Annotated in this window: 54 protein-coding genes and 3 pseudogenes (2 of these 57 only partly in view); 30 read left to right on the top strand and 27 right to left on the bottom strand. The window is 71.2% G+C overall.

Annotated elements, in window-relative coordinates:
- Together ACZ7OO_RS29770 and ACZ7OO_RS29765 are read right to left on the bottom strand one after the other, a co-directional pair.
- Positions 1-829: the 5' portion of a carbamoyltransferase family protein gene (locus tag ACZ7OO_RS29770; protein WP_471509350.1), read on the bottom strand. It extends 806 nt beyond the left edge of the window; the window shows 829 of its 1635 coding nt (coding positions 1-829); it begins with the start codon at positions 827-829; its stop codon lies beyond the left edge, outside the window.
- A 45-nt stretch (positions 830-874) separates the two neighbouring features.
- Entirely contained in the window at positions 875-1861 is a 987-nt protein-coding gene (locus tag ACZ7OO_RS29765; protein ID WP_471509348.1) for an NAD-dependent epimerase/dehydratase family protein, read from the bottom strand.
- 349 nt (positions 1862-2210) lie between these two features.
- Between ACZ7OO_RS29765 and ACZ7OO_RS29760 the strand changes: the two genes are divergently transcribed.
- The 10 genes and pseudogenes from ACZ7OO_RS29760 to ACZ7OO_RS29715 all read left to right on the top strand — a co-directional run bounded on the left by ACZ7OO_RS29760 (position 2211) and on the right by ACZ7OO_RS29715 (position 15304).
- On the top strand, positions 2211-2774 hold the full coding sequence (locus tag ACZ7OO_RS29760) for a hemerythrin domain-containing protein (RefSeq protein WP_352222251.1): 564 nt from the start codon (positions 2211-2213) through the stop codon (positions 2772-2774).
- A gap of 365 nt (positions 2775-3139) precedes the next feature.
- Positions 3140-4402, top strand: coding sequence for an MFS transporter (locus ACZ7OO_RS29755; RefSeq protein WP_471509346.1), 1263 nt, complete (start codon positions 3140-3142; stop codon positions 4400-4402).
- 404 nt (positions 4403-4806) lie between these two features.
- Positions 4807-5442, top strand: a complete 636-nt coding sequence (locus ACZ7OO_RS29750; RefSeq protein WP_471509344.1) for a TetR/AcrR family transcriptional regulator — start codon at positions 4807-4809, stop codon at positions 5440-5442.
- A gap of 222 nt (positions 5443-5664) precedes the next feature.
- Positions 5665-5872 (top strand): annotated as a pseudogene (locus ACZ7OO_RS29745) (VOC family protein); the annotation flags it as partial.
- Between the two features lie 199 nt (positions 5873-6071).
- Positions 6072-7472 carry a glutamate decarboxylase gene (locus ACZ7OO_RS29740; RefSeq protein WP_471509343.1) on the top strand — a complete coding sequence of 467 codons (1401 nt, stop codon included), beginning with the start codon at positions 6072-6074 and terminating at the stop codon, positions 7470-7472.
- A gap of 107 nt (positions 7473-7579) precedes the next feature.
- Positions 7580-7804: pseudogene (locus ACZ7OO_RS29735) on the top strand (oxidoreductase); the annotation flags it as partial.
- 611 nt (positions 7805-8415) lie between these two features.
- Positions 8416-8970 (top strand): hypothetical protein, encoded by a 555-nt coding sequence (locus ACZ7OO_RS29730; RefSeq protein WP_471509341.1) that lies wholly within the window; start codon positions 8416-8418, stop codon positions 8968-8970.
- A 22-nt stretch (positions 8971-8992) separates the two neighbouring features.
- Positions 8993-13255, top strand: a complete 4263-nt coding sequence (locus tag ACZ7OO_RS29725; RefSeq protein WP_471509339.1) for a cation-translocating P-type ATPase — start codon at positions 8993-8995, stop codon at positions 13253-13255.
- A gap of 367 nt (positions 13256-13622) precedes the next feature.
- Positions 13623-13988, top strand: coding sequence for a DUF779 domain-containing protein (locus ACZ7OO_RS29720; RefSeq protein WP_471509337.1), 366 nt, complete (start codon positions 13623-13625; stop codon positions 13986-13988).
- Between the two features lie 116 nt (positions 13989-14104).
- Entirely contained in the window at positions 14105-15304 is a 1200-nt protein-coding gene (locus ACZ7OO_RS29715; RefSeq protein ID WP_471509335.1) for a phosphodiester glycosidase family protein, read from the top strand.
- Between the two features lie 49 nt (positions 15305-15353).
- Here the strand turns inward: ACZ7OO_RS29715 and ACZ7OO_RS29710 are convergent, their stop codons facing one another.
- From ACZ7OO_RS29710 to ACZ7OO_RS29685, 6 genes are all read right to left on the bottom strand, one after another.
- Positions 15354-15548, bottom strand: coding sequence for a hypothetical protein (locus tag ACZ7OO_RS29710; RefSeq protein WP_362562152.1), 195 nt, complete (start codon positions 15546-15548; stop codon positions 15354-15356).
- Positions 15549-15650: 102 nt separating this feature from the next.
- Entirely contained in the window at positions 15651-16514 is an 864-nt protein-coding gene (locus tag ACZ7OO_RS29705) for a phosphatidylinositol-specific phospholipase C/glycerophosphodiester phosphodiesterase family protein (RefSeq protein ID WP_471509333.1), read from the bottom strand.
- A 211-nt stretch (positions 16515-16725) separates the two neighbouring features.
- The gene (locus ACZ7OO_RS29700) at positions 16726-17808 is read right to left on the bottom strand and encodes an acyl-CoA dehydrogenase family protein (RefSeq protein WP_471509331.1); all 1083 of its coding nucleotides are present in this window, start codon (positions 17806-17808) and stop codon (positions 16726-16728) included.
- Positions 17805-18986 (bottom strand): acyl-CoA dehydrogenase family protein, encoded by a 1182-nt coding sequence (locus ACZ7OO_RS29695; RefSeq protein WP_471509330.1) that lies wholly within the window; start codon positions 18984-18986, stop codon positions 17805-17807. The genes ACZ7OO_RS29700 and ACZ7OO_RS29695 overlap by 4 nt, the downstream gene beginning before the upstream one ends.
- Positions 18983-19951, bottom strand: coding sequence for an NADPH:quinone oxidoreductase family protein (locus ACZ7OO_RS29690; protein WP_471509328.1), 969 nt, complete (start codon positions 19949-19951; stop codon positions 18983-18985). Before ACZ7OO_RS29690 ends, ACZ7OO_RS29695 begins: the two co-directional genes overlap by 4 nt.
- 91 nt (positions 19952-20042) lie before the next feature.
- Positions 20043-20618, bottom strand: a complete 576-nt coding sequence (locus ACZ7OO_RS29685) for a helix-turn-helix domain-containing protein (RefSeq protein WP_471509327.1) — start codon at positions 20616-20618, stop codon at positions 20043-20045.
- Positions 20619-20696: 78 nt separating this feature from the next.
- On the opposite strand from ACZ7OO_RS29685, the gene ACZ7OO_RS29680 reads away from it, so the two are divergent.
- The 5 genes from ACZ7OO_RS29680 (at position 20697) to ACZ7OO_RS29660 (ending at position 25384) form a co-directional block, all read left to right on the top strand.
- Positions 20697-21626 (top strand): NAD(P)/FAD-dependent oxidoreductase, encoded by a 930-nt coding sequence (locus ACZ7OO_RS29680; RefSeq protein ID WP_471509325.1) that lies wholly within the window; start codon positions 20697-20699, stop codon positions 21624-21626.
- A 30-nt stretch (positions 21627-21656) separates the two neighbouring features.
- Positions 21657-23195 (top strand): ATP-dependent DNA ligase, encoded by a 1539-nt coding sequence (locus tag ACZ7OO_RS29675; protein WP_471509323.1) that lies wholly within the window; start codon positions 21657-21659, stop codon positions 23193-23195.
- Complete coding sequence (locus ACZ7OO_RS29670) at positions 23192-23656, top strand: NUDIX hydrolase (protein WP_471509321.1); 465 nt, start codon at positions 23192-23194, stop codon at positions 23654-23656. Before ACZ7OO_RS29675 ends, ACZ7OO_RS29670 begins: the two co-directional genes overlap by 4 nt.
- 75 nt (positions 23657-23731) lie before the next feature.
- The gene (locus ACZ7OO_RS29665; protein ID WP_471509319.1) at positions 23732-25117 is read left to right on the top strand and encodes an NADP-dependent succinic semialdehyde dehydrogenase; all 1386 of its coding nucleotides are present in this window, start codon (positions 23732-23734) and stop codon (positions 25115-25117) included.
- Between the two features lie 24 nt (positions 25118-25141).
- Positions 25142-25384, top strand: a complete 243-nt coding sequence (locus tag ACZ7OO_RS29660) for a DUF6213 family protein (RefSeq protein ID WP_471509317.1) — start codon at positions 25142-25144, stop codon at positions 25382-25384.
- Here ACZ7OO_RS29660 and ACZ7OO_RS29655 read toward each other — a convergent pair.
- Complete coding sequence (locus tag ACZ7OO_RS29655) at positions 25377-26039, bottom strand: thiaminase II/PqqC family protein (protein WP_471509315.1); 663 nt, start codon at positions 26037-26039, stop codon at positions 25377-25379. The two genes, ACZ7OO_RS29660 and ACZ7OO_RS29655, sit on opposite strands and share 8 nt — an antisense overlap.
- A 185-nt stretch (positions 26040-26224) precedes the next feature.
- Between ACZ7OO_RS29655 and ACZ7OO_RS29650 the strand changes: the two genes are divergently transcribed.
- The 3 genes from ACZ7OO_RS29650 to ACZ7OO_RS29640 are packed head-to-tail and all read left to right on the top strand — an operon-like array spanning position 26225 to position 29050.
- The gene (locus tag ACZ7OO_RS29650; RefSeq protein ID WP_471509313.1) at positions 26225-27289 is read left to right on the top strand and encodes a type III polyketide synthase; all 1065 of its coding nucleotides are present in this window, start codon (positions 26225-26227) and stop codon (positions 27287-27289) included.
- Positions 27286-28521, top strand: coding sequence for a cytochrome P450 (locus ACZ7OO_RS29645; RefSeq protein WP_471509311.1), 1236 nt, complete (start codon positions 27286-27288; stop codon positions 28519-28521). Before ACZ7OO_RS29650 ends, ACZ7OO_RS29645 begins: the two co-directional genes overlap by 4 nt.
- A 16-nt stretch (positions 28522-28537) precedes the next feature.
- On the top strand, positions 28538-29050 hold the full coding sequence (locus ACZ7OO_RS29640; RefSeq protein WP_352222288.1) for a cupin domain-containing protein: 513 nt from the start codon (positions 28538-28540) through the stop codon (positions 29048-29050).
- Between the two features lie 19 nt (positions 29051-29069).
- Here ACZ7OO_RS29640 and ACZ7OO_RS29635 read toward each other — a convergent pair whose 3' ends face one another.
- The gene (locus ACZ7OO_RS29635) at positions 29070-30296 is read right to left on the bottom strand and encodes an acyl-CoA dehydrogenase family protein (RefSeq protein ID WP_471509309.1); all 1227 of its coding nucleotides are present in this window, start codon (positions 30294-30296) and stop codon (positions 29070-29072) included.
- Positions 30297-30468: 172 nt separating this feature from the next.
- On the opposite strand from ACZ7OO_RS29635, the gene ACZ7OO_RS29630 reads away from it, so the two are divergent.
- Positions 30469-31113 (top strand): TetR/AcrR family transcriptional regulator, encoded by a 645-nt coding sequence (locus ACZ7OO_RS29630; protein WP_471509307.1) that lies wholly within the window; start codon positions 30469-30471, stop codon positions 31111-31113.
- 23 nt (positions 31114-31136) lie between these two features.
- Here the strand turns inward: ACZ7OO_RS29630 and def are convergent, their stop codons facing one another.
- Positions 31137-31676, bottom strand: coding sequence for a peptide deformylase (gene def / locus ACZ7OO_RS29625; protein ID WP_471509305.1), 540 nt, complete (start codon positions 31674-31676; stop codon positions 31137-31139).
- A gap of 151 nt (positions 31677-31827) precedes the next feature.
- On the opposite strand from def, the gene ACZ7OO_RS29620 reads away from it, so the two are divergent.
- The 5 genes from ACZ7OO_RS29620 (at position 31828) to ACZ7OO_RS29600 (ending at position 36925) form a co-directional block, all read left to right on the top strand.
- Complete coding sequence (locus ACZ7OO_RS29620; protein ID WP_384484402.1) at positions 31828-33066, top strand: MurT ligase domain-containing protein; 1239 nt, start codon at positions 31828-31830, stop codon at positions 33064-33066.
- Between the two features lie 23 nt (positions 33067-33089).
- Positions 33090-33818: a type 1 glutamine amidotransferase gene (locus ACZ7OO_RS29615; protein WP_351698376.1), complete on the top strand. Its 729-nt coding sequence runs from the start codon at positions 33090-33092 to the stop codon at positions 33816-33818.
- A gap of 179 nt (positions 33819-33997) precedes the next feature.
- Positions 33998-35023 carry a 6-phosphofructokinase gene (locus ACZ7OO_RS29610; RefSeq protein WP_471509303.1) on the top strand — a complete coding sequence of 342 codons (1026 nt, stop codon included), beginning with the start codon at positions 33998-34000 and terminating at the stop codon, positions 35021-35023.
- An 86-nt stretch (positions 35024-35109) separates the two neighbouring features.
- Complete coding sequence (locus tag ACZ7OO_RS29605; protein WP_471509301.1) at positions 35110-36060, top strand: cytochrome c oxidase assembly protein; 951 nt, start codon at positions 35110-35112, stop codon at positions 36058-36060.
- A gap of 694 nt (positions 36061-36754) precedes the next feature.
- On the top strand, positions 36755-36925 hold the full coding sequence (locus ACZ7OO_RS29600) for a hypothetical protein (RefSeq protein ID WP_352222216.1): 171 nt from the start codon (positions 36755-36757) through the stop codon (positions 36923-36925).
- Positions 36926-36938: 13 nt separating this feature from the next.
- On the opposite strand, the gene ACZ7OO_RS29595 is transcribed toward ACZ7OO_RS29600, so the two are convergent.
- Genes ACZ7OO_RS29595 through ACZ7OO_RS29580 form a run of 4 tightly spaced genes read right to left on the bottom strand, consistent with a single transcriptional unit; the run spans position 36939 to position 40996 of the window.
- Positions 36939-38144, bottom strand: a complete 1206-nt coding sequence (locus ACZ7OO_RS29595; RefSeq protein ID WP_471509299.1) for a sensor histidine kinase — start codon at positions 38142-38144, stop codon at positions 36939-36941.
- Positions 38141-39853 carry a sodium/solute symporter gene (locus tag ACZ7OO_RS29590; protein ID WP_471509297.1) on the bottom strand — a complete coding sequence of 571 codons (1713 nt, stop codon included), beginning with the start codon at positions 39851-39853 and terminating at the stop codon, positions 38141-38143. Before ACZ7OO_RS29590 ends, ACZ7OO_RS29595 begins: the two co-directional genes overlap by 4 nt.
- 22 nt (positions 39854-39875) lie before the next feature.
- Positions 39876-40244, bottom strand: coding sequence for a hypothetical protein (locus tag ACZ7OO_RS29585; RefSeq protein WP_471509296.1), 369 nt, complete (start codon positions 40242-40244; stop codon positions 39876-39878).
- A 2-nt stretch (positions 40245-40246) separates the two neighbouring features.
- Positions 40247-40996: a LytR/AlgR family response regulator transcription factor gene (locus ACZ7OO_RS29580; RefSeq protein WP_471509294.1), complete on the bottom strand. Its 750-nt coding sequence runs from the start codon at positions 40994-40996 to the stop codon at positions 40247-40249.
- 111 nt (positions 40997-41107) lie between these two features.
- On the opposite strand from ACZ7OO_RS29580, the gene ACZ7OO_RS29575 reads away from it, so the two are divergent.
- The 3 genes from ACZ7OO_RS29575 to rocD all read left to right on the top strand — a co-directional run bounded on the left by ACZ7OO_RS29575 (position 41108) and on the right by rocD (position 43796).
- Entirely contained in the window at positions 41108-41593 is a 486-nt protein-coding gene (locus ACZ7OO_RS29575) for an Lrp/AsnC family transcriptional regulator (protein ID WP_450763565.1), read from the top strand.
- Between the two features lie 153 nt (positions 41594-41746).
- Positions 41747-42556: a dimethylargininase gene (ddaH, locus tag ACZ7OO_RS29570; protein ID WP_471509292.1), complete on the top strand. Its 810-nt coding sequence runs from the start codon at positions 41747-41749 to the stop codon at positions 42554-42556.
- 19 nt (positions 42557-42575) lie between these two features.
- Positions 42576-43796 carry an ornithine--oxo-acid transaminase gene (gene rocD / locus ACZ7OO_RS29565; protein WP_471509290.1) on the top strand — a complete coding sequence of 407 codons (1221 nt, stop codon included), beginning with the start codon at positions 42576-42578 and terminating at the stop codon, positions 43794-43796.
- A 45-nt stretch (positions 43797-43841) separates the two neighbouring features.
- Here the strand turns inward: rocD and ACZ7OO_RS29560 are convergent, their stop codons facing one another.
- From ACZ7OO_RS29560 to ACZ7OO_RS29540, 5 genes are all read right to left on the bottom strand, one after another.
- Complete coding sequence (locus tag ACZ7OO_RS29560) at positions 43842-44468, bottom strand: DUF305 domain-containing protein (protein WP_471509288.1); 627 nt, start codon at positions 44466-44468, stop codon at positions 43842-43844.
- Positions 44469-44550: 82 nt separating this feature from the next.
- Positions 44551-44967, bottom strand: coding sequence for a DUF6153 family protein (locus ACZ7OO_RS29555; protein WP_471509286.1), 417 nt, complete (start codon positions 44965-44967; stop codon positions 44551-44553).
- A gap of 128 nt (positions 44968-45095) precedes the next feature.
- Positions 45096-45404 (bottom strand): hypothetical protein, encoded by a 309-nt coding sequence (locus ACZ7OO_RS29550; RefSeq protein WP_471509284.1) that lies wholly within the window; start codon positions 45402-45404, stop codon positions 45096-45098.
- A 295-nt stretch (positions 45405-45699) separates the two neighbouring features.
- Positions 45700-45903 carry a cold-shock protein gene (locus ACZ7OO_RS29545; RefSeq protein ID WP_352222206.1) on the bottom strand — a complete coding sequence of 68 codons (204 nt, stop codon included), beginning with the start codon at positions 45901-45903 and terminating at the stop codon, positions 45700-45702.
- A gap of 427 nt (positions 45904-46330) precedes the next feature.
- Positions 46331-46732, bottom strand: a complete 402-nt coding sequence (locus tag ACZ7OO_RS29540; protein ID WP_471509283.1) for a hypothetical protein — start codon at positions 46730-46732, stop codon at positions 46331-46333.
- A 171-nt stretch (positions 46733-46903) separates the two neighbouring features.
- Here ACZ7OO_RS29540 and ACZ7OO_RS29535 point away from each other — a divergent pair.
- Together ACZ7OO_RS29535 and ACZ7OO_RS29530 are read left to right on the top strand one after the other, a co-directional pair.
- Positions 46904-47049, top strand: a pseudogene (locus ACZ7OO_RS29535) (IS256 family transposase); the annotation flags it as partial.
- Between the two features lie 537 nt (positions 47050-47586).
- Positions 47587-48312: a lysophospholipid acyltransferase family protein gene (locus ACZ7OO_RS29530; protein WP_471509282.1), complete on the top strand. Its 726-nt coding sequence runs from the start codon at positions 47587-47589 to the stop codon at positions 48310-48312.
- A 57-nt stretch (positions 48313-48369) separates the two neighbouring features.
- Here the strand turns inward: ACZ7OO_RS29530 and ACZ7OO_RS29525 are convergent, their stop codons facing one another.
- The 7 genes from ACZ7OO_RS29525 to ACZ7OO_RS29495 all read right to left on the bottom strand — a co-directional run bounded on the left by ACZ7OO_RS29525 (position 48370) and on the right by ACZ7OO_RS29495 (position 54742).
- On the bottom strand, positions 48370-49971 hold the full coding sequence (locus ACZ7OO_RS29525) for an alpha/beta hydrolase (RefSeq protein ID WP_471509281.1): 1602 nt from the start codon (positions 49969-49971) through the stop codon (positions 48370-48372).
- A 129-nt stretch (positions 49972-50100) separates the two neighbouring features.
- A complete protein-coding gene (locus ACZ7OO_RS29520) occupies positions 50101-50862 on the bottom strand; it encodes an urease accessory protein UreD (RefSeq protein WP_471509385.1) in 762 nt (253 codons plus the stop codon).
- Positions 50859-51536: an urease accessory protein UreG gene (gene ureG / locus ACZ7OO_RS29515; protein ID WP_471509280.1), complete on the bottom strand. Its 678-nt coding sequence runs from the start codon at positions 51534-51536 to the stop codon at positions 50859-50861. Before ureG ends, ACZ7OO_RS29520 begins: the two co-directional genes overlap by 4 nt.
- Positions 51537-51709: 173 nt before the next feature.
- Positions 51710-52387, bottom strand: a complete 678-nt coding sequence (locus ACZ7OO_RS29510) for an urease accessory protein UreF (RefSeq protein ID WP_471509278.1) — start codon at positions 52385-52387, stop codon at positions 51710-51712.
- Between the two features lie 15 nt (positions 52388-52402).
- Positions 52403-54124: an urease subunit alpha gene (locus tag ACZ7OO_RS29505; RefSeq protein ID WP_471509276.1), complete on the bottom strand. Its 1722-nt coding sequence runs from the start codon at positions 54122-54124 to the stop codon at positions 52403-52405.
- A complete protein-coding gene (locus tag ACZ7OO_RS29500) occupies positions 54117-54428 on the bottom strand; it encodes an urease subunit beta (RefSeq protein WP_352222198.1) in 312 nt (103 codons plus the stop codon). Before ACZ7OO_RS29500 ends, ACZ7OO_RS29505 begins: the two co-directional genes overlap by 8 nt.
- 11 nt (positions 54429-54439) lie before the next feature.
- Entirely contained in the window at positions 54440-54742 is a 303-nt protein-coding gene (locus tag ACZ7OO_RS29495) for an urease subunit gamma (RefSeq protein ID WP_352222197.1), read from the bottom strand.
- 255 nt (positions 54743-54997) lie between these two features.
- On the opposite strand from ACZ7OO_RS29495, the gene ACZ7OO_RS29490 reads away from it, so the two are divergent.
- A protein-coding gene (locus tag ACZ7OO_RS29490) for an SDR family oxidoreductase (protein ID WP_471509383.1) crosses the window boundary here: on the top strand, positions 54998-55266 show its 5' portion. The gene runs 58 nt beyond the window's last position; only the first 269 of its 327 coding nucleotides appear in the window; it begins with the start codon at positions 54998-55000; the stop codon falls past the right edge of the window.

Here is a 55266-nt window from a genome sequence, read left to right as displayed (position 1 = left end):
CGGTACGGTCGTGCAGCCAGCGCGCTAGGCCCAGCAGGACCTCCTCCAGGCAGGCCTGCGCGCTGGCGGCGATGTCGGCGTGGTCCTGCGTCCAGGCGCTGTCCTTCGGCCGCGGCGGGACCAGCGACGCCCAGGGAACGGGGCGGGCCCGGAACCCGCCGTGGCCGTCCAGGTGGACGTACTCGCGCAACTGGTCGAGGAAGCGGGGCTTGCCGTAGGACGCCAGCGCCATCACCTTGAACTCGTCGCTGCTGCGCAGGAATCCGAGGTGCTGGGTGAGGTCCTCGTAGAACAGACCCATCGAGTCGGGCAGCGACTGCGAGGCCAGCACGGTGAGTTCGCGGTCCGTGTAGCGGCCGGCGAGGTGGGAGCCGCATTCGCCGCGGCCGTCCAGGACCAGTACGGCGCTGTCGGGGTAGGGGGCGGCCTGGCCGGCCGAGGCGGCGTGCGCGACATGGTGGGCGACGAAGCGGACCTTGTCCGGATCGAGCCCCGGCAGCGCCTCGGCGAGGAACCCCGGTGCCTGGCGGGCGTACTCCTGGCGCAGGTGGTCCCAGGGATCGTTGAGGCCCAACTGGTCTGCGGGCAGAGCCAGTTCGGGATCGTAGGAGTAGGCGACCGCGTCCAGGTCGGATGGGGTCAGGCCGGCCTGGTCCAGGCACCATCGGGCGGACAGTTCGGGCAGTTCCCAGGCGGAGAAGGGGACGGGCCGCTTGCCGTGCTTGCGCCGGCTGAAGCGCTCCTCCTCCGCCGCTGCCACGATCCTGCCGTCCATGATCAGGGCGGCGGCGGGGTCGTGGAAGAGGGCGTTGATTCCCAGGACACGCATGCGAAGCCTCCGTGCGGCGTACGGGAAGGGGCTGGGCTCTGTCGCCTACGGCGCCGTGCCGCCGGCGGGCTGCGCCGTGGCGAAGTAGGCGATGGTCTGCTTGATGCCCTCCTCCCAGGGCACACGGGGCGTCCAGCCCAGCAGTTCCCGCGCCAGGCCCGTGTCCGGGCGGCGGCGCTGCGGATCGTCGGTCGGCCGGTCGATGTACACGATGCGGGAGGAGGATCCGGTCAGTTCGACCACGCGGTGCGCGATCTCGCGGACCGTGACCTCGTCGCTGCCGCCGATGTTGACGGGGCGGACCGAGTGGCTCGCCGCGACGAGCAGAATGCCGTCGACCGTGTCGTCCACGTAGCACAGGGACCGCGTCTGGCGTCCGTCCCCCGCCACGGTCAGGGGCTCGCCGGCCAGTGCCTGGCTGACGAAGGTGGGGACGGCGCGCCCGTCGTGTGCGCGCATGCGCGGACCGTAGGTGTTGAACAGGCGGACGATGCCGGCGTTCGCCTCCCTGACGCGCGCATGGGCGGTGACCAGTGCCTCGCCGAACCGTTTGGACTCGTCGTACACACTGCGCGGGCCCACCGGATTGACGTTGCCCCAGTAGTCCTCGCGCTGCGGATGGACCAGCGGGTCGCCGTACACCTCGGACGTGGAGGCCAGCAGGAACCGGGCATCGTCGCGCTCCGCCACGGCCAGCACGTTGCGGGTGCCCAGGCTGCCGACGTCGAGCGTCTCCAGGGGCAGCCGGAGGTAGTCGGCGGGCGAGGCGGGGCAGGCGAAGTGCAGGACCAGGTCGTACGGCCCCGGCAGCCGCTCCAGGGCGTCGGGCGCCGAGACGTCGCACTCGACGAACCGGAATCCGCGGCGGCCTTCGAGGTGCGCGACGTTCTCCCGCGCTCCGGAGGCCAGGTTGTCGGCGCAGTCGACTTCGACATCTGAATTCAGCAGGCGTTCGCAGAGGTGGCTGCCGAGGAAGCCGGCCCCGCCGGTCACCAGTGCGCGTTGCCATGTACATGATGAGATTTCGTCCATGGAGCATCCTTCGTCCACGCACAGGGGCCCGAGGCTGGGTGGCCCCCGGCACGCCTGTGTGCGCGGTCCAAGAGGGGAGTGAGGGCTTCGGCGGGCCCCGGAGAGCCGTCGCCGCTCCGTTTCGCAGGAGTGAAGGAACAGGGCGATGAGCGGCGAGCCGCCCGGGCGAGTCGCCACTTCCTGCCGCCGCAGTGACACGGGTTTCCCGAGTCAGTTGTTTTCACACACTGATCTCTACTATGCGGTGGTTCCATGCGCCTCGCGACTTCCGTGTGAGTCCGCCGGCCGCGGGCACCCGGAGCTCCGGCGGCCCCGACCGGAGGGCCACACAGTTCTGGAGGTGCCGAAGGTGGGTCATGGTGGGAATGTCATCGACGAGCTGGTGACGGATCACCGCGAGGTCGAGGAGCTCTTCGGCCGGATCGCGGCGCTTCCGCCCGGCGACAAAGACCGCAAGGTGTATGCCGACCAGGTCACGATGGAGCTGGTGCGGCACTCGGTGGCCGAGGAGGAGTACCTGTATCCGGCGGTGCGCGAGCACATCGCGGGCGGGGACGCCCTCGCCGACAAGGAGATCGAGGATCACTCCAGGGCCGAGCAGATCATGAAGGACCTGGAGGGGTACGAGGCCGGTGACCCGGAATTCGACCGGCTCATCGCGACGCTGATGACGGAGATCCGCTCGCACGTCGCCGACGAGGAGCAGAACCTCTTCCCCAGGCTGCGCGCGGCGTGCCCGCCGGAAGCGCTCGACGAGCTGGGCGACAAGGTCCGTCGGGCGAAGAAGCTGGCACCGACCCGCCCGCACCCGTCGGCCCCGGACACACCGCCGGCCAACAAGCTGCTGGCCCCGGGAGCCGGCCTGGTGGACCGCTTGCGGGACGCGCTGACGGGCCGCGGCAAGAAGGACTGATCGCCCGCGGGTGGAAGGTGAGGCGGTCCGGTCCTGCGGGGGCTGTGAGCAACCACACTCGATCAACCAAATAGACGGGTTCACGGGGCTGTTGACCCCCGGGGCGGCGATGCGGCAGTGGCACGTGCCGCCGCCCCGGGGGTCCGGTCTGTCACGATGGTCCTCGCCGTCATCGACTCGGTGGAACCGCCGCGCAACGCAGCCGGTGATCTCTGGTTCCCCAGTCCCTCCTGTGACTCCTCCTGGTTGTCGAGTACCGCACTGTGTCTTCCGCCCCCGCCCGGCCCACGCCTGCGCCGAAATCCGTTTCCGTCCCCTCCGAGGGAGTGTCCCGCTCGACGTGGCGGTCGCTGAGGCACCGCAGCATGCGCTGGTGGTCCGTCGCCAACTTCCTGTCGAACGCCGGTACGTGGATGCAGCTCACGGTGCAGAACCTGCTCGTCCTCCAGATCACCGGCTCCGCCGCGGCGACGGGCCTGTCGATGTCCGTCCAGGCCGCTCCCGCCCTGTTCATGAGCCTGCTGGGCGGGACCGCCGTCGACCGCTGGCCCCTCAAGCTGACGGCGGCGGTGAGCCAGGCGCTGCTCGGCGCGGTCGCCTTCACCACGGCCGTACTGGTGGCACTGGACCAGCTCGACATGACGACCCTGATGGTGCTGGCGGCCGTGACCGGCATCATCGCCACCGTCGACGGACCGGCGTGCGCCCTGCTGGGCAACGACCTCGTCCCCGTGGCGGACGTTCCCTCCGCCATCGGCGTCGGCGCGCTGGTGTACAATGCGGGCCGGCTCGTGGGCACCGCCCTGGCCGGTGTGACGGTCGGCTTCCTCGGCACGTCCGCCGCGTACGCCGCCAACGGACTGTCCTTCCTCGTCGTGGCCTCGGTGATCCCCTTTCTGCGTCCGGCACCCGGCGCGGTCCGCCACGCCGCCCGCGTGCGCGCCGCTCCCCGTGGCGACCGCGCCGAGGCAGGCGGCGACCTGTCCGTCCGCCAGGGCCTGCGCTACTTCGCGCGCCGCCCCCGCCTGGTCGCGCTCGCCGCCGTCACCGGGCTCAGCTCGGTCTTCGGCCGCAATTACGGCCTCACGCTGGCCGTCCTCGTCACCGGCCCGCTCGCGGGCGGCGCCGGCTCCTTCGGGACGGTGTCCACGGTGCTCGCCGTCGGCGGCATCCTGGGCGCGGTGCTCGGCGCCCGGCTGCGCCGGCCGTCCGTCCGGCTCGTGGGTACGCTCGCGGCAGCCGGTGCCCTGCTTCAGGTGGCGGCCGGCCTGTCCCCGTCGCTGGCGGTGCTGCTGGTCCTGGTGCTGCCGATGGCCGTCGTGGAATCCGTCTCCGACACCGCCGGAACCGCCGTGCTGCAGACGGACCCGCCCGCTCACCTGCGGGGGCGGGTCCTCGGAGTGTGGAGCAGCATCGGGACCGTCTGGGGCCTCGGCGGCCCGCCGACGCTGGGCCTCCTGATGGAACGGGCCGGTGCCCGTGGCGCACTGGTGACGGGCGGGCTGATCATCGCGGGCGCGATCGGAGCGGGCCTCGTCCTCCGTGCCCGCCGGACGCCGGCACCGGTGATCCTGCCGGCCAAGGACGGCGACGTCACGGGACGAGCGGCGCTGGGCACAGCCGCCTGACGGACAGCGCGGCGGCCGAGGCGCGAGCCCGTGTCGTACGGCCGCCGCAACGGGGTGTGCGTCCGGACTCGGACGGTGGCGGCCACCGTCACCTCCGATGAGAGCGGGTACCGACCCCGGCGCGCCGCCGGCGTCGCCGGGCAGAGCCGGTTCGGGTCTGCCGCCACGAACCGGTCTCGGTTCACGTGATCACATGGGCCCGCCCCCGGCGAACGGCCGGTTGCTTCTGACCGACGTACCGGCATCCATGACGGAGAACTCGGCATGCCCGGCGAAGTACGCGTCGCGCGGCCCCGTCGATCGCCGTGACCAGCGCCCCGTCGACATCGCCGCGCCCGGAGACGGCAAGGATGACGGTTCCATCAGGACTGCGATGACCATCGCCGCACCGTTAGACTCTGCACATGCCCACGTCAGCCCCGCCCCGCAACCGGTTCGAGCGGCGCCGCGCCGAGACCCGTCAGGCGCTCGTCCGTGCGGCCCGGCAGATCCTCGCCGAGACCGGTGACACCAGCGCCAGCATTCAGGCGATCGCAGAACGTGCGGACGTCGGCTTCGGCTCCTTCTACAACCACTTCGAGTCGAAGACCGAGTTGTTCGAGGCGGCCGTGGAGGACGCCCTGGAGGAGTTCGGCCAGACGTTCGATGAGCGCCTGGTGGGCATCGACGACCCGGCGGAACTCGTCGCGGCGGGTTTCCGGCTCAGCGCACGCCTGACCACGTCTCACCCGGAGTTGATGCAGGTGCTGCGCCGGCGCGGCCTCGGTCACATCCACTCGGACAACGGGCTGGCCAACCGGGCTTCGCGGGACCTTCAGGCCGGCATCACCTCCGGCCGCTTCAACGCCCTGGACCCGACGATCGCCCTCTCCGGTCTGGGTGGCCTCCTGCTGTCCCTGGTGGAGCTGCGGTTCTCCCGACCCGACCTGGACGGTGACGAGGCCGCGGTGAGCCTCGCGGAGATGGCCCTGCTCATGCTGGGCGTCCCGCCGGCGGACGCCCACGAGGTCGCCCGGCGCCCCCTCCCCGACCTCGTCTGAGCATCCTCCGGCACCGCCCCTACGTGGATGACGAACCGGGGCCGAAGGTGGACCGAGCGGCCCGCGCAGCGGGCCTCGATCCCGCTGCCTGGGCCTGCTGATCTTCGTGGGCGGCTCGGTGATGGGCGGCCGGGTCGACGAGACCGCGCTGCGGATCGTCCACGTCGCTCCCCGAAGACGGGCCGTGCCTCAGCGGCGCACGGCCCCGGACGGCGCCGGGAGGTCGCCGCCCGCACGGAGGGTGAGCTGTGGCTGCGCGGCACCTTGGCCGGCTCCCGTGCACGGTGATCCGCAAAGGCCGCGGGAGGCGGACGTTCCCGGTGGCCGGAATGCCGTGCACCTGCTCGACCCGTCCGGCTTCCCGGTACGGGTGGTGCGCTGCGGCGAGAAGCCGGCGGCGCTGCCCGAGCAGCGGCCGCTCGCCCTCAGCCGTCGTGTGAGCGCCCCGCCCCCGCTCGGCCTGTTGGGGCACGGTGCCGGTCCGGCCAGTATGTGGATGGGAAAATCCAGTTCATCAGTCCGCAAATCGATCACTGGATCGGTGTAATCGGCACAGATGCCGGACCCAAAAGCGATCTAGCTTCGGAGTGCACGGGGGCCGTACGGACCAGAAAGGCATCGAGGCACTCATGCCCATCCCGCATACCGACGTCATGACCGCACCCGAGTTCGACACCCTGACCGCTTCGCCCGGACCCGACCGCCCGCCCGTCGACGACCTGCTCCTGCCGGTCGACGAACTGCCCGCGAACGCGTCCTCGCCCGACCTGGTCGGCCGCCGGGTGCGCGACGAGCTCATGCTCGACGGCAACGCACGGCTCAACCTCGCCACCTTCGTGACCACGTGGATGGAACCGCAGGCACGGCAGCTGATGGCCGAGACCGCGGAGAAGAACCTCGCGGACCGCGCGGAGTACCCGCAGATCACCGCGATGGAGGAGCGCTGTGTGCGGATGCTCGCCCGGCTCTGGCACGCGCCGTACCCGGAGCAGGTCCGCGGCTGCTCCACCACCGGTTCGAGCGAGGCGGCCATGCTCGGCGGCCTCGCGCTCAAGCGCCGCTGGCAGGCCCGCCGGCGGGCCCAGGGCAAGGACACCGCACACCCGAACCTCGTGATGGGCGCGAACGTCCAGGTGTGCTGGAAGAAGTTCGCCAACTACTTCGAGGTGGAACCGCGTTACGTCCCGATGGAACCGGGCCGCTACCACCTCACGCCGGACACGCTCACCGCGTACTGCGACGACAACACCATCGGTGTCGTCACCGTCCTCGGGTCCACGTTCGACGGCTCCTACGAGCCCGTCTCGGACATCTGCCTGGCCCTGGACGGATACCAGGCCGCCACCGGCACCGACATCCCCGTGCATGTCGACGGCGCGTCCGGCGGCCTGGTGGCCCCCTTCCTCGACCCGGGCCTGCTCTGGGACTTCCAGCTCGAACGCGTCGCCTCCATCAACACCTCGGGGCACAAGTACGGGCATGTCTTCCCCGGACTGGGCTGGGCCCTGTGGCGCAACGCCGAGGCCCTCCCCGACGACCTGGTCTTCGAGGTCGACTACCTCGGCGGCCGCTCCCCCAGCTTCACCCTCAACTTCTCCCGCCCGGGCGCGCACGTCGTCGCGCAGTACTACAGCTTCCTGCGGTACGGCTTCGAGGGGCTGCGGAACCTGGCGGCCCAGAGCCGTACGACGGCCCGTGCCCTGGCCACGCGCATCCAGGGCATCGCGCCCTACGAGCTGGTCACCGACGGCTCGGAACTGCCCGCCTTCGCCTTCCGTCTGGCCCCCGGCACCGAGGGCATGACGGTCTTCGACGTCTCCCAGGCCATGCGCGCCCGCGGCTGGCACCTGCCCGCGTACACCTTCCCCGCGCCCTGCCAGGACGTCTCCGTCCTGCGTCTCGTCGTACGCACCGGGTTCACGGCCGAACTCGCGGGCATGTTCGTCGCCGACCTGACCGAGGTCACCCACCGACTGCACGGCGGCCGCCCGACACCCCCAGCGCCGCTGAGCCCGCTGGCCGCCCCCTGACGGCGACCCAGACGGAGAGCAGCCGCCGGCATCCCGTCAGCTGCCGAACCGTCGGATCGCCGAACCGTCGACAGCCGAACCGCACCGGCCACGGGCACCTCTACGTTGCCCACCTGCGTAGTTCGGGACGCCACAGCGAGAAGCCGCGCGCCTACCGGGCCGTCCGCCGCACCCCGCTCATCGTGCCCTTCGGTCCGGCCGACGGCGTGACCGTGCCGCCCGTTCCGCTCGGCGAGAGCGCGGTCCTCGGCACCCGGGCCACCGCCACGGCCAAGGCGAAGACCCTCATGACCCCTTATATGAGACGCCGGCTCGGCTACACCTCGACCTGACCGCGCCCGGGCGCGCCGGTCGCGCTTCTGGTGCACGGCTCGGGCGGGGACGGCCGACGACCTCGCCGCGCTGCCCGGCGGTCCGGGCGCCGTCCCGGTGACCGAGCGGACCAGCCCCGGATGCCGTACCGCCGGCAGATTGACGACCTGGCCGCCCGTCGCCCTCGATCCGGCGCACGGCGCGCACCGCGCACGCGGCACGGCCGGCCGAGTACCGGGCGCGAGGGGCGGGCGGCGGCCGACTTCGTCGCCGGTGCCTTCTCGGCGAGCGCCCCGGCCGGGCTGCGGACGGCCCGTGTGCGCACGACGCGGTACACGGATCCGGGCGCGGTGGGGGTCCGTGCGACGAGCGAGGGTATGAAGACGGAGCCGTGGATGCGGACATGCTCGGGTCAATGGGTGCGCAGGAGGATTCCGGGCGCGTGCGGCCAAGGCACGGGATACCGCGGTGGGATTGGGCTGATCCGGTCGCCCCGTTTCCCGGGCCGCACGAAGCACATCTCCCGCCGAGCCTTCGTCTTCCGATATGTCCTGTAGATCCGGGATGTTCCGTGTGTTCAGGGGCACTCAGGAGACAGAGAGAGAAATCCCGGCATTGACGAGGAGTAGTCATGGCTGAGCAGAAGTCGTCCTCGGCGTTCGCCGCGCCCCTGCGGAACGCGGTCTCGACGGTGCGCAGAGTGCCCGGCGCCGGGGCCGTGGCCAAGGCCGCCGAGGGAACATTGGACAAGATCGGAGCCGTCTCGCCCCGGAGCCGTCGGCTGGCCGTGTACGCCGGAGCCGGGATGTTGGGGGTGGCCGGAGTCGTGGAGTGGCCTGTCGCGCTGACCGGTGCTGCGGTGGCCTGGCTCACCCAGCCCCGGCCCGGCCAGGGAACGGAGAACGAGCCGCTGAAGTCGGTCGAGGACACCACGGACGGCGCGAGCCGCGGTGCCTATGTGGCCATGGGCGAGGGTGCCGCGGCGCCGGGCCCGGTACGGGAGGGCGAGATACCAGGTGGTCCGGCGGCACCGGCAACCGAGCCGACCGCACCACCGACAACCGCCGAGACGACCGCACCGACCGCAGCCGCCGAACCGACCGAACCGCCCCCGACCGTCGCGGAGACGCCGCCCACGGGCGCGGCCGCACCGCCCACCGCCCCGACCGCACCACCCACCAGCTGACGTGGGCCGGGGGTGATGCGCGATGGCGCTCGGATTGCCCACGGTGTCGTCCGCCGCCGCGCGGGCCGTGTCCGTGGCGCCCCGGCTGCTGGCCCGGGCGGCCGCGCCGGGGGTCGGCGCTGTCGCGGGGGCGGCTGCCGGGACCGCGCGGGCCGGCGTCAGGAGCCTGGACACGGCCACCCGTATGACGCGGGCGGCGCGCAACGCACTGCTCGGCGCGGAGCGGCAGTGGCGGTCCGGCTCCCGGGCGCACCTCGCGCTGCGGGCGGCCGACCCCGAGCAGGCCCGGGCCGCGGGCGGCCTGCACAAGCTCGCCGGGCATGTCGCCGCGGCGCTCTCGGAGCACCCGGACGTCCTGTTCGCCTACTGGGACGAGGGCCTCGGCCGCCTGGTGGTGGCCGTGGCCGAGGAGACGGTCGCCGACCACGTCGTGGAGCGGGCGGCCGAGCTGGCTGCCCGGCATGGTCTTGTCGCGGCCGGTGACGCCGCCGAGGAGGTCACGCATCCGGCCGACCCGGAGGGCATCCGGGCGGCGTTGGCGACGCTCGCGGCCGACCTGGTCGGTACCGGCATCGGCGTCGCCGGGTATGCCCTGCGACTGCCGCCGTCCCCGCGTGCCGTGACCGCGGTGGTGACGGTGCTGCGGGAGAACCCGCGCTTCCGTGGCCTGGTGCGGGCCCGGTTGGGCGCCGACGCCATGGACCTTCTGCTCACCTGCGCGAACGCCGCGGCCCACGGGGCGGGCCAGACACCCACCGCGCTGCTCCTCGACGGGGCGCTGCGCGGCTGCCAACTCGCGGACACGATGGCGCGGGCGGCCGCCTTCGAGCTCTTCCACGACGAACTGTGCAACCCGGACCGGCCGAGCGTCGGTGCCACCGACCATCCACGTCCGGCCCTGCGCACCACTCCGGCCCAGGAGTACGCCACACACGCCTTCACCGGCAGTGTGCTGGGCGCGGCGGCCACCCTGCTGGTCAAACATGATGTCAGCGAGGCGGCCGAGGCCGTGCTCGCCGGCTCGCCGAAGGCCGCCCGGTACGGGCCGACCGCCTTCGAGGCGGTGCTCGGCGCCGTACTGGCCCGGTCAGGGCTGCTCGTGCGCGACCCGGAGCGGCTGCGGGAGCTGGAACTGACCGGCACGATCGTCCTGCATCCGAGCGCGGTGCGCGGCGAGGACGGGGAACCCGATCCCTGGACGGAGCCGGTGCTGGACGCGGCCCGGCGCGCCGGGCTGCGGATCGTCCTTGTGGACGATCCGGCGCTGGAGGACTTCACCGGCCTCGCCGACCAGGTGGTGGACGCACGGCGACCGTTGGACGACGTGGTGTGCTCCCTGCCCGATGACGCCGGCGCGGTCATCACGGTGGCCCGGCTGTGGTCCGTAAGGGACCACGGGGTGCTGGCCGGGCTGCTCGCCGGAGACATCGCGCTCGCGCTCACCGACGACGGCAGCACGGTCGTCTGGAGCGCCGACGCCCTCGCCCTGCACGGGCTGCCCGACGTGTGGCGGCTGCTGACGGCGATACCGGCCGCACGCCGGGTGGGGCGGCGCTCGCAGGCCCTGGCCAGGTCGGGTGCCGCACTCTCCGGGCTGCTCGTGGCGGTCGGCGAGTCGAAGTCCCGGCGCGGCCGGCTGGCCGCGCTGCCAGGACTGCGCCACGCACCGGTGGACGGCGCCGCCGCGACCGCGCTGCTGTCGGGAGCCGGGGCGGCCCTGCGGGTGACGAGGGCCGAGGCCCCGCATCCCAGGGCCCGGGTGCACTGGCACGAACTCGGCCCGCGGGAAACCCTGGAGCGCCTTGAGCACGAGCGGGAGACGGAACCGCCCGAGGAGCGGGAGCGGACCGCCGGGCCGTCCCGGAGCCCCCTGCTCGCGCCGGTGAGGTGGACGCGGCGGCTAGCCGGAGCAGTACTGAGCGAACTGGACGACCCGCTGACCCCGGTGCTGGCGGTCGGTTCGGCCGCGTCCGCGATCGTCGGCTCGGCCGTGGACGCCCTGCTGGTGGTCGGCGCGCTCGACCTGAACGCGCTGGTCGGCGGCATCCAGCGGTTGCGGGCCGAAAAGGCCGTGTCCGGATTGCTCGCCGATCAGGAACGGCAGGCCCGGGTGGCCGATTCGCCCGACGAGCCGGACACGCACACCGTGGACGCGGCCCGTCTGGCACCGGGCGACGTGATCGACCTGCACACGGACGACGTGGTACCGGCCGACGCCCGGGTCCTGTCGGAGGACGGCCTGGAGGTCGACGAGTCCGCGCTGACCGGGGAGTCGGTGCCGACGGAGAAAACGGCCGATGCGACCCCGCACGTGCCGGTGGCCGACCGGCACTCCATGGTCTTCGAGGGCACGACGGTGGCCGCCGGTCACGCACGTGCGGTCGTGGTGGACACCGGCGAGCGCACCGAGGCCGCCCGCGCCGTCCACCTCGCCGCGCGCACGCCCCCGGCCGCCGGAGTACAGGCCAGGCTGCACGAACTCACCGCGCAGGCCCTGCCATTGACGCTGGGCGGCGGCGCCGCGATCACGGGTCTCGCCCTGCTGCGGGGTACCCCCATCCGAGAAGCGGTCAGCGGGGGCGTCGCCGTCGCCGTGGCCGCCGTACCGGAAGGGCTGCCGCTGGTGGCGACGGTGGCCCAGCTGGCCGCCGCCCGGCGGCTGAGCCGGGCCGGAGTCCTGGTCCGGGCGCCCCGCGCGCTGGAGGCGCTCGGCCGGATGGACACCATCTGCTTCGACAAGACCGGGACGCTCACCGAGAACACCCTGCGCCTGGTGAAAGTGACCGACACCGAAGGGCGGAGCCGCCCGGCGGGCGACGAGGGGGCGGCCGACACCCTGCGGGTGGCGGCCCGGGCCTGCCCCCAGGTCGGTGACACCGACGGACCGCCGGAGCACGCCACGGACGCGGCCGTCCTCGACGCGGCGGAACCCGACCCCGACTGGGAGGAGTCGGAAGACCTTCCGTTCGAGGCGGCCCGCGGATACGCCGCCGCCGTCGGCCGATCCGGCGATGATCCCCACCTGCTGGTGGTGAAGGGAGCACCGGAGACCGTCCTGCCCGCATGCTCCGAACTCCCCGAGCACGCCTCGGAGTCGGCCCAGGCGCTGGCCGCCGAGGGACTGCGGGTCCTTGCGGTCGCCCAGCGTCGGCTGGGGGACGCCGAGACCGCCCCGGACGTCCTCGAACCGCCTCTGGAACAGCTGGAGTTCGTCGGACTGGTCGGCTTTGCCGACACCCCGCGGGAGACCTCCACGGCTCTGGTGCGAGGCCTGTACGAGGAGGGCATACGACCGGTGATGCTCACCGGCGACCACCCTCAGACCGCCCGGGCGATCGCCGCCGAGCTGGGCTGGCCCGAGGACACGGTCGTGGTGACCGGGGACGAGCTCGCCGACGCGGACCGGTCGGGCAGGGCCCGCATGCTGCGCGACGCGGGTGTCGTGGCACGTGTGGCGCCGGAGCAGAAACTGCAGGTCGTCGAAGCGCTGCGGGATGCGGGGCGGGTGGTCGGCATGGTCGGCGACGGCGCCAACGACGCGGCGGCGATCCGCGCCGCCGACATCGGCGTGGGCATCAACGCCCGCGGATCCGCCGCCGCCCGCAACGCCGCCGACCTCGTCCTCACCGACGACGACCTGACGGTCCTGATCGACGCGGTCAGCGAGGGCCGTTCGCTGTGGCACAGCGTCGCGGACGCCGTCGCCATCCTCATAGGCGGCAACGCGGGCGAGATAGGCTTCGGCATCCTCGGCACCCTGCTCGCCGGCCGGGCTCCGCTGTCCACCCGCCAGATGCTGCTGGTCAACCTCTTCACCGACCTGTTCCCGGCGATGGCGGTGGCGGTCACGCCGAAGGAGACGGCAGAGCGGTCGGACCCCGACTCGCCGTCGGCCGTGCTCGGAGCGCCGCTGCTCGGCCAGATCCGGCACCGCGCGCTGACGACCAGCGCGGGCGCGCTCATGGCCTGGCTCATCGGCCGCGGCACACCCGGAACGGCCCGCCGCTCCAGCACGATGGCCCTGACCGCGGTGGTCGGCACCCAGCTCATCCAGACCCTGCTGGACCGACGTGACAGCACACTGGTCCGCCTCGCCTCCCTCGGCTCGGCCGCCGTCCTCGTCGCGCTCATCGAGACACCGGGAGTCAGCCACTTCTTCGGCTGCACGCCACTGGGCCCGATGGCGCTGACCGCCGTGACCGCGTCGATCGCCCTGGCCATCTGGGGCCAGCGCGTCCTGCCCTCCCTGGAGAAGAGGATCGCGGACGCGATACGGCGGCCGTGAGGCTCCGGCCGTCAGCGGCTGACGCGTTCCGTCAGGGGAAACGGACCTCCGCCCTTGCCGTCTCCGGTCGGTGCCGCGGGTGCGCCGACACCGGTGATCGCCTCGGCCGTCCTGTCAGGTCCGCCGGGAGGGGCGTTGGGGTCCCGCCGGGTCTCACCGTGCACGCGGTCGGGCCCGCCGTGGGCGACAGCGCCGGGCTGCTGGGTGCCCGCCGGGGCCCTCGGCCCGCTGCTCCCCGCGAACCGGGCGACCGGCGCCCGTACCGCGGCGGCTCCGCCCACCGAGTGGTCAACGACCGCCTCTGGACCGTCCGGTGAGCAGGGGTGAGACTGAGGGGATCCGACGCCCCGGCCCCAGGACGGTGACCATGGACGACCAGACAGCACCCCCGCGCGTCGAACTCACCCCGCAGGCCGCCGAGCTGGTGCGCCGGCTGCGCGCCGAGCACGGCCCGCTGATGTTCCACCAGTCCGGCGGCTGCTGCGACGGCAGCGCACCCATGTGCTACCCGGACGGCGAGTTCCGCACCGGCGGCTCGGACGTGCTGCTGGCCGAGCTGGCAGTGGACGGCGTCGAGGAGCCGGTCACCTTCTGGATGTCCCGCAGCCAGTTCGAGGCGTGGAGCCACACCCGGCTGATCGTGGACGTTGTACCCGGACGGGGTGGCGGTTTCTCCCTGGAGGCACCCGAGGGGGTGCGTTTTCTCACCCGTTCTCGCGTAGTCGACGGTTAGCCGCCCCGCCGGCCACTCTCGTCTGCTGCACTTCCCTGAGTCCTGAGGTACTTGACGAGACATCAGGGGGTGCGGTGACGCATCGTCAGAGACGACTTGCAGCGACGACCCGAACTGTGTTCACCATTCTCACGACATCCGGCGTGCTGGCCGGTGCGGCCCTGGCGGGGGCGGCACCGGCCGGCGCCGTGTCGGGCACCGGACGGCTCGCGTCCGGCGTCACCTACCGGCAGTTCGACGTCACGGCGGCCAAGGGCACGGTCCACGCCCATCTGCTGACCGTCGACCTGACCAACCCGCACGTCCACGTGGACCTCCTCCACCCTGGCGCGGTGGCCGCACGGTCGCCGGTGTCCACGATGGCGAACGCTGCGGGCGCGGTCGCGGGCGTGAACGGCGACTTCTTCAACATCACCGAGACCCAGCACCCGGGCGTCGAGGCGACCGGCGCGAGCGTCGGCCCCGCGATCGCCGAAGGCCGGCTGCTCAAGGCGGCGGTGCCGAAGGCCCAGCGGTTCGGCCCCTCGCTGCCGCCCGGCACCGACACCACCGACGTCTTCGGCGTCGGCGTGGACCGCCGGGCCCGGCTCGACCGGCTGACGCTGGTCGGGACCGTCCGCACCCCGGCCGGGAACCTCGCGCTGCGGGGGCTCAACCAGTACGCGCTGGCACAGGACTCCATCGGCGCCTACACCGCCGTCTGGGGCTCGGCCTCCCGCAAGCGCGCCACCTGCGGCTCGGACACCAACCGGGCGGCCGGATGCAGCACGGACACCTACGAGGTGCGGATCCGCGGCGGCAAGGTCGTCGCCACCTCCACCAGCCCGGGCAGCGGCGCCATCGCGCCGGGTACGACCGTCCTGCTGGGCCGGGAGGCGGGCGCGGACAAGCTGCGCGACCTCACCAAGGGCGAACGGGTCACGGTAGGGAAGCAGATGGTGGCGTCCGCTTCCAGGGTCCCCTACAGCTTCGCGGTCGGCGGCTACCCCGTGCTGCGCGGCGGCGAGCCGCTGGCCGGGCTCAACGACACCACCGCCGCCGTACGCACCGCCGTGGGATACGCGAGCGGCGGGCACAAGCTGCTGCTGTTCGCACTCGACGGCGCGGCGGCCTACCGTAGCGGTATGACCATCGCCGAAGTCGCCGACGAGATGCGTGGGTTGGGAGCGATCGACGCGTTCAGCCTGGACGGCGGCGGCTCCACGACGCTGGTGGCCCGCACCGCGGGCGACAAGACGGTGAGCGTGCTCAACCACCCGACCGAGAGCCCGGAACGCGCCGTGGCGAACGGGATCGGGGTCTTCTGGAAACCCTGACCGGAAGCCACTGACCGGGTTGCCCCGTCCGCGGCCCTGAGCGTCCGGCTCAGGGCCGCAGACTGCTCACCAGGTCGGCGGTCGCGGTGAGCCCGCTGCTGATGGTGGGCGCCATGCTGGTGCTGGCCAGATAGAAGCCGAGCAGCATACAGACCAGGGCGTGCGAGATCTTCAGCGCGCCCTGGCGCATGAAGAGCACGGCCAGGAACAGAAGCAGCAGCACCACAGAGATGGAAACGGCCATCGCGAACCTCCTCCGCCACGCCCGTTTCGGGGCGTTCGGCCGTAAGTGTGGCGTAGCAGAGGGTAGGTCCGGGCGGTCGACACGTGCCCCGTTCGGGTGGTGTTACGACGCCCGGTGGGTGTCCAGGAAGGCTTCCAGGCCGGCCAGGTCGTCGGTGTTGAAGTAGTCGACGTCGGCAGCGAGCAGTTCGCTCCACAGCGCGTCGCGCGCCGGTCCGGCCACGTCCGGGGTGGCCCAGAACCGTACCGTCTGCCCGTGCGCGTGCGCGTCCTGGATGATGCCGCGCAGCTTCTGCCGCTCGGCCTCCGGGAAGTCGCCCTCGCCGAGCCAGGTGAAGTTGAGGGTCCAGTTGTCGCTGATCAGCGGGACGAAGGAGGCGGGCGCCGAAGTGCCCAGGTCGGTGAGCCGGCCGTCGTAGAAGGCCCGGCGCACGGTCTGCGCCTCCATCGGCGTACGCGCGGCGCGGTCGCCGGAGATGACGTTGGTGACGGCACCGGGGATGACCCGGCCGTGGGCGTACGTCGTGAACAGGTGCTTGTAGCGCCGCAGGTGCCGGTCGAGTTCGAGGTACGTCGACGAGCCCTCGGTCTTGATGTCGATGAGCAGCTGCAACGGCTCGTGCCAACCCCGGTACACGCAGCCGTGGTTGGCCTTCACGATCCGGGCCAGCGGGTCGAGGTAGAGGGACTCCAGGGTGCGGCTCGGGTCGAGGTCGTCCTCGGTGTGGCCGATGAGGAGCTGGTCACCGACGAGGAAGATGTCGGCCTCGACACTGCCGAAGCGGTGGTCGAGGGCGTCGAGGAGGGGGTGGGTGTGCTCGTAGTCGTTGTGGGCGTGGGCACGCCACAGCGGACGCGGGCCGCGGTGGCCGCCGCCCGCCCAGGCCTGCGCGCCGGGCAGCACGACGGCACCGGCGAGGGCGGCACCGAGGGTGGTGAGGGCTCTGCGACGGGTGGTGAGGGCCATGTGCTCTGCCTCCCTTGTAGGGCCATGAGGGACCCAAGGGAGTATGCGGGCGAGCAGAGCCCAAATGGTGTGGGCGTGAGGGGAATTGGCGGGACTGCCACCCCAGGTTCACTTCAGGCGCGCTCAAAGGGGCGCGAGGCTGTATCGAATACGCGGCTTCGCCGCGGGTGCGCGACCAGCTCCCACGCACCCGCAGCCGAGATCCGCCACGTCACGGCGCTTGAAGATCGACCAGTTCGGCCAAGGCCCCCCGATGCACCCCCGCCGTACCAAAGGCAATGGAATTGGCCTTGGCCCGCTTCAGATACAGATGGATCGGATGTTCCCAGGTCATCCCGATCCCCGCATGCAACTGCAGCGCCTCCTCCGCCGCATGCACGGCAACCGGCCCCGCATAAGCCTGCGCAACGGCCACCAGCACATCGGCATCCTCGCCGGAGGCCAGCGCATCGGCGGCTCCCCGCGCGGCGGCCCGAACGTTCACGACCTCCAGCCACAGCTGCGCGAGCCGGTGCTTGAGCGCCTGGAAGCCACCCACCGGCCGGTTGAACTGCTTGCGCTCCTTGAGGTACCGCACGGTCTCGGTCAACGCCCAGTCGGCGACCCCGAACTGCTCGGAGGCCAGCAGCCCGGCCCCGGCCCGCAGCGCGCGCCGTACGGCGGGTTCGGCGTCGCCCACCCGACGCCCGACGGCCCCGTCGAGGGTGACCGTGGCGAGCGGCCGGGTCGGGTCGAAGGACACCTGCGGGGTGACCGTGACGGCCGTCGCCTCGACGGCGTACAGTCCGCCGTCGTCTCCCGGCACCAGCAGCACATCCGCGGCGACCGCGTCCGCGACCCCGGTCAACTCACCGTGCAGACGGTTCTCTTCGACGCGCACGGCCTTGAAGCCGGCGCCCGGAGCGATGTGCAGCCCCACTGCCAGGACACCGACGGTCCGGCCGGAGGCCAGCTTCCCGAGCAGTTCCTCGTCACCGCAGGCCAGCAGCGCCTCCGTGGCCACGACCGCGCTGCTCAGATACGGCACGGGCGCCACCGCCCGCCCCAGCTCCTCGAGGACGACGGCGACCTCGCGGTGCGAGGCGCCCTGGCCGCCCAGCTTCTCCGGCACCAGCAGCCCCGCGAGGCCCATGCCGTCCGCGAGGGCCGCCCAGGCCTTCAGGTCGTGCGGGGCGCCGGACTCGGTGCGCGCGATGACACCGGGCGCGTCGCAGTGGTCGGCGAGCAGGTCCCGTACGGCGGCCCGCAGCGCCTCTTCCTCCTCCGAGTACAGCAGGTCGGGCTGCGTTGTCATCGGGCCAGGTCCTTCCAGGCGACGTCCTTGTCGGTGCGCGGCTCGGCCGGCAGGCCCAGTACACGCTCGGCGACGATGTTCAGCAGGACCTCGCTGGTCCCGCCCTCGATGCTGTTGCCCTTGGCGCGGAGGTAGCGGTAGCCGGCGTCCCGGCCGACGAAGTCCACCAGTTCGGGTCGGCGCATGCTCCAGTCGTCGTACAACAGGCCTTCCTCGCCCCGGAGTTCGACCTCCAGGCCGCTGATCTCCTGGTTGAGGCGGGCGAAGGCGAGTTTCATTCCGGCGCCCTCGGGTCCTGGCTGTCCGGCGACGAGCTGCTGGCGCAGCCGCTCGGCGGTGAGCCGGGCGACCTCGGACTCGACCCACAGCTTCAGCAGCCGCTGGTGCAGGTCGTGGGTGCGCAGTTCGGGGCGTTCACGCCAGGTCCTGGCGACCGGGCCGATCATGCCGCCCTCGCGGGGCAGCCGCATCCCGCCGATGGCGACGCGCTCGTTGTTCAGCGTGGTCTGCGCGACCCGCCAGCCGTCACCGATCCCGCCGAGGCGGCGGGAGTCGGGGATCCGGACATCGGTGAGGAAGACCTCGTTGAACTCGGCCTCGCCGGTGATCTGCCGCAGCGGGCGGACGTCCACGCCCGGGTCGGTCATGTCGCAGATGAAGTAGGTGATGCCGGCGTGCTTGGGCACGTTCGGGTCGGTGCGGGCGATGAGGATGGCCCAGCGGGCGTTGTGCGCACCGGACGTCCACACCTTCTGCCCGTTGACTATCCAGTCCTGGCCCTCCCGGACGGCCCGGGTGCCGAGCGCTGCCAGGTCGGAGCCGGCGCCGGGCTCGCTGAACAGCTGGCACCAGACCTCCTCGCCGATCCACAGCGGCCGCAGATAGCGCTGCTTCTGCTCTTGAGTGCCGTACTTCAGGATGGTCGGCGCGGCCATGCCGAGCCCGATGCCGTTGCGCCGCGAGTCGTTGTCGGGGGCGCCCGCCGCCTCCAGTTCGGCGTCCACCACGACCTGGAGGGAGCGAGGGGCGCCCAGGCCGCCGAGGCCCTCCGGGTAGTGCACCCAGGCGAGTCCCGCGTCGAAGCGGGCCTTGAGGAAGTCCAGTCTGTCCGTGTCGGCCGGCGGGTGCGCGGCCAGCAACTCGGCCGTGCGGCGCCTGAGTTCGGCGGCGTCGGTCATGCGCCGGCTCCCTTCGGTACGACGGTGACCCGGCCGGTGGTGACGCCGTCACCGACCCGCTGCACGGCCGCCGCGGCCTCGGACAACGGGACCCGCTCGCTGATCAGCGGCTTGATGGCACCACTCGCGGCCAGCTCGGTGAGCTGCTCGTGGCAGTGCAGGATCAGCTTGGGGTTCTTGGTGGCGTACAGGCCCCAGTGCAGGCCCATGATCGAGTAGTTCTTCACCAGGGCGTGGTTGAGCGCCGGGCTGGGGATGGTGCCGCTGGCGAAGCCGATGACCACGATCCGGCCCTCGAAGGCGACGACCTTGGTCGACTGCGTGTACGCCTCGCCGCCGACCGGATCGTAGATCACGTCGGCGCCCCGGCCACCGGTGGCCTCCTTCACGGCGGCGACCACGTCCTCGGCGCGCCGGTCGATCACCACGTCACAGCCCAGCCCGCGGGCCACCGCGGCCTTGTCGGCGCCGCCCACCACGCCGATGACGGTCGCCCCGGCCGCCTTCCCGAGCTGTACGGCGGCGCTGCCGACCCCGCCTGCGGCGGCGTGCACCAGCAGCGTCTCGCCGGCCTGGAGTCCCGCCCGGCGGTGCAGTCCGAACCAGCCCGTCTGGTAGCCGATGTGCAGAGCGGCGGCCTCGGCGTCGTCCAGCGCGTCCGGCGCCGGCAGCAGGGCGGCCGCGTCCGCGACCGCGTACTCGGCGAAACCGCCGTACGGCAGCGCGGGGTTGGCGATCACCCGGCGCCCGTCCTCGGTCTCACCGCAGATCTCCACACCGGGGGTGAACGGCAGCGGGGGGCGCACCTGGTAGTGGCCCCGGCACATCAGCACATCGGGGAAGTTGATGTTGGCGGCGCGCACCCTCAGCAGGACCTGGCCGTCGCCCGGCGTGGGCCGCTCCGCCTCCTGGAGCCGCATCACCTCGCTCGGCTCGCCGTTCTCGTGCACTTGCCATGCCTGCATGCGGTGCCTCCACAGACTGCTGCGTCAGGGTCCACCGCATACTAAGCGGTCGCTTGCCACTGAGGGAACAGCCGGCGGCACAGCGGACGCGTCACGTCGTGCGCCTCGGCCGCGCCCGCACGTGCATCCGCTCCCCCTGCGGCCCGAACAGGCTGAGGAACTCCACCGGCCCGTCGCCCGTCGACCCGAACCAGTGCGGCACCCGGGTGTCGAACTCGGCCGCCTCCCCCGCGCCCAGGACGACGTCATGCTCGCCGAGCACCAGGCGCAGCTTCCCGGACAGCACGTACAACCACTCGTAGCCCTCGTGGGTCCGCAGCTCGGGATCGAGTTTCCGCTTCGGTTCGAGCACCTTGAAGGCCTGAAGGCCGCCGGGCTGCCGGGTCAGCGGCAAGAAGGTACGGCCGTACCGCTCCATCGGCTTGGCCCGCACCCGGGGATCCCCGACCGGCGGGGCGCCGACCAGTTCGTCCAGGGGCACCTGATGGGCCTGCGCGATCGGCAGCAGCAGCTCCAGGCTGGGCTTGCGCAGCCCCGCTTCCAGCCGGGAGAGGGTGCTGACCGAGATGCCGGTGGTCTCGGAGAGGGCGGCGAGGGTGACCTCCCGCTCCTTGCGGAGCCGGCGCAGCCGGGGGCCCACTCCCGCGAGAACGTCGTCCGTAGTCATGGATGCATTGCAGTTTCGGCAAAGACGTTTGTCAATACGGCAGGGGGTGCGCGACCGTCGCCAACGGAGGTGGTCACCATGACCGATACGTACGAAGTGGTCGTCGTCGGAGGCGGCGCGGCCGGGCTGTCCGCGGCCCTGGTCCTGGGCCGGGCCAGGCGCCGCACCCTGGTCGTCGACACGGGCGAGCCGCGCAACGCCCCCGCCGCCCATATGCAGGGCTTTCTGTCCCGGGACGGCATGCCGCCCGCGGAGTTCCTCGCCGTCGGCCGCGAGGAGATCGCGCGATACGGCGTGGAGCTGGTCCGGGACCGGGCGGTGGACGCTGCCAGGGACGGCGACTTCACGGTGTCGCTGGCGAGCGGAGGCAAGGTCCGGGCCCGGCAGCTGGTGGTGGCCACCGGCCTCAGGGACGAGCTGCCACCCGTGCCCGGCGTGGCCGAGCGGTTCGGCCGCGATGTGGTGCACTGCCCGTACTGCCACGGCTGGGAGGTCCGCGACCAGGCCTTCGGCGTGCTGGCCACGACCCCGATGAGCGTGCACCAGGCACTGATGGTCACCCAGTGGTCCAAGGACGTCACCCTCTTCCTGCACCGGGTCCCCGAGTCGGAGCTGACCGACGACGACCTGCGGCGGCTGACCGTGGCCGGGGTCCGGGTGGTGCCCGGCGAGGTCGCGGCACTGCGGATCGAGGACGACCGGCTCACGGGTGTGCGGCTCATCGACGGGAGCGTGCACCGGCGGGAGGCCCTGTTCGTCGCCCCGCGCCCGGTTCCGCAGAACGACCTGCTGCTGAAGCTGGGTGCGGAGCTGCGGGAGACTCCCTTCGGCGCCTACCCGGTGATCGACGAGCGGGGCCTGACGACCGTGCCCGGGCTGTGGGCGGCCGGCAACGCGAGCGGGTTCGCCGAGCAGGTGGTCAACGCGGTCAGCCGTGGCTACCGCGCCGGTGCGGCGATCAACGGCGAGCTGCTCTTCGCGGACCTGGACGCCGTCGTGCGGGTGTAGTCCGGACCCACCCGTTGCACCATTGGCTGCATGCTGCTGACCCGGCTCGCCGAAGTGTCCCGGGACGTCGCCGCCACCGCGGCCCGGTCCCGAAAGACCGCGCTGCTCGCCGGCCTCTTCCGGGAGACGGCCCCGGACGACGTACCGATCGTCATCCCCTATCTCGCCGGCCGTCTCCCGCAGGGCCGCCTCGGCGTCGGCTGGAAGGTGCTGAGCCGGCCGGTCCCGCCGGCCGCCGAGCCGTCCCTCACCGTCCGCGAGGTCGATGCCCGGCTCACCGAGCTGGGCAAGGTCGCCGGGCCCGGTTCGCAGGCCGAACGCGCCCGGATCGTCGCCGAGCTGATGGGTGCGGCGACGGCCGACGAGCAGCGCTTCCTGCTGGGGCTGATCACCGGTGAGGTACGGCAGGGCGCCCTGGACGCGGTGGCCGTCGAGGGGCTCGCGCAGGCGACCGGCGCGGACGCGGCCGACGTGCGCCGGGCGGTGATGCTCGCCGGGTCCCTCCAGACGGTGGCCGAGGCGCTGCTCGCGGACGGCCCGCCGGCCCTCGACCGCTTCCGGCTCACCGTAGGCCGCCCGGTGCTGCCCATGCTGGCGCACACCGCCTCCTCGGTCGCCGAGGCGGTCGGGAAACTGGGCGCCTGTGCGGTCGAGGAGAAGCTGGACGGCATCCGGGTCCAGGTCCACCGGGACGGCGACACGGTACGGATCTACACCCGCACGCTGGACGACATCACCGACCGCCTCCCCGAAGTGACCTCCGCCGCACTGGAATTGACGGGCGACCGGTTCATCCTGGACGGCGAGGTGATCTCCTTCGACGCCGACGGCCGCCCCCGCTCCTTCCAGGAGACGGCGGGCCGGGTCGGCTCCCGGACGGACGTGGCGAAGGTCGCCCGGGAGGTCCCGGTCTCCCCCGTGTTCTTCGACGCGCTCTCGGTCGGCGACCACGATCTCCTCGACCTCCCCTTCGCCGAACGGCACACGGAGCTGGCCCGTCTGGTCCCCGAGCCGATGCGGGTCCGCCGGGCGCTGGTGTCCGGGCCCGAGGACACGGCAGCCGCCGAGGAGTTCCTCGCCGCCACCCTGGCCCGCGGCCACGAGGGCGTGGTCGTCAAGACCCTGGACGCTCCTTACAGCGCGGGCCGGCGCGGCGCCTCCTGGCTGAAGGTCAAGCCGGTGCACACCCTCGACCTGGTCGTCCTGGCCGCCGAGTGGGGGCACGGCAGGCGCACCGGCAAGCTCTCCAACCTCCACCTCGGCGCCCGCACCCCGGACGGCGGCTTCGCCATGCTCGGCAAGACCTTCAAGGGCATGACCGACGCGATGCTGGAGTGGCAGACCGCCCGGCTCCGGGAGCTGGAGGTCTCGGACAACGGCTGGGTGGTGACCGTACGCCCCGAACTCGTCGTCGAGATCGCCTACGACGGCATCCAGAGGTCCTCCCGCTACCCGGCCGGCGTCACCCTGCGCTTCGCCCGGGTCGTCCGCTATCGCGAGGACAAGCGGCCGGAGGAGGCCGATACGGTGGAGACCCTGCTGGCCGCCCACCCGGAGGTACGGCCTTGACGGAGCCGAGGCGAAGCGCCGGACTGCTCTTGTTCCGGCACACCGACGACGGCGTCGAGGTGTTGCTCGGCCATATGGGCGGCCCCTACTTCGCGAAGAAGGACGCGGGCGCGTGGACCGTCCCCAAGGGCGAGTACGAGCCCGGCGAACCCGCCTGGGAGGCGGCCCGCCGTGAGTTCCAGGAGGAGCTGGGCCTGCCGCCGGACGGCGAGGCGCTCGACCTCGGCGAGGTCCGGCAGACCAACGGCAAGATCGTGACGGCGTGGGCGATCGAGGCGGACCTGGACCCGGCCGCGATCGAACCCGGCACCTTCACGATGGAGTGGCCGCCGCGGTCGGGCCGGATCCAGGAGTTCCCCGAGCTGGACCGCGTGGCCTGGCTCCGCCCCGACCGGGCCCGTGAGGTGATCGTCAAGGCGCAGGCCGCGTTTCTCGACCGGCTGGCTGAGCACACGGACTGAACAGATGCGTACGCGTTGCGGTTCACCGGACCGCGCGCGAAGGTCGAAGCAAGCCCGCTCCCAGGGAGGTCAGCCATGCCCATCGCGACGGTGAACCCGGCGACCGGTGAGACGCTCGAAACGTTCGACGCCATGGACGAGGACGAACTCGAACGCCGGCTCGAACTCGCGGAGGCGACGTTCCGCACGTACCGCACGACCAGCTTCGCCGAGCGCGCCCGGCTGCTGCACCGGGCCGCCGACCTGCTGGACGCGGACCAGGACGACATCGCACGCACGATGACCACGGAGATGGGCAAGCCGCTGGCGCAGGCCCGCGCGGAGGCCGCGAAGTGCGCGAAGGCGATGCGCTGGTACGCCGACCACGCGGAGGAGCTGCTGGCCGACGAGGAGCCGGCGGAGACGGATGTGAAGGAGTCGGGGGCGTCGCGGGTGCGGGTGCGCTACCGCCCGCTCGGGCCGGTGCTGGCCGTGATGCCGTGGAACTTCCCGCTCTGGCAGGTGGTCCGGTTCGCCGCGCCGGCGCTGATGGCCGGCAATGTGGGCCTGCTCAAGCACGCGTCGAACGTTCCGCAGACCGCCCTGTATCTGGAGGACCTCTTCCACCGGGCGGGTTTCCGGGAGGGCTGCTTCCAGACCCTGCTGATCGGTTCCGGAGCGGTCGACGACATCCTGCGCGACGAGCGGGTGCGGGCGGCCACGCTCACCGGCAGCGAACCCGCGGGCCGCGCGGTCGCCGCCACCGCCGGCGAGATGATCAAGAAGACGGTGCTGGAACTGGGCGGCAGCGACCCCTACGTGGTGATGCCGTCGGCGGACATCGACCGCGCCGCGAAGATCGCGGTGACCGCGCGGGTGCAGAACAACGGGCAGTCGTGCATCGCCGCGAAGCGGTTCATCGTGCACACGGATGTCTACGACGCGTTCGCCGAGCGGTTCGTCGCGGGCATGGAGGCGCTGCGGACGGGCGACCCGATGGACGAGGAAACGGACGTCGGGCCGCTGTCGAGCGAACAGGGACGGGCCGACCTGGAGGAGCTCGTCGAGGACGCGAAGCGGTCGGGTGCGCGGGTGCTGTGCGGCGGGGAGCGGCCGGAGGGGCCCGGCTGGTACTACCCGCCGACCGTGCTCGCCGGGATCCACCGCGATATGCGCATCCACCGCGAGGAGGCGTTCGGGCCGGTGGCCACGCTCTACCGGGCCGCGGACCTGGACGAGGCGGTTCTCATCGCCAACGACTCGCCCTTCGGACTGAGTTCGAACGTGTGGACGCGGGACGAGGCCGAGGTGGACCGGTTCGTACGGGATCTGGAGGCCGGTGGCGTGTTCGTCAACGGCATGACCGCCTCCCACCCGGCGTTTCCGTTCGGAGGTGTGAAGCGGTCCGGATACGGGCGTGAGCTGTCCGGGCACGGAATCCGGGAGTTCTGCAACATCACCACCGTTTGGCAGGGTGCGTGACGGTCGCGCGGCTACGATCCGTGTGTGAACCGGGAAGTGACTCTGCCTCTGATCGTCGACGACCGCGGTACCTTGCAGGTGGCCGCGGCCGACGTGAGTAAGTTGTTGCGGACCGTGGGCGGGCGGTGGGTGCGGCTGGTGGAGGCCGGGGAGAGCGGGCTGGACGAGGACACGGTGGCCGCGCTGACCATCGAGCTGGCGAAGCTCGCCGACCGGATCGACGTGGCTTGTATCGCCCACAGCAGCGGGCAGGGCCCCGTTACGTAAGTCCGGGCAGCGACGTCCAGAACATCTCCTCGTACGCCTGGAGCAACCTGCCGTAGGTGTACACCCGCTTCTCGTCCAGGCGGCCCGAGTCGAGTCCCGCTTCCACCGCCGCCTCCGCCTGCCGCTCCAGGGCCGGGGCCGGTTCCGCGAAGAAGTCGAAGAAGGCGCAGGCCTCGTCCGTGAAGCCGTAGTGCGAGCGCAGGCCCTCGGCGATGCGGGCGCAATAGGTCCCCCAGGTCGCGAAGTTGGCCGTGACGGCCAGGACGGCGTCCGTCGGGGTCGCGTTCAGGGCGAGCCAGGAGATGTACGCCGGGTATGCCTGGCAGCCCGGTAGGGGTTCGTACGCTTGCAGGCGCCGATCATCCACTTCGCACGCCGCGGTGAGCGCGCCCAGCCGCTCTGCCGCCAGTTCCTCGCCCTCGGCCAGCATGGTGAAGAACCCGGCGGCCGCGGGCTCCTCGGCGGCGCGCTGCGCCAGATGCAGGAACGCGCGGTGGTCGGCGGGAATCACGTGGAGTTGTTCCAGGGCAAGTGCGGCGAGTGTCTCCAGGCTCGCCCGGCCGCTGGCGACGAGGGGGACCAGTGGATTGGCGTTCGGGTCCGGGGCAAGCTCTGACCTGGCCGTTTCCAGCATTTCGGTGGCCGTGCCGGGCATCGCGTCCTCCTCGTCTGGATACCTCTGTGCTGATCCGACCCTGACACGGGGTCACCGGTTCGGAGTAGTCCGGCGAGAGATCGTCGCTCTCACGGGTGATCGTGAGGGGACCACCTCCTGAGGTGAACCACCTCTCTGACCGGTCGGGCCAAAACCCGCCGGAAGGCTGAAAGCAGGCACGGTTCATGGCGACTTTGTGCAAACCCTCAGTGTCGGTCCCGGAGTACGTGATCACGATGGAGGAGACGCTCGAACTGGCGCGCTCCCACCACGAGAACCACCCGCAGCTGCCTTTGGCGCTGAGACTGATCGAGAACACGGGAGTTCGCACCCGGCACATCGTGCAGCCGATCGAGGAAACCCTCAAGCACCCCGGCTTCGAGGAGCGCAACAAGCTCTACGAGGTCGAGGCCAAGGCCCGGGTCCCCGCAGTGATCCAGCGAGCGCTCGACGACGCCGAACTGCTCACCAGCGACATCGACGTGATCATCTACGTCTCGTGCACGGGCTTCATGATGCCCTCGCTCACGGCGTGGCTGATCAACGAAATGGACTTCGACTCCACCACCCGCCAGCTCCCCATCGCGCAGCTCGGCTGCGCGGCCGGCGGAGCGGCGATCAACCGGGCGCACGACTTCTGCTCGGCGTACCCGGACGCCAACGCGCTCATCGTGGCCTGCGAGTTCTGCTCGCTGTGCTACCAGCCGACCGACCTCGGCGTCGGCTCGCTGCTCTCCAACGGCCTCTTCGGTGACGGCATAGCCGCCGCCGTGGTCCGCGGCAAGGGCGGCACCGGCGTCGAGCTCGAGCGCAACGGTTCGTACCTGATCCCCAAGACCGAGGAGTGGATCATGTACGACGTCCGGGCCACCGGGTTCCACTTCCTGCTGGACAAGCGGGTCCCGGCGACCATGGAACCGCTCGCGCCGGCTCTCCAGGACCTGGCAGGGCTGCACGGCTGGGACGCGTCCGACCTGGACTTCTACATAGTCCACGCGGGCGGGCCGCGGATCCTGGACGACCTGAGCAAGTTCCTCCAGGTCGATCCGCACGCGTTCCGGTTCAGCCGGTCCACGCTCACCGAGTACGGCAACATCGCCAGCGCCGTCGTCCTGGACGCACTGCGCCGGATGTTCGACGAGGGCGGTGCCGAGCACCAGGCGCGCGGCCTGCTGGCCGGCTTCGGTCCCGGCATCACCGCGGAAATGTCGCTGGGTCGCTGGCGGCGTTCGGACGAAGAGGCGGCATGACCGAAGAGACGCTCACCGAACCCCTGGACCCGGCCGCCGAGTCCGCCTGTCCGGTCCGGCACTGGCAGGTGCCGGACCTGGCGGGGGTGGACTTCGACCCCACTCTGGCCGAGCTGATGCGCGAGGGCCCGGTCACCCGGATCGAGCTCCCCAACGGCGAGGGCTGGGCCTGGCTGGTCACCCGGTACGACGACGTACGGATGGTGGCCAACGATCCCCGGTTCAGCCGCGAGGCGGTGATGGAGCAGCCGGTCACCCGGCTCGCCCCGCACTTCATCCCGGACCGCGGCGCGGTCGGCTTCCTCGACCCGCCCGACCACACCCGGCTGCGCCGGTCGGTGGCCTCCGCGCTCACCACCAAGGGTGTGGAACGGGTCCGCGAGAAGGCGCGCCGGATGCTGGACGAACTCATCGACGAACTCGTCCAGGACGGCCCGCCCGCCGACCTCACGGCGACGGTGCTGAGCCCCTTCCCCATCGCGGTGATCTGCGAGGTGATGGGAGTTCCGGCCGCCGACCGGCACACCATGCACATCTGGACCCAGCTGATCCTGTCCTCCAGCCACGGCAAGGAGGTCAGCGAGAAGGCCAAACGCGAGATGAGCGCCTACTTCGGCGACCTTGTCGCGCTGCGCGAGGGCAGTTCGGGCGAGGACGTGGCCTCCCTGCTGGGCGCGGCCGTGGGCCGCGGCGAGGTCACCCTGGAGGAGGCCGTCGGTCTCGCCGTCCTCCTCCAGATCGGCGGCGAGGCGGTCACCAACAACAGCGGGCAGATGTTCTACCTGCTGCTGACCCGCCCCGACCTCCTTGACCGGCTGCGCACCGAGCCGGAGATCCGCCCCCGGGCGATCGACGAACTGCTGCGCTACATCCCGCACCGCAGCGCGGTGGGACTGTCCCGGGTCGCCACGGAGGACGTGGAGATCAAGGGCGTACGGATCCGCGCGGGCGACCCGATCTATGTCTCGTACCTGGCCGCCAACCGCGACCCGGAGGTCTTCCCGGACCCGGAGACGATCGACTTCACCCGCAGTCCCAACCCGCATGTGTCCTTCGGGTTCGGCCCGCACTACTGCCCCGGCGGCCAGCTCGGCAGGCTGGAGGAGGAGCTGTTGGTCGACGCCCTCCTCGACCGGCTGCCCGGGCTGCGGCTCGCCGTGCCCCCGGAGCAGGTCCCGTTCAGGAAGGGCGCGTTGATCCGGGGACCCGAGGCCCTTCCGGTGACCTGGTGAGGGCCCGGTGACGGCGATGGAGGGACTCCTCGTACCGCCGGGCCACGGGCGCGTGGTCCACACGCCGGCCCAGCGTGTCACGTTCAAGGTGACGGGCACGCACTCGCGGACGGCCTCCACCTTCGAGGTGGAGGTCCCGCCGGGCTTCGACGTGGGCGCCCATGTGCACACCCGCAGCGAGGAGTTGTTCTACGTACTCGAAGGCGAGCTGGACGTCCTCGCCTTCGAGCCCCGTATCCGCACTCCCGACAACTGGCAGAAGTGGGAGTCGAGTTCGGGCACGAGGGTGGTGCGGGCGACCCCGGGCACGGTGATCGTCGTACCACCGGGGTGCCCGCACGCCTTCGCCAACCCTACGGAGACACCGGCGCGGATGTTCTTCCAGGCGTCTCCCCCACCGGATCACGAGCGCTACTTCGAGGAGTTGCTGGAGATCCTGGGCGCGGACGGTCCCCCGGACCACGAGGCGATCGAGGAACTACGCAGGCGTTACGACATCGAGCAACTGACGCCTCTGAAGCACCAGTGAGGAGACTTGCCCCTGGGGGCTACCGGATGGGCATCCCCGACAGTGTGCGAGCGATCACCAACCGCTGCACCTCGCTCGTACCCTCGAAGATCGTGTAGATCGCGGCGTCGCGGTGCATCCGCTCCACCGGGTACTCCCGTGTGTAGCCGTTGCCGCCCAGGATCTGGATCGCCTGGGCGGTGACCTTCTTCGCGGTCTCGCTGGCGAACAGCTTCGACATCGAGCCCTCGGCGGCGGTGAACTGCTTACCGTTCACCGCCATCCAGGACGCACGCCACACCAGCAGCCGGGCCGCGTCGATGGACGTACGCATGTCCGCGAGCTGGAAGGCGACGCCCTGGTTGTCGATGATCGGCCGCCCGAACTGCTCACGGGTCTTGGCGTAGTCGAGGGCGACTTCGTAGGCGGCACGTGCCGTACCGACGGCCATCGCACCGACGGCGGGGCGCGAGGCCTCGAACGTCGCCATCGCCGCGTTCTTGACCCGCTCGCCGCCGGTCTTCGCCCGCTCACGGGCCCGTGCGAGGCGCTCGTCCAGCTTCTCCTTGCCGCCGAGCAGGCAGGAGCCCGGCACCCGGACGCCGTCCAGGATGACCTCGGCGGTGTGCGAGGCACGGATCCCGTGCTTCTTGAACTTCTGGCCCTGGGCGAGCCCGGGGGTGCCCGCCGGGACGATGAAGGACGCGTGGCCCTTGGAGCCGAGCTCCGGGTCGACGACCGCGACGACGACGTGGACGTTGGCGATACCGCCGTTGGTCGCCCAGGTCTTGGTCCCGTTGATCACCCACTCGTCCTTGGCCTCGTCGTAGACGGCCCGGGTGCGCATGGAGGCCACGTCGGAGCCGGCGTCGGGCTCGGAGGAGCAGAACGCGGCGACCTTGACGTCGTCGGTGTCGCCGTACATCTGGGGGATCCAGGTGCCGATCTGCTCCTCGGTGCCGTTGGCGAGGACGCCGACGGCGGCGAGACCCGTGCCCACAATGGAGAGGGCGATGCCCGCGTCGCCCCAGAACAGCTCCTCCATGGCCATCGGGATGCCGAGGCCGGTGGGGTCGAAGTACTGCTGGGCGTAGAAGTCGAGGGAGTAGATGCCGACCTTCGCGGCCTCCTGGATGACCGGCCAGGGAGTCTCCTCACGCTCGTCCCATTCGGCGGCCGCGGGCCGGATGACGTCGGCGGCGAAGCCGTGCAGCCAGTCCCGGACCTCCTTCTGTTCGTCGTTGAGCTCCATGGTGAACTCGGCCATGACCCCTCCAGCGGCGGCGCAAAATGTGTTACTAGCGGTAACAACAGTCTGTTACTCGTCAGTAGGAAAAGTCAACTCCCAAGGTCACCTCGGCAGCCAGTTCGATGGCGGACTGCTGTCAGGTGTTAGTTTTCGCAGGCGTCACCGAAACAGCACGGGGTGGGGAGAGCACATGGACACCACACAGCGGACCGAACAGCAGCGGTCCGCCGACCGCCGACGGCGAGAGCTGTTGGAGGCCGCGGACCGCGTGGTGCTGCGCGACGGCCCCCAAGCCTCGATGAACGCGATCGCGGCCGAGGCCGGCATCACCAAACCGATCCTCTATCGCCACTTCGGCGACAAGGGCGGGCTTTACGCGGCCCTTGCCAAGCGGCACACGGACGCGTTGCTGAACTCGCTGCGGGAGGCTCTCGACGCGCCCGCGGACCGACGTGAGCGGGTCGAGGCCACGTTGGACACCTACCTCGCGGCGATCGAGGCGCGGCCCCAGGTGTACCGGTTCCTGATGCATCCTGCCGAGGGCGGCACGGGGACCGATCAAGGATTTGACGTCGGGAAGCACAGTGCTCCGCTGCTGCGGCGGATGGGCGAGGAGTTGGCTCAGGTCATCGAGGACCGTCTGGACCTCGGGCCCGGGAGTCAGCAGCTGGCTCGGGTGTGGGGGCATGGGATCGTCGGGATGATGCATGCGGCCGGGGACTGGTGGCTGGGAGAGCGGCCCTGTTCTCGTGCAGAGTTGGTGAAGAGTTTGGCGGACTTGTTGTGGGGGCGGTTGGCGGCTGCGGGGGACAAGATCGGCGGTCCGGGGTTCTGAAGGTCTGAAGGCGGTGGATGTCCTCATCGGCGCCAGGAAGCCTTGGTCACCTGTCGCATCAGCCTCCGCTTTCGCCAGCCCGTCACATGGTCGGCGTACACCCTGCCCTCCAAGTGGTCCGTCTCGTGCTGCAGGCATCTCGCGAAGAAGCCCGTGCCGTGGATCGTGACCGGTTCTCCCGTTGCCGTGACGCCCTCCACCACCGCCTGGTCGTACCGTTCCGTCCCCGCCTCCAGGCCCGGCAGGGACAGGCAGCCCTCCGGGCCGCGGACCGTCACGCCGTCCGTCTCCACCAGACGGGGGTTCACCACATGGCCCAGGTGCCGTACGTCCTCGTCGTCGGGGCAGTCGAAGACGAAAACCCGCAGCGGCTCACCCACCTGGTTCGCCGCCAGGCCGACACCCTCCGACGCGTACATCGTCGCGAACAAGTCCTCCACCAGACGGGAGAGTTCGGGGCCGAAGTCGGTGACCTCCGCGCAGCGGGCGTGCAGGACGGGGTCGCCGAGCAGGGTGAGGGGCCGGACCCGCCCGTGGGCGCCCGGAATGGAACCGTGTCGCATGGCCGCAAGGGTACGGTTCGAATCGGCCCCTGCCCGCCGCGCAGGCGAGGGCCGGAATTCGGGTGTGCGAATGGATCTCGATAGGCTGAGGTGCACACCACGCTGCCGAATGGCTGAGGCGCGGCGCGTACGCAAGGAGGATCGAGAACTGATGGCAGGCAACTCGGACCCGCTCACGCCGCGGGCCAAGATCGCCGTGACCGCGGGCAAGGCGGTCGCGGCGGCGTCCCGTGCCGCGGGACGCGGCAGCGGATCCGTGATCGGCGGCCGGGTCGCACTCAAACTCGACCCCGACCTTCTCGCCCGGCTCGCCCAGAACCTGGACGTCACGCTCGTCTCGGCGACCAACGGCAAGACGACCACGACCCGGCTCATCGCCGAGGCACTGAAGGCCGCGGGGCCGGTCGTCTCCAACGCGCTCGGCGCCAACATGCCCGCCGGTATCACCTCGGCGCTGGCCGGCGGCTCCGACGCCAAGTTCGGTGTCATCGAGGTCGACGAGAAGTACCTCGCCGGGGTGGCCCGGGACACCGACCCCAAGTGCATCGCGCTGCTCAACCTCTCCCGCGACCAGCTCGACCGGGCCGCCGAGACCCGGATGCTCGCCGAGAACTGGCGGGAGGGCCTGGCCGGGTCGAAGGCTGTCATCGTGGCGAACTGCGACGACCCGCTGGTGGTGTGGGCCGCGTCCTCCTCCCCCAATGTGATCTGGGTCGCCGCCGGGCAGATGTGGAAGGACGACGCCTGGTCCTGCCCGTCCTGCGGTGGTGTGATGCAGCGCCCTGGCGACGACTGGTTCTGCGGTGAGTGCGGGTTCCGGCGCCCGACACCGAGCTGGGTGCTGTCCGGGGACCATGTGCTCGACCCGCACGGGTCCGCCTGGCCGATCCATCTCCAGCTGCCCGGGCGCGCCAACAAGGCCAACGCGGCCTCCTCGGCCGCCGTCGCCGCCGTCTTCGGAGTGCCGCCGCAGGTCGCCCTGGAACGGATGTACCAGGTGCAGGCCGTCGCGGGACGGTACGACGTCGTGCAGTTCCAGGGGCGCGACCTGCGGCTGCTGCTCGCGAAGAACCCGGCCGGCTGGCTGGAGACGTTCTCGCTGATCGACCCGCCGCCGACCCCGGTGATCCTCTCCGTGAACGCGCGCGGCGCGGACGGCACCGACACCTCCTGGCTGTGGGACGTGGACTACACCCGCCTCACCGGCCACCCGATCTTCGTGCTCGGCGACCGCAAGCTGGACCTCGCGGTGCGTCTTGAGGTCGCGAACCAGCACTTCCAGGTCTGCGACTCCCTCGACCAGGCCGTGCAGATGGCCCCGCCCGGCCGGATCGAGGTCATCGCGAACTACACCGCGTTCCAGGATCTGCGCCGCCGCGTCGGCAACTGACTGACCCCGAAGGACGATCATTGATGAGCGACAACCAACTGCGGCTGGTGTGGATCTACCCGGACCTGCTCAGCACCTACGGCGACCAGGGCAACGCCCTCGTCGTGGAGCGCCGGGCGCGGCAGCGCGGTCTCGACGTGGCCCGGCTGGACGTGCGCAGCGACCAGCCGATCCCGACCTCCGGCGACATCTACCTGATCGGCGGCGGCGAGGACCGTCCGCAGCGGCTGGCCGCCGAGCGGCTGCGCCGCGACGGTCACCTGTACCGGGCCGTGGAGAACGGCGCGATCGTGTTCTCGGTGTGCGCCGGCTACCAGATCCTCGGGCACGAGTTCATCAACGACCTGGGCCAGCGTGAGCCGGGCCTCGGCCTGCTCGACGTGACGACCGTGCGCGGCACCGGCGAGCGGTGCGTCGGTGACGTCCTCGCCGACATCGACCCGCGCCTCGGGCTGCCCCAGCTCACCGGGTTCGAGAACCACCAGGGCATCACCCAGCTCGGCCCCACCGCCCGCCCCCTCGCCCGCGTCCAGCTGGGCCGGGGCAACGGCACCGGCGACGGCACGGAGGGCGCGTACAACGACACCGTCTTCGGCACGTACATGCACGGGCCGGTCCTCGCCCGCAACCCGCTCATCGCCGACCTGCTGCTGAAGCTGGCGCTCGACGTGAACGCCCTGCCGCCGATCGACGACCGGTGGTACGAGGCCCTGCGCACCGAGCGGATCGCGTCCGCGCAGCAGCCCGCCTGACCGTACCCGAGTGGTCGATTACGGGCCCGCCTGACGGGGTGTCCGCTCACATGTGCGGGCGCGTCCAGCAGGCGGACGCACGGTACGGCGAGACCCCCTCGCGCGGGTAGGGTGACGGCGATGACAGCCGGACAGCGTGGTCCGGCCTTCGGCCCACGTGGAGAAGGTTGTTTCGGGCTATGCGCATTGGTGTCCTCACGTCCGGCGGCGACTGCCCCGGCCTGAACGCCGTCATCCGGTCCGTCGTGCACCGTGCCGTCGTCGACCACGGCGACGAGGTCATCGGCTTCCGGGACGGCTGGAAGGGCCTCCTGGAATGCGACTATCTCAAGCTCGACCTCGACGCCGTGGCCGGCATCCTGGCCCGCGGCGGCACGATCCTCGGTTCCTCCCGGGTCCAGCCCTCGCATCTGCGGGACGGCGTGGAGCGGGCCAGGGGCCATGTCGCCGAACTCGGACTCGACGCGATCATCCCGATCGGCGGTGAGGGCACGCTGAAGGCGGCCCGGCTGATGTCCGATGCCGGTCTGCCGATCGTCGGCGTGCCGAAGACCATCGACAACGACATCGCTGTCACCGACGTGACCTTCGGCTTCGACACGGCCGTGGGTGTGGCGACCGAGGCCCTCGACCGGCTGAAGACCACCGCCGAGTCCCACCAGCGGGTCCTCGTCGTCGAGGTCATGGGCCGGCACACCGGCTGGATCGCCCTGCACTCCGGCATGGCGGCCGGCGCCCACGCCGTCGTCGTGCCGGAACGCCCCTTCGACATCGAGGAGTTGGCCCGCCGGGTCGGCGAGCGTTTCGAGGCCGGGAAGCGGTTCGCGATCGTCGTCGCGGCGGAGGGGGCCAAGCCGAAGGCGGGCACGATGGCCTTCGACGAGGGTGGCAAGGACATCTACGGCCACGAGCGGTTCGCCGGGATCGCCCGGCAGCTCTCCATCGAGCTGGAGCAGCGGCTCGGCAAGGAGGCGCGGCCGGTCATCCTCGGGCATGTACAGCGGGGTGGGACGCCGACGGCGTACGACCGGGTGCTGGCGACGCGGTTCGGATGGCATGCGGTGGAGGCCGTGCACCGGGGGAACTTCGGTCATATGACGGCGCTCCGGGGGACGGACATCGTGATGGTGCCGCTCGCGGAGGCGGTGGAGACGTTGAAGACGGTTCCCGCGGAGCGGTACGAGGAAGCGGAGACCGTGCTTTAGGGACCCGGTCACAGAGATGACCCCGGCCGGTTCTAGTCTTGTGGGCGGCAGAAACGCACAACCCCCCACGAATCAGGAGCCACCGGATGGATCACAGCGGGCACGGCATGACCCTGGACTTGCCGCCGTTCACGCTGGGGCGGGGGCTGGAGTGGTCGACGGATCCCTTCTTTCTCCTGGCCTGTGTCGCGGGGCTCGCGCTGTACGGGTGGGGTGTGGTGCGGCTGCGGCGGCGCGGGGACGCGTGGCCCGTGGGGCGTACCGTCTCGTACGTCCTCGGTGTGCTCACCATCATGCTGGTGATGTGCACCAGGCTGAACGACTACGGGATGGTCATGTTCAGCGTGCACATGGTGCAGCACATGATCATCAGCATGTTGTCGCCGATCCTGATCCTGCTCGGTGCCCCGGTGACGCTCGCGCTGCGCGCGCTGCCCGTCGCCGGGAAGGGACCCAAGGGGCCGCGTGAGCTGCTGCTGGCCCTGCTGCACAGCCGGTACATGCGGATCGTCACCCATCCCGCCTTCACGATCCCGCTGTTCATCGCGAGCCTCTACGCGCTCTACTTCACTCCGCTGTTCGACTTCCTGATGGGATCGAAGGCCGGCCACATCGCGATGATGGTGCACTTTCTCGCCGTCGGTGTCGTCTTCTTCTGGCCGATCATCGGCGTCGACCCGGGACCGCACCGGCCGGGGTATCTCATGCGGATGCTGGAACTGTTCGCGGGCATGCCGTTCCACGCGTTCTTCGGTATCGCGTTGATGATGGCGTCGGAGCCGATGGTCGAGACGTTCAAGAACCCGCCCGCCTCGCTCGGCATCGACGCGCTCTCCGACCAGAACGCGGCCGGCGGTATCGCCTGGGCGTTCAGTGAAGTCCCCTCCGTGCTGGTCCTGATCGCCCTGCTGTTCCAGTGGTACAGCTCCGAGCAGCGGCAGGCCCGGCGCACGGACCGCGCCGCGGACCGGGACGGTGACAAGGAACTTGAGGCGTACAACGCCTATCTGGCCTCGCTGAACGCACGCAGGGGCTGAAAGGCCCAGCGGATGCGGGCTGAGCTCCGCCCCCATCCGTCGTCAAGGCGGTCGCCACCGGGGTACAAGGGGCACGGCCAGGACGCCCAGGTCCGTTCCTGCCGGAACGCGGCAGTCTGCGGCAAGAGGACACGCCCGGGCGTACGCAAATCCGCCGCGACCCTTCGCAGGGGACAGGCGGAGGCGTATGCGCGGGCCCGCACCGGGCCGGGTTCCCTGCCGCTCCGGGATGAGGGCGAGGACCCGGGACGGCCGCCCGGCCACCGTCGACGGCCACTCCCCCACGTCCTGCGGGCGCCATCGCCGTCGCCGCCCTGGGCCTGGTGCGGGGGCTGGTGTGGTACGGCAGCTCGGTGGGCCTCTCGCGCCCGCTCAAGGGTGACTGTGTCCCAGCCGAGTGGCCCGGCCGGGCGCGCTCCCCGGGGACCCTCAGGCCCAGTCTCGATCCGACCTGCGCGGAGCTGCCGGGGAAACTCGCGGATGTGCGGTCCGTGGCCGTCGTACCGACCGGGAAGCAGGTACGGACGGAGTCGGACCGCCCCGGCAGTGCGCAGACACGATCCTTCCGGGTATCAGGCGACCTCCTGGAGCAGCGAGGGGATGTGGAAGACCGGCGCTCATTTCGCCGTGTGCACCGTGCGGAGGCAGAACGGGGGCACCATGGAGGGAGTCGGACCATGAGGAGGGTGTCGCGATGCCCGGTTCTACGAACGGTTCCACCAAGGCGATGGGGGTCCTCACCGTAGGCGGACTCGTGGTGGTGACGGCCTACACGGTGGCGCTCGGCAGCAACGGCTGGCTCTGGTTCGGCTGGGTGGTGCTGGGGCTGCTGACCCTCGCGATGGTGGTCACCCAGAGCGGCTGAGGGGCTGGGGTGCTCACTCGGGTGTGAGGCGCGCCGCCTGGTGGACCCCGGGCTGGTATTTGGGCATCCGGGCGGTGATCCTCATGCCCGCTCCCGGGGCGGTCTGGATGACGAGGCCGTGGTCGTCCCCGTAGACCTGGCGGAGCCGGTCGTCGACGTTGGACAGGCCGATACCGCCGGAGGGGCTGATCTCGCCGGCGAGGATACGGCGCAGCAGCCCGGGATCCATGCCGGCGCCGTCGTCCTCGATGACGACCAGGGCCTCGGCGCCCTCGTCCTGCGCGGTGATCTGGATGTGACAGGTCCCGGTCTTGCCCTCCAGGCCGTGTTTGACGGCGTTCTCGACCAGGGGCTGGAGGCAGAGGAAGGGGAGGGTGACCGGGAGTACCTCGGGGGCGATCTGGAGGGTGACCGTGAGCCGGTCGCCGAAGCGGGCCCGGACGAGTGCAAGGTAGTGGTCGATCGCGTGGAGTTCGTCGGCGAGGGTGGTGAAGTCGCCGTGCCTGCGGAACGAGTAGCGGGTGAAGTCGGCGAACTCCAGAAGCAGTTCGCGGGCCCGCTCGGGGTCGGTGCGTACGAACGAGGCGATCACCGCGAGCGAGTTGAAGATGAAGTGCGGGGAGATCTGGGCACGCAGGGCGCGGATCTCGGCCTCGATGAGCCGGGTGCGTGAGCGGTCCAGGTCGGCCAGTTCCAGCTGCACGCTCACCCAGCGGGCGACCTCGCCGGCCGCGCGGACCAGCACGGCGGACTCGCGCGGGGCGCAGGCGACCAGGGTGCCGTGGACGCGGTCGTCGACGGTGAGCGGGGCGATCACGGCCCAGCGGACCGGGCAGTCGGGGAGTTCGCAGTGCAGCCGGAAGGCCTCGCCGCGGCCGGACTCCAGCGGTCCGGCGAGCCGTTCCATGATCTCGGTGCGGTGGTGGTCGCCGACGCCGTCCCAGACCAGGAGGTTCTCGTGGTCGGTGAGGCAGAGGGCGTCGGTGCCGAGCAGGGTGCGCAGCCGGCGGGCCGAGCGGCGGGCGGTCTCCTCGGTCAGGCCCGCGCGCAGCGGGGGTGCGGCGAGGGACGCGGTGTGCAGGGTCTCGAAGGTGGCGTGCTCGACGGGGGTGCCGAGACCGCCGAGGCTCTCGGGGCGTGCGGTGCGGCGGCCGAGCCAGAAGCCTGCGGCCAGCAGCGGGAGTACGGCCACCAGGAGGCCGGCCAGGAAGCCGGTCACGCCTTCACCTCCGCGCGCAGTTCCTCCGGGAGGTGGAAGCGGGCGAGGATCGCGGCCGTTCCCGGCGGGACCCGGCCCGGCGTCGCCAGGGACACCAGGATCATGGTGAGGAAGCCCAGCGGCACCGACCAGAGGGCGGGCCAGGCGAGCAGGGCGTGCAGGTTCCCGGTGCCCGGGAAGTCGGCCATCGTCGCGGCCACCGCGCAGAACGCCGAGCCGCCGCCGACCAGCATCCCGGCGGCCGCGCCGGGCGGGGTCAGCCGCCGCCACCAGATGCCGAGGACCAGCAACGGGCAGAAGGAGGAGGCGGACACCGCGAAGGCGAGCCCCACGGCGTCCGCGGCCGGCAGCCCGCCGACCAGCACGCTGGCGGCGAGCGGTACGGCCATGGCCAGCACGGTCCCGAGTCTGAAGTGCCGTACGCCGCGCGCTGGGAGGACGTCCTGGGTGAGGACTCCGGCGACCGCCATGGTCAGTCCGGAGGCGGTGGAGAGGAACGCGGCGAAGGCGCCGCCAGCCACCAGGGCGCCGAGCAGATCGCCACCGAGGCCGCCGATGACCCGGTCGGGCAGCAGCAGGACGGCCGCGTCAGCGTTGGCGGTGAGGGTGAGTTCGGGGGTGTAGAGCCGGCCGAGGGCGCCGTACACGGGCGGCAGCAGGTAGAAGAGGCCGATCAGGGCGAGGACGGCGACCGTGGTGCGGCGGGCGGCGACACCGTGCGGGCTGGTGTAGAAGCGGACGACGACGTGCGGCAGGCCCATGGTGCCGAGGAAGGTGGCGAGGATCAGCCCGTACGTGGCGTACAGCGGGCGTTCCTCCCGGCTCTGCGCGAGCGAGGTGGACATACCGCCGTTGGTGACCCGGTCGGTGGCGGGTACGCGGGTGCCCTTGGCGAAGGTCAGCCGGGTGCCGGCGGCGATGCGGTGGGTGCCCTCGGGGAGGGTGACCCTGGTGTCCTGGTGCGGGCGGCCGTCCACCGTACCGGTGACGGTGACCGTGAGGGGGCGGTCGAGCTTCAGGTCGAGGGTGTCCTGGACGCTGACGGTGCGCTGGTCACGGAAGGTGGCCGGCTCGTCGAAGGCGTGGGTGGGAGCCCCTGCGCCCTGCCAGGCGAGGACGAGGAAGAGGGCAGGGACGAGCAGGGCGGTGAGTTTCAGCCAGTACTGGAAGGCCTGGACGAAGGTGATGCTGCGCATGCCGCCGGCCGCGACGGTGGCCACCACGACCACGGCCACGATCAGCCCGCCCAGCGCGTCCGGGGCGCCGGTGAGCACCGTCAACGTCAGTCCGGCGCCCTGGAGTTGGGGCAGAAGATAGAGCCAGCCGACGCCGACGACGAACGCCCCGGCCAGCCGTCGTACCGTCTGCGAGGCAAGCCGGGCCTCGGCGAAGTCGGGGAGGGTGTAGGCGCCGGAGCGGCGCAGCGGGGCGGCGACGAACAGGAGGAGGACCAGATAGCCGGCGGTGTAGCCGACCGGGTACCAGAGCATGTCCGGGCCCTGCACCAGGACCAGGCCCGCGATGCCCAGGAAGGAGGCGGCGGAGAGGTACTCGCCGCTGATCGCGGCCGCGTTCAGGCGCGGGCCGACGGTGCGTGAGGCGACGTAGAAGTCGGACGTGGTCCGGGAGACACGCAGGCCGAAGGCGCCGACGAGGACGGTCGCGACGACGACGAGGGCGACGGCCGGGACGGCGTAACCGGAGTTCATGGGGCCTCGTCGCGACGGGGGTTCATCGGTCCTCGACGAGGCGGACGAAGTCCTCCTCGTTGCGTTCGGCGCGGCGCACGTACCAGCGGGCCAGCAGGATCAGCGGGGCGTACAGGCAGAAGCCGAGCACCAGCCACTCCAGGCGGCGGGCATCGGGAGCGGCCGCGAACACCAGCGGAAGCGGGCCGACGAGCAGCACGAGGACCGCGAACACGACCAGGGCGACGCGGAGTTGGGAGCGCATGAGGGAGCGGACGTAGGTGTGGCCGAGGGTGGTCTGTTCGTCGATCTCGGTGCGCGCGCGGTAGTAGTCGGAGCCACGGCGGGCACGGCGGCTGCGGCGGGGCGGCCCGGTCACGGTGACCCGGCGTTCGGCGGGGTCCGTGGGCACCGTCACACCCTCCTCATCAGCAGGTCCCGCAGCTCTCGCGCATGGCGCCGGCTGACCTGGAGTTCCTCGCCGCCGACCAGGACGCTCACCGTGCCGGCGTCCAGGCGGAGTTCGCCGATGTGACCGAGGGCGACGAGGTGACGGCGGTGGATGCGGACGAAGCCACGGGAGCGCCAGCGGTCCTCCAGGGTGGACAGCGGGATGCGCACGAGGTGGCTGCCGTGCTCGGTGTGCAGGCGGGCGTAGTCGCCCTGGGCCTCGACATGGGTGATGTCGTCGACGGCCACGAACCGTGTGACACCGCCGAGTTCGACCGGTAGGTGGTCCGGGTCGGGTTCGTGCACGGGTATCCGGGGTGCGGCGCCGCGCAGTTCGGCGACCCGTCGTACCGCCTCCGCCAGCCGCTCCTTCCGTACCGGCTTCAGGACGTAGTCGACCGCCTTGAGATCGAAGGCCCGTACGGCGAAGTCCTCGTGGGCGGTGACGAACACGACCAGCGGGGGCATGGCGAAGCCGGTGAGCAGCCGGGCCATCTCCAGGCCGTCCAGGCCGGGCATCTGGATGTCCAGGAAGACGACGTCGATGGCCTCGGGGCCGTGGGGTCCGGACTCCAGGGCGCGGGTGATGCGGCGCAGCGCCTCGGTGGCGTCCCCGGCGCCCTCGACGCTGCCGATGCGCGGATCGGCGTTCAGCAGATAGAGGAGCTCCTCCAGCGAGGGGCGTTCGTCGTCGACGGCGAGGGCTCGCAGCATGAACGGAGTGTAGGCGGCGGAACGGGGCGCTGGACATGTGCCGGACGTGGACGTTCACGCCGGACGCAGTGGTGTGCCTGAAGTGTCTTTCCCCGTGGATACAGTGCGGACATGAACAGCGGCACCGCCCCCTTCGACGACCTCGACCGGAAGATCACCACTGCCCTGATGGCGAACGCGCGAACCAGTTTCGCCGAGATCGGCGCGGCCGTCGGGCTCTCCGCGACGGCCGTGAAACGGCGGGTCGACCGGCTGCGCGAGACCGGAGTGATCACCGGTTTCACGGCCACCGTGAAACCGTCGGCCCTCGGCTGGCGCACCGAGGCCTATGTCGAGGTGTACTGCGAGGGTGCGGCCCCGCCCAGGCGGCTCGCGGAGGTGGTCCGCAACCATCCGGAGATCACCGCCGCCATGACGGTGACCGGCGGCGCGGACGCCCTGCTGCATGTCCGCGCCCGGGACGTGGACCACTTCGAGGAGGTGCTGGAGCGGATCCGGGTGGAGCCGTTCATCCGGAAGACGATCAGCGTGATGGTGCTGTCGCATCTGCTCCCGGAGAGCCCCGAGGCGGGTGCGACACACGCGGCGCCGCAATAGGCTGGAGTAAACGCACCGATGCTGCGTTTGTGCGATCAGAGACGCAGCGATGCTGCGCAGAGACGCAACATTAATTTCTTGTCGCCCGATCCGACGCTTCCTACCTTGGTGTCAACCCTCGTCGACACCGCAGGAAAGCGGAGGAACACCTCTGTGCCCGAAAGCCGTGTGCCGCGCGTCCGGCGCTTCCTCGTCTGCGAACCCAGACACTTCGCCGTGCAGTACGCGATCAATCCCTGGATGCACCCCGACACCAGGGTCGACGTCGACCTGGCCCATGAGCAGTGGACCGCGCTCATCAGCGCCTACCGTGCCCATGGCCACAGCGTCGACCGTCTGGACCCGGTCCCCGGCCTGCCCGACATGGTCTTCGCCGCGAACTCGGCGGTCGTCGTCGGAGGCCGCGTCTTCGGCTCCCTGTTCCACGCGCCCGAGCGGCGCCCCGAGTCCTCCCACTACGACCTCTGGTTCAAGACCGCCGGCTATGACGTGTACCGCCCCGGCTCGGTGGTCGAGGGCGAGGGCGACCTGGTCTGGACGGGCCGGTATCTGCTCGCCGGCACCGGCTTCCGCACCACCCGGGAGGCACACCGGGAGGCGCAGGAGTTCTTCGGCCACCCGGTGATCAGCCTGACCCTGGTGGACCCGTACTTCTACCACCTGGACACCGCGCTGTTCGTCCTCGACGACGAGAACATCGTGTACTACCCCGAGGCCTTCTCCAGCGGCAGCCGGGAGGTGCTGCGCCGGCTGTACCCGGACGCGGTGCTCGCCACCCGCGACGACGCCATGGCATGGGGGCTGAACTCCGTCTCCGACGGCCGCCGGGTCTTCATCGCACCGCAGGCCGAGGCGCTCGCCGCCCGGCTCGCCGACCAGGGCTACGAACCGGTCCCCGTCGACCTGTCGGAGTTCCACAAGGCCGGCGGCGGCATCAAGTGCTGCACCCAGGAAATCCGCTGAGGTCCGAGGAGAGTCATCGATGACCGCACCCGCGCACACCCGTACCTCCGCCGAGCTGATCGAGGCCGAGGAGCCGGTCCTCGCGCACAACTACCATCCGCTGCCCGTGGTTGTCGCGAGCGCCGAGGGCGCCTGGGTGGAGGACGTCGAGGGCCGTCGCTACCTCGACATGCTGGCCGGCTACTCGGCCCTCAACTTCGGCCACCGCCACCCGGCCCTCATCGAGGCCGCGCACCGCCAGCTGGACCGGCTGACCCTCACCTCCCGCGCCTTCCACAACGACCGGCTCGCCGAGTTCGCCGAACGCCTGGCGCGGCTGACCGGCCTGGACATGGTGCTGCCGATGAACACCGGCGCGGAGGCGGTGGAAAGCGGCATCAAGGTGGCCCGCAAATGGGCCTACGACGTCAAGGGCGTCCCGGCCGACCGGGCGACGATCGTCGTGGCGGCGGACAACTTCCACGGCCGTACGACCACGATCGTCAGCTTCTCCACGGACGAGACCGCCCGCACGGGCTTCGGCCCGTTCACGCCGGGGTTCCGGATCGTGCCGTACAACGACCTGGCCGCGCTGGAGGCGGCGGTCGACGAGACGACGGCGGCCGTGCTGATCGAGCCGATCCAGGGCGAAGCCGGGGTCATGATCCCCGACACCGGCTATCTGACCGGGGTCCGCGAACTGACCCGGCGGGCGGGCTGTCTCTTCGTGGCCGACGAGATCCAGTCCGGCCTCGGCCGCACGGGCCGTACCCTCGCCGTCGACCACGAGGACGTCGTCCCGGACGTCCTGCTGCTCGGCAAGGCGCTGGGCGGCGGGATCGTGCCGGTGTCGGCGGTGGTGGCCCGGCGCGAGGTGCTGGGGGTGCTGCGGCCGGGCGAGCACGGCTCGACGTTCGGCGGCAACCCGCTCGCCGCCGCGGTTGGCACGGCCGTGGTCGAGCTGCTGGAGGACGGCGAATTCCAGCGCCGGGCAGCCGAGTTGGGCGTGGTCCTGCGGGACGGTCTGACGGAGCTGGTCGGCAGGGGCGTGGTCGGATTCCGCTCGCGCGGGCTGTGGGCGGGCGTCGACGTGGACCCGGCGATCGGCACCGGGCGCGAGATCAGCGAACGCCTGATGCGCGAGGGCGTACTGGTCAAGGACACGCACGGCTCGACGATCCGGCTGGCCCCGCCGCTGACCGTCACGGCGGACGAACTGCGGTCGGCACTGGGGGCGTTGGAGAAGGTGCTGGCGGTCTGAGCGAGGGGGCGGCCGCGTCGGTGGGTGCGGCCGCCCCGCCCCTGATCAGCTCTTGCCGAGCAGCTTGTTCATCTCCTTGATCTCGGCGTTCTGGGCGGTGACGATGTCGCCGGCCATGCCCGTGGCCGGGGCGTACTCGCCCTTGGACCGCTCGGCGGTGGCCATCTCGACGGCGCCCTGGTGGTGTTCGACCATCATGGTCAGGAACATCGTGTCGAAGTCCTTCCCCTGGGCCTTCTTCAGCGCGGACATGTCCTTCTCGTCCATCATCCCGGTCATGCCTGTCTCGCCGGCGTGGCCGCTGTGGTCCATGCCCGCCATGGGCACGTCCTCCCCCCACGCCTTGAGCCAGCCGGACATGGTCTTGATCTCCGGGTCCTGGGCCTTCTCGATCCGGGCGGCGAGCGCCTCGACCCGGGCCGAGGCGGCCCGGCCGGCGGCGAGCTCCGCCATCTCCAGGGCCTGCTGGTGGTGGGGGATCATGCGCTGCGCGAAGGTCACGTCCTGCGCGTTGTGCGCGCCGGGGGTGGTGGCCGACGCGGACGCGGTGGCGTGCGCGCCGCTGTGCGGGGTGGCGTGGGCGGTGTCGTCGCCGCTGCCGCACGCGGTGAGAGCGAGGGCGGCAGTCGCGGTCAGGGCGACGAGGACGGCACGGGTACGTGTGATGGTCATGCTGGATCTCCTGCGGTGGGTGTGAGAGGGCGGGCGGGAGCACGACCGCGGCGCGGTAGCGCACGGCCGGCTCGGGGTTCCTCTAGATCCGCAGGAGCTGGAGTTCGGCCAGATCGGGGGGTGCGCGGGCGCCGTCCGGTGCCGTGGCCGGGCGGGAGCCGACCGGGTGGACGGCCGCCGGTACGGGTACCGGGTCAGGGACCAGTGCCGGCAGCGCAGGTCCGCCGCTCACGGCGCCCGAGGCGCAGGTCGCGTCGGCGTGGTGGACGTGGTTGCCGCCGCAGTGGCCGTCGTCGCCGGAGCAGCCGTCGTACGCGGTGACCATCACGGTCATGTGGGAGAGCGAGACCCGCCCATGACCGCCATGCCCGGCGTGGCCCATGACTCCGCCGGGTGCCAGCGCATGCATGCCGAGCAGTCCGGCCAGCAACCCGAGCACGAGCAGGGCTCGCCACCGCCGGTGCGGCGGTGGCGGGGTGGGCTGCTCGGTGGGGCGCATCGGGGACATCCTATGCACAGCCTGAGAGCGAACCGGGGAAGGTGGCCTCCCGGAAACACGACACGGGAGGCCACCTCGTCACCAGGGCCTCGACCCAAGTGCGGTTTCTGATCGAGCGACCGCCACCGCTACGGGGCCAGGGTCTCTCCGAAGCGGGCGTCGGGCACGGGGGCGCTCAGGGTGCCGCCGTTGAAGGACCAGGATCCGCTTCCGGCGGGGCCGTTGCTCCTGCCGGGGAAGACCCAGGCGGCGCCGTCGTTGGTGTCCTCGCCAGGCGCCCAGGCGATGAGCTCGGCCTTGCCGTCATTGTTGGCGTCGATGAACCGGAGGGCGCCGCCGAACCGGTCGCCGTTGTCGTTGTCCCCGGGAACGGACGGCGTGCTCTGGCTGTAGCCGGCGATGCCTCGCGGGGTGAGCCCGTGGGTGGTACCGCGCACCACCCACGCCGTACCCGCGTCGGTGAGGCTGTTGATGTCGTTCGCCAGCGCGCCGACCGCGGCGTCCGGCGTAGCCGCACGCCCGTTGCGCGACTGTCACTACGGTTCGACGGCCGCAGTGTCCATGTGCGGCCGGCGCCGGACGGCACGTGACCCATCAGGCGCCCGGAAGCGTGTGACGCCGACGGGAAGAGGGTCCGCCGACCCACGCTCGTGGCATGATCCACCGGACCGGCCACGGGCTGCGACGGACCCTCAACCCGCGAAGTCGGCGCCCCTTGCCGAGCCGGCTGGGTCAGACGGGGCGGATGTTCTCCGCCTGGGGACCTTTCTGCCCTTGGGTGACGTCGAACTCGACCTTCTGGCCCTCCTGCAGCTCGCGGTAGCCCTGGCTGGCGATGTTCGAGTAGTGGGCGAACACGTCAGGACCGCCGCCCTCCTGCTCGATGAAGCCGAAGCCCTTCTCGCTGTTGAACCACTTGACCGTGCCCCTGGCCATGACTCTCTCCTTCGAGCGAACCGGGACCGCGTCCTCGGCACCCGGCAGTAGCCGCCTTGGCCCGGAGAGACGCTGAACAGCAAGAACGCCCGTGTATGCGATCACGGGCGAACGACCTTCGGAACCACGACTGCTCAACCTCGACGCTACACCCGCGTGATGGCTGCCGCCACGGGAACATGCCGGCCTCGGTGATGACCTTCCACCTCGCCGACACCCCGCTCCACACTGTGCGCGAACAACTGCTTGGAGCTACCCCGGGAGGTCCTCGGGTGTGCGGGCATCGCTCACAACGTCGCCACCGGAAGTTCGCAGCGTTACGTACGGATCGCCGTCGGGACGTACTGGGCTCGTCCAGCGCGGGGGCGCCAGAGCCGGCGCGCCGTCCGCGAGAACCCGTTTCCGCGATCCTCCTTCCCTTCCCGCGTCAAGTCGGCGTCGCGTAGAGCGTCCGGTCATGTGCCGGGCGTGCCCGGTGCTCACCGCCCGCAACGCGCAGTGTGCCGCCCGCGAGCAGCCGGTCGATGGGTCGCGGCGCAGCACGGGGCGCCGACGCACAGACCGAGCAAGCGCCATCAGGAGCGGTTGTCGCGGCCCTGGCCGTCGCCTTTCCGGCGAGCAGCTGCTTGGCCGTTTTCAGCGCGGCTTGTTTCGTCGGGATGCCCATCGTCCGTTCCTCCTCACTGTCGTCCCAACGGTCGGGTACCCCGCTTGCACCACCCAGGCGCGCAGCCCCGGCCACCCGCTTGTCCGTGGCCGGCAGCGGGCCGCCGCTGGTGAGGCCGTCGGTTGGTTCCCCGTCGAAGGCGCTGCAGGCTTCGTGGCCCACCGATTCCAGTCCCTGCGGGTGCAGGGCGCAGGCAGCCTCTACGGCTCGCCGGCGTGGCCCAGGCAGCGCGGTACGCGCTCAACAGGATTCGGGCAGTGCCCCGGCACGCGCGGCCGGACCCGTTCCGCTCACGGCTCACGGCTCACGGCTCACGGCTCACGGCTCACGGGGCTGGTCGGCGCGGTCCTGGCCGAGCAGAGCGACGAATCGACCGAGCCCGCCGCTACGCGGGACTCGACCTGCTGGCCAAGGCCCGCCTCCACCCGATCGAGTCAGAAACCGACGCGACCGTCCTCCCGACCGAACTCCCCGCATAGCCTCGAATACGAGATCGCCGAGTGGCCGTCGTTACACCACTCCGTCAATGCGTAGCGACTCGTCCTCGTCTCGTTGCCGTCGAGGCACTGAGTTGAACGTCGAAAAACACTCGGCCGTGTGTGTCCCAGGTACATTGAAGCTCCCCCGAACGGGCCAACACCCCATGTCCGGCAGAGGCGATGAGAGCCGCCGCCAATGTTCAACCCATTGCGACCAGCCGATGACGTAAGGATACGGGAGCCACGTGCACCGACGAGGGAAACAGATAGGCGCTCGGGGAAATCGGCAAGATCACTGAGATCCTCGCTTACGTCGCCCCTACGAGCGCCGAAACCGGCGAGGTTGCAGTCTGTCGACCAGCGCTGCAACGTCGCATAATCTGACCAATCGTCAGACAAGTCGGCAAAGGGTCAGTATGAGCCGACTGAACGTGGCGGCAGATGGCCACAGGCACACATGACCGAACCGCCGGGAAACCGACACTGACCTGGGACAACACCAGCTCTCAGGGGAGCTGGCAAAGTGAGGGGCGAGTCGTGTTCTACTACCTGCTCAAGTACGTACTACTGGGGCCGCTGCTACGACTGGTGTTCCGGCCCCGGATCGAAGGTCTCGAACATGTGCCCGCGTCGGGCCCGGCCATCGTCGCCGGCAACCATCTCTCCTTCGCCGACCACTTCCTGATGCCGGCCGTCCTCAAGCGGCGAATCACCTTCCTCGCCAAGGCCGAGTACTTCACAGGGCCCGGGGTTCGTGGCCGGCTGACCGCCTTCTTCTTCCGCAGCGCCGGGCAGATCCCGGTGGACCGCTCCGGCAAGGAGGCCGGCCAGGCCGCGATCCGGGAGGGGCTCGGAGTGCTGAGCAAGGGCGAGCTGCTCGGCATCTATCCGGAGGGCACGCGCTCGCACGACGGCCGGCTCTACAAGGGCAAGGTCGGCGTGGCCGTGATGGCGCTGCGGGCGGGTGTCCCGGTGATCCCCTGCGCGATGATCGGCACCTTCGAGGCGCAGCCGCCCGGCAAGGTCATCCCGCACGTCCACCCCGTGGTGATCCGCTTCGGAAAGCCCCTCGAATTCTCCCGCTACGCCGGGATGGAGAACGAGAAGGCCGTCCTGCGCGCGATCACCGACGAGATCATGTACGCCGTCCTGACCCTCTCCGAGCAGGAGTACGTCGACGAGTACGCGGCCGTCGTCAAGGCGACACAGACGGCGGCGAAGGGCGCGAAGGAGCGCAAGTTCCCGCGAACGCCGCTCAGTTGACGCGAGTGAGGGGCGGCGGAGGTGTTCCCGCCGCCCCTCGGCGCCGTACCGGAAGGGTTACGGCTGCGGTGTCGCGTGCGGTGTGCAGGTGACGTCCGCGCCGTCCAGCTTCCCGGTGAGCAGGTAGGTGTCGACACGGCTGTTGATGCACGGGTTGACCAGGCCGGTCACACCGTGCGAGCCGGCGCCCTGCTCGGTGATGAGGCGGGAGTCCTTGAAACGCTTGTGCAGTTCGACGGCGCCCGGGTACGGGGTGGCGGCGTCACGGGTGGACTGCACGATCAGTACCGGCGGCAGTCCCTTGTGGGTGGTGACGTTCACCGGGGTCTGCTGCTTGACCGGCCAGGTGGCGCACGGCAGGTTCATCCACGCGTTGGCCCAGGTCATGAACGGGTACTGCTTGTTGAGCTCGGTGTTGTCGCGGTCCCACTTCCGCCAGCTGGTGGGCCACCTGGCGTCGGTGCACTCGACGGCGGTGTAGACCGCGTTGCCGTTCTCCGAGGAGATGTTGCCCGCGGTGTCGGAGAGGTCCGGGGCGGCCGCGTCGACCAGGGCCTGGGTGTCACCGGCGAAGTACTTGCCGAACACCGTGGCCACCGGGACCCACGAGGAGTCGTAGTACGGGGCGCTCTGGAAGAAGGAGATCAGCTCGGCCGGTCCGACGACCCCGCCGATCGGGCTCTTCTTGGCGGTGGCGCGCAACTGGAGCCACTTGGCCTGCACGGCGTCACGCGTGGTCCCCAGGTGGAAGGCGGCGTCGTGCGCGGCGACCCAGTCCTCCCAGTCCTTCCAGCGGCCCTCGAAGGCGACGTCCTGGCCCAGGTTGGCCTGGTACCAGATGTTCTTCCGCGACGGGTTGACGACGCTGTCGACGATCATCCGGCGCACATGCCCCGGGAACAGCGTCCCGTACACGGCGCCGAGGTAGGTGCCGTAGGAGACGCCGAGGTAGTTGAGTTTCTTCTCGCCGAGCGCGGCCCGGATGACGTCCAAGTCACGGGCGGTGTTGGCGGTGGTCATCTGCTGGAGCATCGCCCGGCCGGTACGCTCGGCGCAGCCGTCCGCGTACTCCCTGGCGAGCTTGCGCTGGGCGGTCTTGTCGGCCTCGGTGTCGGGCACCGGGTCGGCCTTGGGCGCCTTCACGAACTCCTGCGGGTCGATGCAGGAGATGGGTGCCGAGTGGCCGACGCCACGCGGGTCGAAGCCCACGAAGTCGTACGCCTTCGAGGCGTTGACCCACAGCGGGTTCTTGGTGGTGACCCGGAGCGGGAAGCGCATCCCCGAACCACCCGGGCCGCCGGGGTTGTAGACCAGCGCGCCCTGACGCTCCGCCTTCGTCCCCGTGTTCCCTATTCGGTCGACGGCGAGCTTGATCTGCTTGCCGTAGGGCTTCGCGTAGTCGAGCGGCACGCTGACCCAGCCGCACTGGACGGGCTTCGTCAGGGCCCAGTCGGCCGGGCAGTCCGCCCAGTCGATCCCCGCCTTTGCGGCATGCTCGGCGGCGACGGCCGCGCCCCACTGCTCACGGTCCTGCCCGTGCCGGGCCTCGGCGCCGGACGCGGGGGCCGCGAGCGCACCGGTGATCAGGCTCGCGGTGACCAGCGCCCCGGCCGAACCGAGTGCCAGCACCCGGCTCCTCGATCTGAAGTTGTCCCTCAAGTGGGCCCTCCCCGTTCTTGGTTACGAATAGTCAGGGGGGATCCTTCCGGCTGTGAGCCTCCTGAGAACAGGGGGTGGCAGCCGTCTTTACCAATCCGATAACCGGACGATCACATCCCGCTGAGCGGATCAATCGCCGAGATGGTCCAACGCCTCGTCCAGCACCCGCCGGAGCAGTAGTGCGTCGCCTGCCACCGCGCTCACCAGCACGGCGGGCCCGGCGAGCGGAGTGAGCGCGGCACACTCCCCCAGCATTCTCGCCGCCGGTGGCTCCACCGCGAACTCCGGCCGTATGACGACGAGTTGTCCCACCGCGCGATGTCCCGCCAGCACGGCGGGCCCGTCCCAGCCACCGGGCGCCCCGGGCCCACAGGCCAACTCCTGGTCCAGGAGCGCCTTTCCGGCAACGCGCACGGTGAGCCGGCTGCTCAGCCGACCGGACTCCTCCCCCGCCCGCCCGAGCACCTGCTCCTCCCTCAACACGAGCCGGCCGGCCGGCCCGACGTCGACGCGGGTGGAGACGTACAGATCACTGCCCTTGGCCGAGATCAACTGCTCGGGCAGCCAGCGCAGTTCACCACCGTCGGCGACATCGAGCCGAACCTCGTACCGGGCCTCGCCCTTCAGCTGTCCCGGCAGCGCGAGGGTCGCCGCGGCCGATCCGACACACAGCCGCGCCCCGCCCTCCACCCGGGCCTCGATCCCGAACCGGTCCCCGCCGAGCGGCCCGCTCATCGCCCCGACGACCATCACCCGGGCCTCGTCCCCGCTCCCCCGGACACGCCTCAGCGCGAGCGGCCCCTCCCCCTCCAGCACGGGAAGGGATGTACCGCCCCGTCCATCCCCCCTGGCGACGATCCGCGCGTTCGCGCGCACCCCGGTGACGGTCATGCCGTCCACGCGGCGATCCGCTCCCGCACCCACCGGGCCACGTCCGCGACACCGGTATCGCCGCGCAACGACTGGAAGACCACGGGCAGTTCGGCCCGCTGCGCCTTCGCGTCGGCGGCCATCCTCGCCAGGTCCGACCCCACATGGGGAGCGAGGTCGGTCTTGTTGACGATGAGCAGATCGGCCGTGGTGACACCGGGGCCGCCCTTACGCGGAATGTCATCGCCTCCGGCCACGTCGATCACGAAGATCTGCGCGTCCACGAGCCCCTTCGAGAAAGTGGCCGTGAGATTGTCCCCGCCCGACTCGACGAGGATGAGGTCCAGTGGCCCGACCTCGTCCTCCAGATCCTCAACGGCTTCGAGGTTGGCCGAGATGTCGTCCCGGATCGCGGTGTGCGGACAGGCTCCCGTCTCGACGGCGGTGATCCGCTCGGGCGGCAGCACGGCCTCCCGCAGGAGGAACTCGGCGTCCTCCCGTGTGTAGATGTCATTGGTGACGACAGCGAGGGACAGCTCGTCGCGCAGGGCCCGGCAGAGGGCGGCGACGGTGGCGGTCTTACCTGACCCGACGGGCCCGCCGAGCCCGATACGGAGGGCGCGCCGGGCCCCGTCGGGACGATGGGCGTCGGCGCTGACGGCGAGGGCCCCGTGGTGGTCGTGGTCGAGATGCATATACGGCTCCTTCGTAGATCTTGCCCGTCCGGCGGCGTCTGAGGACGAGTCCGTTCAGGCCGAAGCGGTTTGGGGATTGCCGGGGCACTGCGCCCATCAGACGAGGCCGTTCAGGCCGAAGCGGTTTGGGGATTGCGGGGGCACTGCGCCCATCAGCGGCTCCGCCGCGGGAACTAGGACGCGAACAACCGCACCGCCCACCCCGCATGCCACTCCGCCCCGATCTCCAGCAACGGCGCGGAACCGGCAGGCAGCGCATCGGCCCCACCCCCCGCGGCCGCAACCCGCGCCGCCTCCACCGCCCGGTCCACCACCCGATCCACCTCGGGCGCCAGCCGCGCCAGCACCCCCGTCGCCTCGAACGGGTCCAGACTCAGCAGCCGCACCACCGCCGTGGCCGGCCCGCTCACACACTCGTACGCCGCGCAGTACGCCGCGTCCTCGGCCGAGAGCCCCGCGGCCCGGGCCACCACCCCCAACACCACGGGCTGATGGGCTCCCTTGGGGAACTCGCCTGCCAGAACGTCGAGTTCGGAGCAGGGCCAGGTCACCCGCGCGGCACGCAGCAGCTGCCGCCCGAGCCTGCGAGCCGCGCCCCGAAGCGCGGGCGACGGCGTCCGTGCGTCCGCCGCCGCGTCCAACTCCCTTACCTCCACACCGAGTGCCGCGGCCGCGGCGAGAGCACCCGCCATCACCCCTGCCGTGTGCAACCGCCCCCGGCAGAACTCCTCCAGGCTCGCCGCCCCGGTGATCCGCCCGGCCTTGACGGCAGCCTCCGCCCCGCCGGAGTGCGCATGCCCTCCGGCGGGAAAGCGGCCGTCGGTCAGTACCAACAACGCTGCCCGAGACATCACAGACACCTGCTCTCAGAACAGGAAGTAGCGCTGGGCCATGGGCAGTTCCGCGGCCGGTGTCGCCTCGACCAGCTCGCCGTCGATGTACACGGCGAAGCTGTCGGGTTCGACCCGCACCCTCGGACGCGCGTCGTTCTCCCGCATGTCCGCCTTGGTCACCCCGCGGGTCGACTCGATGGCGACGAACCGCTTCCCGAGCTGCAACCGCTCCGGCAGCCCGTCCTCGATGGCGAGCGGGGCGACGAAGTTGAAGGAGTTGGCGGCCGGCGCCCGTCCGATCGCCCCGTACATGGGACGCGGCAGAACCGGCTGGGGCGTCGGGATCGACGCGTTGGCGTCACCCATCTGTGCATAGGCGATCTGCCCGCCCTTGAGGACGAGGTGCGGCTTGACCCCGAAGAACGCGGGCTCCCACAGCACGAGGTCGGCGAGCTTGCCGCTCTCGACGGACCCGATCTCACGGGCGAGTCCCTGGGCTAGCGCCGGGTTGATCGTGTACTTGGCGACATACCGCCGTACCCGGCGGTTGTCGGCCCGGCCGTCGCCCGGCAGCGCGCCCCGCCGCCGCTTCATCACATGCGCGGTCTGCCAGGTCCGCAGGATCACCTCGCCGACGCGCCCCATGGCCTGCGCATCGGAGGAGATGATGGAAATAGCGCCGAGATCATGAAGGACGTCCTCGGCGCCGATGGTCGACGGCCGGATCCGTGACTCGGCGAAGGCCAGGTCTTCCGGCACCGCCGGATTCAGGTGGTGGCACACCATCAGCATGTCGAGGTGTTCCTCGGCGGTGTTCACGGTGTACGGCCGCGTCGGATTCGTCGAACTCGGCAGGACGTGTGGCTCGGAGACGACCGTCATGATGTCCGGTGCGTGCCCGCCACCCGCACCCTCGGTGTGGTACGCGTGAATCCCGCGCCCGCCGATCGCCGCGAGGGTGTCACCGACGAACCCGGCCTCGTTCAACGTGTCCGTGTGGATGGCCACTTGGATGCCGGTGCGGCCGGCGACAATCAGGGCGGCGTCGATGACCGCCGGGGTGGACCCCCAGTCCTCGTGCAGTTTCAGCCCTAGTGCCCCACCCCGGATCTGCGAGAGCATCGCCTCGTGCGAGACGGTGTTGCCCTTGCCGAGGAAGCCGATGTTGAGCGGGTAGTGCTCCATCGCCTCCAGCATCCGGGCGAGGTGCCAGGGACCTGGCGTCACGGTGGTGGCCTTGGAGCCCTCGGCAGGGCCCGTGCCACCGCCCACCAGTGTCGTGATCCCCGCCGCGAGCGCCTCGTCGGCGATCTGCGGGCAGATGAAGTGGACGTGGGCATCGACGCCGCCGGCGGTGAGGATCCGCCCGTTGCCGGCGATGACCTCGGTCTCGGGGCCGATCACCAGGTCCGGGTGGACTCCGTCCATGGTGTCGGGGTTGCCCGCCTTGCCGATGCCGGTGATCCGGCCGTCGCGAATGCCGACGTCGGCCTTGACGATGCCCCAGTGGTCGATGATCACCGCGCCGGTGATGATCGTGTCCGGGGCGCCTTCTGCGCGCGTGGAGCGCGACTGGCCCATGGACTCGCGGATGACCTTGCCGCCGCCGAAGACGGCCTCGTCCCCGGCGCGCCCGGGCCCGCCGGAACGGTCCTCCTCGATCTCCACGATCAGGTCGGTGTCGGCGAGCCGGATCCGGTCACCGGTGGTTGGTCCGAACAGGTCGGCGTAGGCGGAACGGGAGATCTCAGGCATCGAGGGCACCTCCGGTCTCCCCGCGCAGCCCCGGTACGACACGGGCCCCGGCGAGGGGGACGAGTTCGACGTCGACGGGGATGCCGGGCTCGAAGCGGACGGCGGTGCCGGCGGCGACGTTCAGCCGCTTTCCGCGCGCGGCGCTCCGGTCGAACTCCAGTCCGGGGTTGGCCTCGGCGAAGTGGTAGTGGGAGCCGACCTGGACAGGCCGGTCGGCGGCGTTGAGCACGGTCATCCGGGTGACCTCGCGCCCCTCGTTGAATACGACCGGCCCGTCGGCGAAAAGAACCTCTCCGGGAATCACTCGCGGCCCCCTCAGACGATCGGGTCGTGGACGGTGACGAGCTTGGTGCCGTCCGGGAAGGTCGCCTCGACCTGGACGTCATGGACCATCTCCGGGATGCCCTCCATGACGTCGTCCCTGGTGAGCAGCTTGCGCCCGGAGGCCATGAGCTCGGCGACGGTACGGCCGTCACGTGCGCCCTCGAGGATGTGCGACGTGATGAGGGCGACGGCCTCGGGGTGGTTCAGCCTCAGCCCACGGGCCCTGCGCTTCTCGGCCACGTCGGCCGCCACATGGATCAGCAGCCTCTCTTGCTCGTGCGGGGTCAGTTGCACGTCCCACCTCACAGTCCTCGCTCCGGACCGTGCGGGGCCCGGTTGCCGCAGCCACCGCGACAGATCGGGCGCAGGAACCCGATCCGGATACGAAAACCCCTGGTGGCGTGGATCGGCAGGCTAGTTTGCCGGAGTTTCGACGACGTTAACCGGACCTTGATCATCTGAAGACCGGCACAGGGGGCCGAGTCTCAGCGCACGGCGCGAACCACCGGCACCGCCAACTGCCGCCCCGCCCCCTCGTCCACCGGACCGATCACGCTGATCTCCGCCTCCGCAGCGCGGTCGGCGCCGGCCGGGACGGTGGCCTCTGCGGCGGTCAACGGTGCCGTCGAAAGGATGGTGTCGCCTCTCGCCGCCGCGCTCGCGCCCATGCGGGTGAACGCCGTGTCGCCCGGCGCCGTCGACACGCGCTGGGGGACTTCCTTGCGGAGGAGCAACGGTGGACGCGGTTCGCGGCGGCGGCAGACGCCGTGCCGTCGGGCGCCCCGAGGATGTCTCCGGTGCCGCCGCCATCTCATGGA

The organism is Streptomyces sp. NPDC111744 (assembly GCF_055634995.1).
Note: the sequence above shows the minus strand (reverse complement) of the source record. Positions and strands in the feature narration are given on the sequence as shown.

Bases quoted from the DNA above. Each gene is read 5' to 3' on its own strand.
- ACZ7OO_RS29575 (WP_450763565.1), top strand. From the start codon at position 41,108: ATGAACAGCGGCACCGCCCCCTTCGACGACCTCGACCGGAAGATCACC.
- ACZ7OO_RS29665 (WP_471509319.1), top strand. From the start codon at position 23,732: ATGCCCATCGCGACGGTGAACCCGGCGACCGGTGAGACGCTCGAAACG.
- ACZ7OO_RS29650 (WP_471509313.1), top strand. From the start codon at position 26,225: ATGGCGACTTTGTGCAAACCCTCAGTGTCGGTCCCGGAGTACGTGATC.
- ACZ7OO_RS29555 (WP_471509286.1), bottom strand. From the start codon at position 44,967: ATGCGCCCCACCGAGCAGCCCACCCCGCCACCGCCGCACCGGCGGTGG.
- ACZ7OO_RS29675 (WP_471509323.1), top strand. From the start codon at position 21,657: ATGCTGCTGACCCGGCTCGCCGAAGTGTCCCGGGACGTCGCCGCCACC.
- ACZ7OO_RS29605 (WP_471509301.1), top strand. From the start codon at position 35,110: ATGGATCACAGCGGGCACGGCATGACCCTGGACTTGCCGCCGTTCACG.
- ACZ7OO_RS29690 (WP_471509328.1), bottom strand. From the start codon at position 19,951: ATGCAGGCATGGCAAGTGCACGAGAACGGCGAGCCGAGCGAGGTGATG.
- ACZ7OO_RS29545 (WP_352222206.1), bottom strand. From the start codon at position 45,903: ATGGCCAGGGGCACGGTCAAGTGGTTCAACAGCGAGAAGGGCTTCGGC.
- ACZ7OO_RS29580 (WP_471509294.1), bottom strand. From the start codon at position 40,996: ATGCTGCGAGCCCTCGCCGTCGACGACGAACGCCCCTCGCTGGAGGAG.
- ACZ7OO_RS29720 (WP_471509337.1), top strand. From the start codon at position 13,623: ATGGACGACCAGACAGCACCCCCGCGCGTCGAACTCACCCCGCAGGCC.
- ACZ7OO_RS29635 (WP_471509309.1), bottom strand. From the start codon at position 30,296: ATGGCCGAGTTCACCATGGAGCTCAACGACGAACAGAAGGAGGTCCGG.
- ACZ7OO_RS29680 (WP_471509325.1), top strand. From the start codon at position 20,697: ATGACCGATACGTACGAAGTGGTCGTCGTCGGAGGCGGCGCGGCCGGG.
- ACZ7OO_RS29510 (WP_471509278.1), bottom strand. From the start codon at position 52,387: ATGTCTCGGGCAGCGTTGTTGGTACTGACCGACGGCCGCTTTCCCGCC.
- ACZ7OO_RS29520 (WP_471509385.1), bottom strand. From the start codon at position 50,862: ATGACCGTCACCGGGGTGCGCGCGAACGCGCGGATCGTCGCCAGGGGG.
- rocD (WP_471509290.1), top strand. From the start codon at position 42,576: ATGACCGCACCCGCGCACACCCGTACCTCCGCCGAGCTGATCGAGGCC.
- ACZ7OO_RS29645 (WP_471509311.1), top strand. From the start codon at position 27,286: ATGACCGAAGAGACGCTCACCGAACCCCTGGACCCGGCCGCCGAGTCC.
- ACZ7OO_RS29705 (WP_471509333.1), bottom strand. From the start codon at position 16,514: ATGGCCCTCACCACCCGTCGCAGAGCCCTCACCACCCTCGGTGCCGCC.
- ACZ7OO_RS29740 (WP_471509343.1), top strand. From the start codon at position 6,072: ATGCCCATCCCGCATACCGACGTCATGACCGCACCCGAGTTCGACACC.
- ACZ7OO_RS29730 (WP_471509341.1), top strand. From the start codon at position 8,416: ATGGCTGAGCAGAAGTCGTCCTCGGCGTTCGCCGCGCCCCTGCGGAAC.
- ACZ7OO_RS29750 (WP_471509344.1), top strand. From the start codon at position 4,807: ATGCCCACGTCAGCCCCGCCCCGCAACCGGTTCGAGCGGCGCCGCGCC.
- ACZ7OO_RS29765 (WP_471509348.1), bottom strand. From the start codon at position 1,861: ATGGACGAAATCTCATCATGTACATGGCAACGCGCACTGGTGACCGGC.
- ACZ7OO_RS29755 (WP_471509346.1), top strand. From the start codon at position 3,140: ATGCGCTGGTGGTCCGTCGCCAACTTCCTGTCGAACGCCGGTACGTGG.
- def (WP_471509305.1), bottom strand. From the start codon at position 31,676: ATGCGACACGGTTCCATTCCGGGCGCCCACGGGCGGGTCCGGCCCCTC.
- ACZ7OO_RS29610 (WP_471509303.1), top strand. From the start codon at position 33,998: ATGCGCATTGGTGTCCTCACGTCCGGCGGCGACTGCCCCGGCCTGAAC.
- ACZ7OO_RS29560 (WP_471509288.1), bottom strand. From the start codon at position 44,468: ATGACCATCACACGTACCCGTGCCGTCCTCGTCGCCCTGACCGCGACT.
- ACZ7OO_RS29695 (WP_471509330.1), bottom strand. From the start codon at position 18,986: ATGACCGACGCCGCCGAACTCAGGCGCCGCACGGCCGAGTTGCTGGCC.
- ACZ7OO_RS29655 (WP_471509315.1), bottom strand. From the start codon at position 26,039: ATGCCCGGCACGGCCACCGAAATGCTGGAAACGGCCAGGTCAGAGCTT.
- ACZ7OO_RS29615 (WP_351698376.1), top strand. From the start codon at position 33,090: ATGAGCGACAACCAACTGCGGCTGGTGTGGATCTACCCGGACCTGCTC.
- ACZ7OO_RS29725 (WP_471509339.1), top strand. From the start codon at position 8,993: ATGGCGCTCGGATTGCCCACGGTGTCGTCCGCCGCCGCGCGGGCCGTG.
- ACZ7OO_RS29685 (WP_471509327.1), bottom strand. From the start codon at position 20,618: ATGACTACGGACGACGTTCTCGCGGGAGTGGGCCCCCGGCTGCGCCGG.
- ACZ7OO_RS29505 (WP_471509276.1), bottom strand. From the start codon at position 54,124: ATGCCTGAGATCTCCCGTTCCGCCTACGCCGACCTGTTCGGACCAACC.
- ACZ7OO_RS29630 (WP_471509307.1), top strand. From the start codon at position 30,469: ATGGACACCACACAGCGGACCGAACAGCAGCGGTCCGCCGACCGCCGA.
- ACZ7OO_RS29710 (WP_362562152.1), bottom strand. From the start codon at position 15,548: ATGGCCGTTTCCATCTCTGTGGTGCTGCTGCTTCTGTTCCTGGCCGTG.
- ACZ7OO_RS29600 (WP_352222216.1), top strand. From the start codon at position 36,755: ATGCCCGGTTCTACGAACGGTTCCACCAAGGCGATGGGGGTCCTCACC.
- ACZ7OO_RS29590 (WP_471509297.1), bottom strand. From the start codon at position 39,853: ATGAACTCCGGTTACGCCGTCCCGGCCGTCGCCCTCGTCGTCGTCGCG.
- ACZ7OO_RS29640 (WP_352222288.1), top strand. From the start codon at position 28,538: ATGGAGGGACTCCTCGTACCGCCGGGCCACGGGCGCGTGGTCCACACG.
- ACZ7OO_RS29620 (WP_384484402.1), top strand. From the start codon at position 31,828: ATGGCAGGCAACTCGGACCCGCTCACGCCGCGGGCCAAGATCGCCGTG.
- ACZ7OO_RS29700 (WP_471509331.1), bottom strand. From the start codon at position 17,808: ATGACAACGCAGCCCGACCTGCTGTACTCGGAGGAGGAAGAGGCGCTG.
- ureG (WP_471509280.1), bottom strand. From the start codon at position 51,536: ATGCATCTCGACCACGACCACCACGGGGCCCTCGCCGTCAGCGCCGAC.